Genomic DNA, 48948 nt, shown 5'->3' on the forward strand with positions numbered 1-48948 from the left:
AGCGCCTGAGGAACCGTAGGCGATCGACTCCAGCTCTCCAGCACCGTCCGATCGCTTCCCTTCACCTGCATCCGCTCCGCCACGTACCTCATGCCGCTTGGACGAGAAATGTGGGCGGAACTTCAGAGACGCTACACTAGCTCGTCAGGCAGGCGACGTGTCGATCCGCCCGTAGAGCATAGAGCAGCGTGTCGAGGTCTGTCGCCGCTTTGACCACGAAGGCGTCCTTCCCCGCCCGGTGGTGTCGGTCGATCACGGCGACGAATGCAGCCGCGCGATAGACGCGGCGGTCCCAAGGTGGATCGCCTTCGACCGCCAGCCGCATCTCGCCAGTCTGCGTCGCCTGCGAGTATCCATGCATGGTTTCGGAGACCGAACCAGTTCCGCCCATGTCGGAGGCGGGCGAGCAGCTCGGAGGGCGGGTATTGCCCGCTATCCGCCATACCGGCCCTTACGCGAATGGGTGGGCGAAGCATCACGCCGACGGCGTTGAGGTCCGCGTACCGGTCGGAGCCAAAAGCGCTCGGCGGCGGCATCCGCGTGAACGTGCCCGCGGCGCGATTTCGCGCCGACGGTTCCGCGTAGCGGGCGTCATGTAAGACTACGCCGGCCGGCCCGTCCTTATCGATGCGTTCCTTCGCCGGTCCTGGCACACGACACGAACTCGAACACCAACCACGTTGGCCTCGCCGCGGTCTGCCAACCCGGCGTATGGGGGGCACGCGATGGGGTGGACTCGTACGTCGCCTTCCGCACGGGCAGACCGCGAGCGCGGCGCTCGCGCATACCGCGCAGGACTCGCTGCCCTGGTCGGCGCTTTGCTCCTGTCGGCATGTGGCGGCGGCAGTTCAATGCCGGCACCGTCCACCAATCCGGCGACGCCCTCACCGGCGGAGACGCCGCCGGCGCCATCGCCCGCGTCTCCGGCGCCGACGCCGGAACCTTCCCCGGAGGCGTCTTTCACGATTGCCGACGGTCTCAGCAGCGTGTCTACCGTAGCCGCCAGCTCGGACGGGCGCGGATATCTCGTCGCGTTCGACGCCTTCCGGGATCACCGCCACGACATTTTCGCGGTTCGCCTCGATCCCGACGGCGCTCGCCTCGACGACGAATGGATTACGCTCAGCGATAGAAGTGCAATCGGCTCGTACCCGGACGCCGGCTACGACTCTCCTTCCGCTTCGTTCGATGGAACAGCCTACGATGTCGCTTGGTTTGGCGAGCAGGGCCTGTCGCCGGAATTCCCGCTCACCGGTTGGGCCTTCGTCGCGATGCGGATCGACCCGGCTGGTGTCGTCTTAGAGCCAGCCAAAGAGATCGAGAGCGGCGCCGGTTCCGGTGTGGGACCCACGCTGCTGCCACCTCCCGCCGTGGCAGCTCAAGACTCGGACTTCGTCGTGCTGTGGTCGGTGCTCCTGGGCGGCGGGCTCGGCACGCTCGTCGAAGGGGCCCGGGTCGCGTTCGGCACGGGAGACTTTGCCGTGGAAGATCTCGGCGTCATCGCACCTCCGATGGGGTCTTCCGACACACGACGACTCACTGCCGGCCCGCCCGCGATCGCCACGAGCGGCGAAGCTACCGTCGGCGCTTGGGTGGAGGGCGAGCTGCGTCGCGACGGCACCTCGCAGCCTAACGGAGCCGTATGGGTTTACGCGCTCGACGGGTCGTCACGGACCCGGACCCGCGTCGCGGACGTCGTTGCCGGTGACCGCTTTCGCACGGCGATCGCCGGCGACGGAACCGACTTCCTCATCGTCTGGGAAGCTGCGACGGAAACCGCGCCGGGGGACGTCACCGAGATCCGCGGGGCGCGGTTTCGGCCGGGGGCCGGCGTCCTCGATGGAGACGACGGGTTCGTGATTCAGGCCGGTGTCGGTCGGATTCGCCTGGGCGGCGTCGCGTACGGCCCCGGCGGCTATCTGGTCACCTGGATCGAGCCGCACGGCTCCGTCAGCGGCGATCGTCTGCGGGCCGTGCAGGTTTCGCCGGGTGGGGAGGTCGACCGGTCCGCCATCTTCGAGGTTGCCGACGACGTGGGATCACCGAGCGCCGTCGGAGTCACATCGAACGGCCGACGGTTTCTCGTCGTCTTCTTTCGCGACGACCCGAGACTTTCGTTGGTTGGAACGTTTCTTGATCCACCGTAGCGGACCCATTGCGTCCCGTTTGTAGCGTCGTCGACGTCCCGCCCCGCGCGCCGCCACGCGGAGAGCGAGCGATGCCGCTTGTTCGCGATTGGCCGCCGTTCTCGAACATGCACGCAGTTTGCCGATGCGGCGCCGAGCCGGGAAATCCGGGTCGACTGCGACCGCGGCTGCGCCGAGGCGACCCGTGGGCACTCCACCGGATTTGCTCCTCTTGCGGCTACCAGTGGATCGAGAGCTGCCAGGAGCGCCCACGCGCCCGCGTTTCTCGCATTGCACGTCATACTACATTTTGAAATGGTGCCGTCGTTACGGAACGACGCCACAACCTGGGTAGCGGTCATGACAAATCGTTTCACGTTGGCGACCATCCCGCTGCTTCTGGTTCTCCACGGGCGCCCCGCGGAGCCCGCGGACGACGGTTCGTGCGCGGCGGAAAAACTCCGCGCTTCCGGCGATGCCGCGGTTCAATTGCTCGACTGCCGCATCGCGGGATTCGAAAATCGCCCCACCAGCCCGGGCTGCCCACACGCTGCCAAGGTCGGACTGTATCGCGCGTTCGACCGCGCTGAAGCCACCGGCCGCTGCTCGTCTACGGGAGACGCCGGTCCCGTAATGCGGCAACTCCACTACCTCCTGCGCGGTGTGCTGTTCGAAGTGGCTGATTCTACCGATGCCGCGTGCAATGCCGCCTGGCTGAAGCCGACCACGCGTCTCGTGCGCGACTACTTTCGAGCGTTGGCTGCGAACGCACGACATGTCAATTTCCCTCTATTGGGGAATAAACAACGACGCATGGAGACGACCTACATGCGCGCGCTGATGCACGCGGAGTGCCGGCGCGACGTTGATCGCTTTTTTGTGGGCAGAATCTTTGGTTCGGCCTACGCCGTACAAGCGCAGGTCATTCCGGCTTGTGGCGATGGATACCGTGCTGGCCACGAGGCTTGTGACGGCCTGTCCCGGTCTCGGTGCCTCGGCGGTTTTTGCATGACCGATTGTACGTGCGGACCTGCTTGTGGAGACGGCGTCGTGAACCGCCCCGGCGAGGAATGCGACGGAAGCGATGACGCTCGCTGCCCCGGTGCATGCCGGGCGACGTGTACATGTCCTGGGACGCCCTGCGGAGACGGCGTCACCTCGCCGCCAGAGGAATGTGACGGCACCGACGCAATGTATTGTGCCGGCGACGGACTGGCATGCGGACTGGCCAGCGGTCCGACCGCGTGCCTCTGCTGCATTCCGCCGGGTTACGTCTGGTCGCGAGGCGGCGCAGTAGAGCCCCGCTGCTGCGAAAGCGGGGGGTTTTGTGAACTCCTCAGCTCCACGCAGTGCGCTTGTCCACCGTTTCAACGGCCTCCTATCCCGTAGAATCGTTGTCGGGGAAGACAACGCCGACGGATCGGCAGCTGCGCGGGACGGAACGCGGCGCGTCGGCGAGCGAGGGCATCGGCTCGAAGGCCATCGCATCAGCGTACCGAAGGGTCACACGCACTCACCAGGACCTCGCCGGTCACTGGGTGACGGTTGCTCCTGCCATCACGGCTCGGGTGCGTCGCTAGGTAATGTCCTAATTTGACCGGGGCGGCTTTCCGCGGATGCGGAGCGGCACTAGGGCGGCGGAGCCGGTCAGCTCGTCACGCCGCGCAGTGCAGCCGCACGAGCAGCAACACCTCGTCGGGGTCGGCGGTCTTCCGGACAGCCGGTAGCCCGGTGATCTGCTGCACGCGCGCGACGTCGTAGCCCGCCGAGAACACGATGATCGGCACTTGGGCGAATGGGCTTCCGAGCTGCCAATGGCGGAACTGGAACCCGTCCATGCCGGGCATGAAGAGATCGAGGATGATTAGGCAGGGGTCGACGCCATCCACCTCCAGAAGCGCTTGGCGACGAGCCCGGGACGCCCGGCGAGCTAGTAGGAAGGAACAACAATTGATGCGAGAGGCCGCAGCCCCAAGTTGTGGTCGTTTTTAGACCCGCCATAGCTGGGGGCGTGCAACGGGTGAGGCATGTCGGCTGCTTGCGATTCGATGATCGGTCAGCGGCCCCCGCGTGGCAAGATTGCGTAGAACGCGGCTCTCTCTCCGTCTGGAGCAACGCCGTTGCCCGCGACGACGAGGCCGTCATCGGATACGCCGACGATCTCGTGCAGGACCCAGCCGGAAAGCGCGTCGCCGATCCCTGCGTCGCGCAAGATGTCTTCGAGCAAGCGTTTCCCGCTTTCAGCGCGCCAGACCATCGCGCGTCGTTCGAGCGGCCCCTGAACTTCGATCTTGCCGACGATTGTCTCTCCGTCGGCGGATGCATCCTCGGCCGTACTCCCGTCGGCATTCGACAGCGGTTCGGGGACGTCGACTGCATCACCGACCCAGCGGACGAGGTCCGGAACGTCACGATACCCATTGTCGACGAACACGCGCTGGAAGCACGTACCAGCGATGATCCGCGAATCGTCGGAGATCGCGGCGGGTTCACATCCGAGCCGACCCACAGGCGTGGCCAAGGTCGTCAGCTGGCCGGCAGCATCCCAGCGAACAGCGGTCGATACGCCGTCTGGTGTGTCTTCTACCGCGAAGCCCGCCGCCATCTCGGCGTCCGGGGAGAGCGTCGTGACGTAGGCGGCGAAGCCGCGGGGGACCGGGTAGAACGTGAGGCCCTGGATTACGTCCCAACGGAAGGGCCTGAAGAGAGCGTCGTTGACATTTCGGATGCCCGTCCCGACGAGGACGCCGCCCTGCGCGTCCATGCTGTGACGTCGTATCCGTTTGGGGAACGATCGAGGTCGCCGAGCGTCTGTACACCAGCGGCTGCGGTCCAGCGGAAGGCGAGCGTCGGGCTAACGCGTAGGCGGGCGGTGATGGGCGGTACGTTCATTCGACCGCCGACCGTAGCGCCGTCGCGCGATGTCGCCGTCGCTGCTCCGGGGATGTCAAGGCTCTCCAGCCCTCGATCGGCTGTCCAGCGCACGGCAAAGTCCCATGGGAAGCCCTGCCATTCCAGTGGGCCGGCGCTACCGACGACGACCTTGCCGTCGCCGGAGATCGCATGCGCATCCAGGTGTCGCAGCGAGGCCGTGGGGCCAATGCGCTCGAACGCCACGCCGCCGCCGGTCGGCGGTTTGTTTGATCCGCCGCATGCGGCCGCGGCGGCGGTGAGAGCGACCCCCAGCACGAACGTCCTTCTCGCGCTCGCTGCCGCGATCACGTGTCGCAGCCTGCGCATGCCGTACCGCTCATGGACGAGACCCCCGGGCACCTAACTCACTTGACTTTCAGGGTAGCGACGACCCCGACGATCGAACGTAAGCCACCGCCACCGCTCGTGACCGCCTGGCACCCGGCATCCAGCGTTTCGTTCACCATGATCAGATAAGTGCCTGGCTTGGTGGGGGCCGTGAGGGTGCCGCTGAACCAGTTACTCGCCGGGGCATTAGCGTCGGCGAAGCAGGTCGCCTCCATGCCTTGGAAGCCGATGTAGGCCTGAATCCTACAAGCAGGACATCCGGGTACTGCCGTGAGATACCACGTAAAGCCAATTCCCACAGTAGACCCGGGCGCCACTGGCGGACCCACCAACTGGCCATTCACGTAGATGGTGTTCAGGTGAATCTCGCCGGAGTCGACCAAGCCCATGGCGAGCGTCGCGGCGGACTTCGGCACCCGGATGATAGGAACCTTCGGCGTCGGCGGACAAGGGCGCTCCGGCGCGAAGGCTGCCAGTACGATCGCCCTCGAAATCAGCGATCGTCGATTCTTCCTCATGTGACGTGCCCTTTCGTCGTCGTTGCGCGCTGGCGTCCATTTTCGGCACGGGTCAGCGCGATGCTCGTGTGGCCTTTCTCCGACTCGCGATATGTCGACGTTGACCAGCTTGGCAAGCGCGAAGGGCGCAATTTTTGGTTAATGGGCTGTTCGGCGTCGTCGTCGCCCCACGGCTCTCTGGCTTGCGTGACGCCCGCTCGCGTATGCGGGCGGGTAGGGCGGGCAATCGAGTTCTCGGATCGGCGGCCCGGGTAGTGAGGTAGGCCACGGGTCGATCCGCTTGCGCATGGCCAGACTCGGACCTGCGCACCCTCGCGTTAGGAGCCGGTATGGCGGGCGACTGGATCCCCATCGACGGCCGGGGTGGTGACGCGTGCGACGGCGGGGTGCGGGCGGATCGCGGTGAGTCGCAACCTGGAGTCGATCGCCGAGACCATGATCTCGAATCGCACTGCAATCGACTACATCGAGCTGATCGACGTAGACGCACCCCTGCCGCGAGGCCGCGGAGCGGTGTGCTAGGGCCGGCCAGGCGCCGCTGGCCACTTGACCGTCAGGCGCCGATTTGAGACGTTCGGCGCTTGCAAACGTGCATGAATCCCTGGAGACCGCGCGCGAGGGAGACGCGAACGGTTTTCACCTTGATCGTGTGCTCAATCACGCTCCTGGCATCCCCGAACCTGGTGGTCGGCACGCCGGGGGACATCTACACGGTCGTCGGAAACGGCGTCCAGGGATTCGGCGGCGATGGCGGACCGGCCACTGCTGCGAGCATCAACAGCGGGTACGGCGTCGCGGTGGACGCCAACGGGAACCTCTTCATCGCCGACCTGGGCAACAACCGCGTCCGGAAGATCGACGCCTTCGGCACGATCTCTACTATCGCTGGTAACGGCACCCGCGGCTTCGCAGGAGACGGTTCACCTGCCGTAGCGGCTCAGTTCGACGGCCCGGCTGACGTGGCGGTCGACCGTGTCGGCAATCTCTTCATCGCGGACACCGGAAACCGTCGCATCCGCAGGGTCGACACTTCTGGGATCATCTCCACGATGGCGGGCTACGGTGACGCCGGTTGCTTTGACAGTGAGAGTGCTGCGACGTCGGCCGTCTTCGGCAATCCGAGGGCCGTCGCGGTGGACGCCGACGGGAACGTATTCGTTGCGGACGAGATCAACAATCACGTTCGCAGGATCGACACGTCCGGAATCATCTCGACTGTGGCTGGCCAATGCACGCCGGGATTCAGCGGCGATGGTGGCCCTGCAACGGCAGCGCATCTAGCCGGACCATCCGGTATCGCAGTCGGCTCCTCCGGAAACCTATTCATTGCCGACGACGGCAACAACCGAGTCCGCATGGTGAACGCCGCCGGACTGATCACCACGATTGCCGGCACCGGCGAGTACGGTCTTTCCGGCGATGGTGGCCCCGCAACGCAAGCCATGCTGCAGGGGCCACGCAGCGTAGCGGTCGGTGGGAACGGAAGCGTCTACATCTCCGACACCGGAAACCATCGTGTTCGAAGAGTCGACTCGGCGGCAATCATTTCGACCTTCGCGGGCGTCGGACCTCCGGGGGGATTCGGCGGCGACGGCGGGCCCGCAATCGAGGCGATGCTGTGGTTGCCGATGGGACTGGCGGCCGGTCCCGACGGTGCACTGCTTGTGGCGGACCTCTTGAATTTCCGAATCCGGAAGATCGCCGGCGCCTCCGTTTGTGGCGATGGGATCATTGACGCCGGCGAGGCGTGCGACGACGACAACACCGCCAATGGCGATTGCTGTTCGTCTACGTGCCAGATCGAGCCGGCGACGACGGTCTGTCGACCCGCGGCCGGTTCGTGCGACGTGCCGGAGACCTGTGATGGGGTCTCACCCACCTGTCCGTCGGACCACGTTGCCGCAGTCGGCGTGGTCTGTCGGCCCGTAGCCGACCGGTGCGATGTTGCTGAGACTTGCAACGGAGGCGACATCGACTGTCCTTCGGATGTTCATCTGCCCGACGGTGATGGCGACGGACTCTGCGATACCGTTGATGGCTGCCCGTTCGATTTCGACCCATCTCAGACCGATACCGACGGGGATGGACTAGGGGATGTCTGCGACCCGTGCACGTTGGGTGTCTCGATTCGCAAACCGCTGCTGAGGCTCTCCGACTTCACGACACCGCATGGCGACGACCGACTGACTTTCCAGGGTACTCTTGAATTCTCAGGAGCGCCCATCTTTGACCCGACGGCTCAAGGACTCCGGGTTCTAGTGAACGATCCAGTTCGCAGAACGATCGTAGATCTTGGCATTCCGGGAGGTACTTACTCGTCGAGCGCTAAGACAGGTTGGCGAACGAACGCTCGCCACAGCCGATTCGTGTTCGGCGGAGCCCTTGTCGATGGATCAATGGCACGCGCGACAGTTGTAAGAGAAGTTGCGGATCACAAGCGCATTCGGTTCTTGGTGAAAGCGAGCCGCAGCTCCTTCGAGAGGGTATTCGTTGGTCCGCTGTCAGCGACACTGATCTTAGACCCGCCGACAGCTGAGACAGGCAGTTGCGGAGAACTAACGTTCGCCGGGCCACCGCCGCTACCAAGTTGCTCGTTTAATCGGAATCGGAGACTCCTGACATGCCGGTAGAGTGTTGCCTCAGTTAAGCTTTGGCGACGAACCAAAGCTGGAGCTGCGATTACACCTTGAGCGCGGTCGAGTAGGAGTCGGCGCAAAGCGCTTTCGGCTGAGCCTGCAGCTGCCCGAAAGTCCCGTCGCACCACCGGTAGAGGCTGACGCCGGCGCCCTGCGATGTAGTCGAGGTAGAGGGCGCAGCCCGATTCTCGCGGCACCACGCGCGCAGCCGGCGTTTCCGCTCCAGCAACGGGATGTCGCGGAGGTCGCGTCCGTCGAGCGCGACAAGATCGAACGCGACGAATACCGGCGTGCCCTGTCGCTGAAATAGATGGTCGAAGCGTGGCCGGCCGTCGTCGTCGAGGCACGCCAGCTCACCGTCCAGGACGGCGCTCTCACCGCACCGCAGCTCGGCCGCCAAATCGTGGCAGAGCTGGCCGAACTGCCGGTAGGGGTTCCCGTTCCGCGACACGAGCCGAACAGCACCCGACTCCACGTGCGCGAGCGCGCGGAACCGGTCGTACTTCACCTCGAAGATCCAGTCGGGATGGTCGAAGGGCTCCGCTCGGCGAACCAGAGGCATCGGCTCGAAGTCACGACATCAGCATATCGAGAGACCGAGGCGCGCTCATCACGTCGTACCACTAGGTGGGGCCGGCTCGTGGAGTGACCGGCTTCTGCACCTCGGGCTCGGTGCTGCGGTGTTCGATCAGCGCGCGGAGTGCGGCGAGATCCGCCCGAATCTCGTCAAGGTCGTGCGTCTGCTGGGCAGCCGGTGCCTCCAGAAACCACGAGGCGACGAATCCGGTGAACGTCCCGAAGAGACCCACGCCAGCGACCATGAGACCCGCCGCGAGGATGCGCCCTTCCGTCGTAATCGGATAGCGGTCGCCGTACCCGACCGTCGTGATGGTCGTGATGGCCCACCAAAGGGCGTCCTCGGCACTCTTGATGTTCGCGCCCTCCGCGCCGACCTCGAACTGAAGGACCGCGATGCTCCCGCTTACGAGAAGGACGATCGAGAGCAGCGCGACGGCGAGGAAGGCGCTCTCGGAGCGGCGCTGCAGAATGAACCCGGACAGAATCTTGGACGCGCGGACGCCGCGCAGGACGCGGAGCACGCGGAGAACGCGGGCGGCGCGGCCCCATCTCAGCTGATCGAGTGCCGGCACGCTTGATAGCAGGTCGATCCAGCCCCATCGCGCGAGGTATGCGAGCCGGTTAGGCGCGCGGGCGAGGCTCAGAACGAAGTCGGCGAGGAAAAGCAGGCAGACGCCGAAGTCGGCGTACTCCAGGATGGTCCGCGTTCCGGGTTCCAGCTCCGTCGTCGACTGGATCGCGAGCGCGAAGAGGACGAACAGCGATAGCGCGAGGATGAAAAGCTGGTACGGGCCGACGTCGGTCGCGCGCCCGGCCGCTACTCCCACTTGTCCTTTTGCTTCGCCGCCTCGGTCGTCTGCCACTGCATGTTCCACGGTGAGTCTGCACCTCCCCGCTTGAGCGGTGTGATGTGGTCGATGACGTAGCCGGGGCACGCGCCGCTCGTCTTCCCGGTCGACGGGCACGGGTGCGACCGCTGAAAAGCGCCCGTCGCCGCGGGGCTGCGTTTCGTTGTCGTCCCGAACGTCGTGGTCGCGGGCGGATGGTACGTCGGCGTTCGCGGCGTCCCGCTGCCTGGGCTTCGGCGGTAGTGGGGCGACACGTACGTACCGTCCCGCCGCGTGTACCCGTGGACCCAGCTGCCGGCAGAGGCGCCCGTCGGTGCGGCGAGTAGGGCGATCGCGACGACCGCGACGAATCCCGCCCGTCCCGTCAGCACGCGCAACCCGGAGGCTGGTGACACGTGAGATTCCGCGCGATGCAGCTATCGCCGCACGGCTTGCCGGTCGAGCAGTGGCGGCAGCACGTCGACGGGGGCGGTGTCCTGGTCGGGGCCGGGGTGTGCACGGGTGTCGGGGTCGGCGTCCGTATCGTTGTCGGTGCGGGGGTAGGCGTCGCGGGCGCGGCGGTCGGCTCGGGCGTCGGCTCGGCCGTCGGCTGCGGCGTTGGAACGGGCGTCGTCCCCGGTTGCGGTGGCAAACAGAACGCGCCCTGCAGCGGCACGGAGCCGATGAGGCGCCATTCCGTCTCCTCGCAAGGCGCTGCTGCGCATGCGTCGGCGCCGTAGCAAGCGAGCGTGACGACGCGGGCGTAGGGATCGGGTTCGCCGTCGTCGCCTTCTGGGTCGCACCACACGAACGCCGGCGCGCCACCATCGGGTCGGAAGACGTTCCCGGAGATCGTCCCGTCCTCCTCGCACGTTATCGCCCAGCGTTCGCCGGCGAGGTCCTTGCTGACCAGCGTCCGTTTTCCGTCCGGCGTGATTTGCACGCCGGAGCCGGCGAACGCGACCGTGGCTGCGAGCGCGAGAGCCAGGGCGGCGGTCGTAATGCCGCGCGACGAGGGTGTGATCGAGAGTCGGTCGAGACGAAGCCGGCGGCGCATGTGTAGAACCCTCCTTGGGCCGCCGGGATAGGTAGGGCGGCGCCCTCAAGTCAATAGCTGACGTACGACGCACCGTGCCGGTTCGCCGCCGCCTTCGCTCGGCCCCGCGAGGTCGGACACGCTGCCAAGATCGCTGCCGGCGTTGTGCAGCCACGTCCGTCGCCGTGTCGCGCTCTCCTCTAGCGTCAATTGCGTGAGCGCCGTTGACTTCCGCCTGACACTCGCAGAAAGCTCCGATCCTCGAACACGGGGGACACCAGCCCATGAGACGCATCGTGCTCGGCATGACCATCGGCCTCCTCACCGCCGCGACCCTCGCGTGGGCGCTGGAGGTGCGCCTCCCGACGCGCACCACCGCCAAGGCGACGGTCGTCGTCGATGAGATCGGCGCCGTTCTCTTCGGCTCGACGCCCGCGAAGGTCGAGGTAACGAACTGCCAGAGCGGAACACCAACGATGGTCGTGAAGGACGTCAACGGTGTCGTGATGGGCACGCCAAGCCGGCCGGTGACCGCGGGGAGTCAGATCTATGTCGTGCGCACCGTTGGCGGTGTTGGGGTTGAGATGGTCGTGGACCACCTAGGGGTGAACGGTACTTCTGGCCCGCCGTCGCTCTACTACGAATCATCGAACTGCACGGGCACGCCGTATGCAAATCTCTATTCGGGCGGATTTTACGCAGGCACGTATCTGCAGCCCGGTGGCCTGTTGGTGTACGCCTCCGGAGCGCAAGAAGTCCACGACATCAACTCGTACAGATCAAACCCGACTGCCGGATGTACGACGTACGCCTACGGGCCCCAACCACTTTTCCCGTTCGCGAGCTTCGACATCTCGCAGTTCACGCCGCCGTACAGCCTAGTTGCCGGGCCGTAGCGGACAAAGGAGACGGCCATGCCACTGCGACGCTTGATCCTCGCCGCCGTCCCACTCCTGACGTTATGCGGCCGACGCGGACGTGCTGTGCGCGAGCGTCGCCAGCGGCGCCGTGAAGCTACGGGTGGCGTGTCGCTCCGGCGAGACACAGCTCTGCCGCTCGCAGCGGCGAAAATGTAGGACGTCGTGAGCCGCCGAAGCGGTCAGACTATCTCACGATCGAAGCCAACGAACCGCGCCGGCGTGGGCGCGGCTTCCAAGCGATGATCCGCACCATTCCTTTGTGATCATTTGCAAGTGATTAGCACGCCGTCCTTTGAGTAAGTGCAGTTCGCTTTTTGGTCCCGCGGTTCAACCGCTTGGCCGACATTGGTGGACAAATCCGCTCGCGGTCTACCGCCCGCGGCACTCTCGGTGCCGCTATCGGCCACGATTTCCATGCCGCAGTCCTCCATCTTGGAGCACATCGATCCTAGGTTATCCGGAAAAACGACCGGAATACCGGCGGTGGTCCTTGGCCAAAGTACTCCCGAGCACGTGTGATTGGAGATTGCGGATCGTTCCGTGATTCGATTAACAATTTTGACATAGACGCAACTTGATGCTGGCATGAGGTAGTTGTCGTTTGTGAATACACAGCTCTGTTGCATTAGGCTGATGTGACATGCCGTCTGCGTTGCATTCATTGGAGCCGCTGCCGTCAAAACGATGGCGAGCGCAATGACCATGAGTGGGAGACCGACTAAGGCCGTTTGCGTTCGAGTCATGTCGCTTCGAACCTTCGCTCTCAGTGGTGGTGTAGAAGATCACAAAGCGCTTGATTACCGTTGTATTGCTTCAGGCATTTGGCCATTGCCGCTTTTGCAGCCTGGGCTTGAGCCTCTCGTACGTTTGGTCCCTGAAGCTTCCAATTGCATGCCTTGGCGATGTCACCAATCTTGTCGCCTAGTCCCTCGATGTCGAAGTCTGCCACCCACGTGCTACCGGAGGGGACGAACCAGGGAACCTGGATGCGCATTCGCTTCGCCTTCAGCATATCCCGAATCAAAGGAACTGGGTTGCGCGTGAAGGCGCTTTTGTGATCGGTACCCGCGATCCAGCTACTACTCACAGCCTTCTGGTCATCCAAGCGATAGACGATCTTTACCGAGCCATTCATATAGTCCGATTCGAGCACGCTATCGGCATCGATCCAAAGGTCGGTCTCGGTCTTTTGGCATCTAATCAAGAGAGTTGCAGTGCCCGATGTGATCGACCCAGACCATTTGTTAGTGGAAATGGTGTCAATTGAAACCCGCTTTACGTCTGTCATCTGGTCGGTGTTTTGATGTGGCCCATTCCATTCGGCCGTCGCGGGCAACGACCGATTCAGTAGGCAAAACAGTACCAACATCAAGATTCTAAACACCGGCTCGTGCCTCTCGCTGAGATGCGGTCTAACCCCTATCAGCAACGCCCATCCAGCGCCTGATGAGGTGTGAAGTTGCGCGAGATGCAGTTGTTCCGCGTACGGTTTGTCCCTCGTGCAGACGTTGCAGCAAGATGGCGCTCTGGGCCATCGGAGCGCGGGCGTGTGCGGAGTTGGCGCCGGTGTCTTCCTAGCCGTTAGTGAAGGCACCACGAAGCGGTGAGAGCGACTTCTGAGAGTAACGGGCCGTCGGTGGGCCATGGGTTGCCTCCAAGAGGGGTGAAAGCGAGGGGGGTAGAGCGCGTCGGGACGAGGATGTCAATCCCCCGCGCCCTCTCTGATAGCGCGAACGAGAACTAGGCGCGTCAGGGCCAATGTATTCAAATCCTGGCGGAGAGCGTGCGGCCGCTAGCCCGAAGAACTGTCGGGCAAAGATCCTTTAGGATTTCGGCGGACTTCCGTTGAAATCTCTTTTTGAGATCCGCCCTTCCGGCCTTCAGCTGGTGCGTCTCCGGGGGGCCTGGTTCCCGCAGATCCCGCGGATCGACTACCCCGGAGTCCCGCTGTGGGCGCAGGGAGGGTAGAGCTGTAGCCGATGCCGGCCATGACGTTCCCGGCCGACTCGGTCGAGGAGGACGCTCCGAAAGGAGCCGCGACGAGGCTCGATCGCAAGCTCGACGAGCGGATCCGAAGCGCGGGCGGCGACGACGAGGCGTGGCGAAAGCGGGCTCGCCCTGACGAGGCGGGCCGGTGAGGGCGCGCGCACTGGATATGGGCGAAGACGAGACGATATCGATCAAGTTTTGGCCGGCATTGTGGGACCTTCGGCATGGTCTTGGTGACGATGACAAATCCCCTGCGACCTCGGCATTCGGCACCTGTCCCAACCCAGCGCGAGTCACGATGCCCACCGCCTGCACTCGGAGGGCCAGCGGCGCCACGCAGCGATTCCTCAGAAGGAGGGTTGACTGACATCCTCATGTTGGTCTACGGGCGCCCTCCAGAGACGATCACTTGTCCAAAGACGTCGTTACCTCATCCCGGAGTGACTATGTACTTGACTATATCCGACCGACGCACCGGACAGGCCGAAGGGAGGCCCAAACACAGAGCGGCTATCGCGTTGTTTTTGGCGGTTGGCTCATCAGGGTGCGCTCCCATGAGGGTGCCGCTGGGCTACGGAACACTCGACGTGAATCCGCCCGCCCCTAAAACGGAAGCCGGCCAGATCGCCGTTGCGCGCTTCGATGATGCTCGGTCTTCCGAGTACGCAACGGGAGATGAGATTGGACAGATGAGGAATCTCTATGGAATGCCGGTAAAGAAGATCGAAGGTAGTCAGAATCCGGTCCTCTGGGTTTCCGGCGGTCTCGTAAACGGCCTCGCTGCGGAAGGGTTCACTGTCGAGCGGGTAGAGTCAGCGCAAACAGCAGGCGCTCTTCCAACGGTTGTGGGCAAGGTATCCAAAGTGTTTGTCGATACCTATATGGCGCAAACAGCGTGGGTCGACGCGGAGGTTGGAATCGATCAACGCGGAGTACGGTTATTCTCCACAAGTTGCTCCGGCGAAGCGACTCAAACCGGATGGTGGGGCACGGAAGAGGAGTATCGGAGCATTCTCGCTCTCGCCATGGAGAATTTTCTAAAAGCGTGTGTTCCTAAGCTTACGCCAATCTTAAGCCAGTACGCTGCCAAGTGAGACCTTCCGGCAGCCTGTGGTTAGCAGTTCTCCTCGCGACCGGCTGTCAGACCGTTGTACCGATAAAGGAGACAGCTCCGAATGAGTGGATGCCGACGTATTCGGAACCCATTGCGCCGTCCTCCGCGGCCAGTCCTCGACAAGTCGCAAAGGGGTCGGTCGAGTCGCGGCTTCGACAGCTTCAAACTCTACGCGACCAGGGATTGATCACCGACAGCGAACTCAAGGAGCGACGCCGGGAGATCCTAAAGGATCTTTGATCGCGATCCGCTTCAAGGCGGAATCGAAACCGACGAAGTTCCATTATTACGAGAAGACCGGTCTTCCCGGTGGTCCAGGATGCACGAACGAATCCGAGGCGGCCGACCGGCTGAAGTGGTCCACTGCCAAGTGTTCTGGTCTCTTCGTCGGACAAGCAAAGTGGTCTCTGAACCAATTGACTTCTTGGTCCTGACCGAAATCTCGGGTCCGCTTGGAGGACCTCCAGATGCGCCGCTACCTCCTCCGACTCGTTCTCCCCATGTTCGCTTCGTCGGTCGCAGCCACATCCCCGACTCAGACACAGCTCTGCGAAGCCGACATGATGCCGCGCTGGTCGCCACGCTGCGCGGGCTTCTCACCGAATTGGGTCTGCGTCGCCCTGTACGCGAGGCGGCCCGACCTAGGCGCATAGCTCGCCATGAAGTACGCCGCGCCCGCGGAAGGCCCCGAACGATGACGCGAGCGCCGACGACGCGGGCGAGGCCGACGCGAAGCAAGCGTGAGCCGGCGCCATCGACTGTCCGTGCGCGGTCGACGCAGTCGCGCGACTCGTGAGCCCGAACGTCGCTTTTTTGGCGACATCGCGAACCGCGAACGGGTCACTCGGCCGCTCGGCTCCGCAGCAAGGCGGCGGAGGGCGCCCTATTTGCGTGGATGTCCTACCCCAAGCGGATCACGCGGTTGGCCAGTCGAGCCAAACCGCTACGGGGCCGTTCTGGTCGCCAGGTACGCGAGCCGCCCGCGATGCCAGGCTGTCTGGCGTAGGGGCACGCTGCGCTGCTATCGCCGGGACCGACGAAGCGGGCGCGGTTGGCGAGGCGGGTGAGGGGAGCGAGCGGGAGGATGAGCAGCGCCGACGGGTCCAAGCGCACGGCCGGGCTCCCCGCGGGGGCATCGAATCCGCGCCCGGCCTACGGGCCTCCCCCTTCCTGTCTGCTGAGATGCTTTCGGCCGAAGGCGGAGAAGCCCGAGGACCGGCCACCTACGGACGATCCGGGTAATTCGACGGTGAGCTTCCACGGCGAGCGGCGCTCGAACGAGAGCCGCCAGTCGACGACAGACCCCGAGGCGCGGCTCATGCGCAAGGAGCCAGGCAAGGAGGCCTAGCTCCGCTTCTTGGGGCACGTGCTCATAGAGAATCGCAACGGCCTGTGAGTCGACATCTCCGTGGCGCCGGCGAACGGGACATTGGAGCGAGAGCAGGCGCTGAGCCATCGGGTGGGCACAAGACCGCGGCATCCAGGGTGAGAACTGCGAGTGCCGACAAGAGCTACGACGCGGCCTCGTTCACCGGCGTTCTCCAGAGCGTCGGGGTGACGCCGCACGTGGCGCAGAACACGACGAACCGGCGCTCGTCGATCGACGGGCGAACGACGCGTCATGCGAGCTTCGCGGTGAGCCAGCGATGCCGCAAGCGGGTCGAGAAGATCTTCGGGTCGATGAAGGTGATCGGCGGCTTGAGGAAGACGAGGTATCGCGGAGTCGAGCGGACGGGCCTGTGGGCGTACCTTGTCGCAACGGCCTACAACCCGGTCCGGATGGTGAAGCTGCAGCCGGACACGCGAGCGACAGCATCGATTGACGCCGCCCTCAGGCGCCCCACCGGATCCCGCTCCCTGCCCCGAGCAGAGAGATTCCCCACCCGACATGGCTCCGGCTGCGTCAGAATGGACCAACCCGAATCGCCGCCACCGGTGGCAGGATTCGTCCGCCTTTCGGTCCGAGTGACCCTTTCCCTCGATTGTTCCGTGGACAATCGCCATTGACTTGTGCGACCCTTCGACGGTTTTCGTTGCAAACGCGCTTCCGTGAGTTCGGCAAATGCTCCTCGTGATCGCCATCGCCGCAGAGCTGATCGTGCTCACCCCCGTGGTCGGCACCGGCGCGCGGGGATCATCGTTTTGTCTTTCCACGGGCACTATCTCTGCCGAGTGCGTAGGCGTGCATCCCATGGCGACGAACATCATTATTATGATTATGGGCCGTTGGCTGGTAGCTGATTAGATCACCTACAGGGGGGAAAGGATGGCGTGCATGAGGATACTCGTGCCAAGCGCGCCGTGGCATTTGGTCGTCGCTGCGCTGACCTGTTTCATATTCACTTGCCCCAATGGCGCCACCGCTGCGCACCGGTACAAGGTCAAGGACGCGAGACCAAAGCCGGGTGACGGCACACGGATACGCAATAAAAAAGATGGATATGTGACTGGTTGGGAGCTGACAGGTAAGACGTTCGACTATCATGGTAAAGTTGCCGATGTAGAGAAAAGAACGACCAAATGGCCTTGGGGTTATGCCAACACGCCCAACATGTGTGGCTTCGCGGAACTCGAAGCGCTCGCCGCCCCCAAGGGTTACCCTAAGACAGTCAAGAACCGCTGTAATCGAATAGACAAGCGAAACATGCGGAGCCGCCATGCCGTAACAGGCGAGCAGTTTGCGACGCTCGTCAATGCGTCTCCTTGCGCCGGGAGGAAGAATACTTGCAAGAATCACCCGAAGAAGGTGTGCAAAATGGACAGCGACTGTCCTGATCCGGGGGAGAGGTGCCATTGCCCGGGGAATTGTTGCGACGGTACCAGCTGTCCGCTCGTTGTCAACAATGACATCGATCCAACCACCCACAAACCCATATGCCCGTCGCCCATTAGGCTCTACTCGAACTACTTCAAGTCCAAAGATCGCAAACTCACACCCCTTGGTTTCAAAAACAAGTATCGCGTCTCCGAGAAACGCACGCTGGTAGATTTATCGCCAGAACCGACAGTGTTTTATCGATACATCGCCAAAGGCGGTGAGGCCGCACTGGTGCGCTCGCCTTTGTACGGTTGGGGCTTCATTGACGCCAAGTGTCTGCCGGACGCTCTCGCTGGAAAATGCAAGTATGTAAAGCCTACCACGATCGCTGCAAGTGAGAGGGGCCCTGCGGAACCACTATCCTATGCCACTTCGAGCATAGAAGGCGCGATCGAAGACGGCGTTTGTGACGATGAGGATCCCTGCACGACCGATTACTGGGACGCGGAAGATGGCTGCGTCAATGAATTGTCTGCAAGCTGCATGCCGGACGCTGACACCTGTATCAACAGTGATTCCATGTATGCGATGGTTTCCATTGACGGCAACTCGGTTTGCGATGGCTTGAGGAGTGAAGTGCGCGGGTCCGTGCGGATTTCGCGAAGCACTGGTATTCTTGACAGCCTAAAGATCACGGTGGAGCTACAGGGCGCAACGCCCGAGTCAGAGTACGCCATCGAAGTGCTTGAAGCCGGCACGTGTGGCGACGTCGCGCTCGCCGATACGGACGAATCGGTCTTTACGGATGCGAGCGGGAGCGGCGCTGAGAGGTTCTGGATCGATTTGCCATGGTCACCCTTTGGGACAGATGCGCTTGGTGATGGTCTGGGGAGCGAAGCTGCGGTGGTCATCCTGGAGGAGATTGGAGACGACGGGGAACCTACCGGGGTCCGTTATGTCAGTGGTGAATCCGGTATAGCTTTATGCACGCCCCCTCCCTGCAGTTTCGTCACCGACTGGGGACGTGCAGGCACTGACAATGATCCGCCTCACCTCCGAAATGCCGAGGGTATCGGAGTGGATTCGAACGGAAACGTCTATGTTGCAGATTCCTGGTACATCAAGAAGTTCGATCCTGCGGGAAGCTTTTTGACATCGTGGGGGCAATTCGTGAGCGGCGCCCCCGGAGGCTTTGCCTATGCTCACGGTGTGGCCGTAGATAGCAACAACTGCAGCGTATTTGCTACGGACGGTCACGACACGTTCGCACCCAACCACCGAGTGCAGAAGTTCGACTGTGATGGGAACTTCATTACTCAGTGGGGTCGCCAAACGGGGACCAATTTTGGCTCCAATCCGCTCGGCGTCGCCGTCGACCCGAGCGGGAACGTCTTCGTCGCCGATAGCAGCAGCTTTCTGCTGTGGAAGTTTACCAACGACGGAACGTTCCTCGGGTCTTGGGGTGGGTTCGGGAGCGGACCCGGTCAATTTGCCGGCAATTCACCGTTCGGAGTCGCCGTGGATGCTGATGGGAATGTGTTCGCAACGGACCCTGGTAACGCGCGCGTTCAGAAATTCGACAACAGCGGCAACTTCATCACGATGTGGGGTCAGTACGGCAACGGTCGAGGGGAGTTCAATGGACCCGCGGGCACCGCGGTGGGCAGTGACGGCCGCTTGTTTGTCGTAGACAGCGGGAACAGCCGCATACAAATATTCGACGCAAACGGCGCATTTCAGGCTGGGTGGGGAACATTCGGTGTCACCGGCGTCCCCGGCGAGTTTGCCAATCCATGGGGTATCGCAGTGAACGGTAACGGAGAAGTATACGTCACCGACAACGGCAACCATCGCGTCCAGAAGTTCCTTTGCCCAAAGTAGCGCGTGAGGTCCCGGTCGGCCGCGGCATGGCCGGACATGAACGGCCCTTTCGCCTGTCTGGGGATCACTCATCTAGGTCTGAATGCATCCTAAGGTTCGTGTTGTCGCGTCCCCAGTCCAGCTGGTGCCGGCCAAGGCCCCTTTTTGGTCCGGGCATCGCTCATTTCCTGTCTGTCGAGTCGGCTCGTGGTTCGCTTGAACACTTCAAAAAGTGGCCCCTGGCAGCCCGGAACGAGTCCGCAATGCTGCTGCCCGGTTCTGCGTGGCCGTACGGATTCTCCTTCCTGAATCCCTCGACGAAGTGACGGGCCCTGAGCCACGTCTCATCAAGTTCAAAGTTAGTATCGAGGAAGCTCTGCATCATCTGGCTGCGGGCGATCCGCCGCGCCTGCCATGCACCGAAGACGGCGACACCGAGCGGCGACGAAGGTAGCGAAGATCGTGGAGAGCGCCGCCCACCCGGCTCCAGTGAGTCCGAACGTCTTCTCCGCGGGAGGCGTGGAGACGACACAGACGATCGCCTGCGTTGGTGTGGGTGCCGGCGTTTCCGTAGGCGTGCCCGTCGGGGTGGGGGTTAGGAGTGGAAGTTGGTTTCGCCACTGGCATCAGCTCGATCGTCGACCTGGCGTGCCGGCGGATCACAGATCAGCCTTCTCCAGCCGCTTGCCCAGCTTGTCGAAGAGTCGGCTGCTCGCGGTCTTCCCAGTCCCAAGCCGGTACAGCCGCGACGCGCCGAGATAGATGTAGCGCTTCGGCTCGAACCCTACGCAGCTCGCGTGGAAGATCACGCCGCCCACCATCGCCGCTGGCACGTGTTCCTGGCAGTGATGCCGGTGGCGCTCGACTCCCTGGACGACGCGGGCATCGAGCTGCCGATCCAGATCCGCCGCGTCTCGTCCACGGAGCCACGTGTCGAGCGGCACGACTACTCGCGACAGAGAGATGGCGATCGCACCGCGGTCACCGGATGGGGTGAGGTGCTTCTCGATCTGATCGCGTGCTCCCGTGATGTTGGCCTCAACGCCGGGCGCGCCGAACGGCCTCTTGCACGCGATCAAGATCTTCCTTTGGCCGAGCCGGACGACGACGTCAGGTTCCTCCAGTCGCGTGTCGAGACCCGCGCGTCTGCAGACAGCCGCGAAGGCGACTTCGAACGCGATGTTCCGAGCCATGCTCTCGTTGTGATCGTCCTCGCCCGGCTTGTGCTTGCCGCGGAAGATGTGCCCCAGCTTCTCCTTGGCGATCTTGGGGTCCTCCCCACGGAGGAAGGGGACGATGTCCTGAGCCAGCTCCATCGACTCGGACAGCGCAATGGAGTCGAGACCGTCGTCACGGTCTGGGGGCAACGACCTTTCGGGGATGTGCTTCTCCACCCAGGCCGCGATCGGGTCACGGTACAGCTCGAAACGACTGCCGGCGACTTTGACCGGAAGGGATTTCGCGAACTCCAGCGCTTCATCGAGGCCTGTGAGGATCTCGTTGAATTTGGTGATGATCACCGGGCAATAGGATACCGCCGCGCACACCGGCCGGCCAAGCCCGCGATCCCATTGACGTGTACAACCGCTGACTCGCATCAAATACCGGCAACGATCTCGGCGAACACGGCTTTGACACGTTTGCGCCTCGACGATACGCGCCACCAATGCTGAGCCGGGCCTGGAGCGTCCTGAGGTGGCTTGTCGGCACCCTACTCTCGACTGCGTTGCAGTCGTGGCTGAACTGGATCCTTTCCTTCGCACCCGCCGCCGGGGTCGTTCTCATCGCATTTCTCCGAGGCCTGCCGTGGTACGGCACGGTGCTCCTGGCACTCGCCACCATCGCGCTCTCGCTGGTAATCGTGAACCAGGTGAGCGTCCGGCTCGATCAGAGACGCGATCCGGGCTCACTCCGGTTCGAGCTGCATGGTCACTTCGGAACGATTTCCCAGTTGCCCCCGTCGCAGATCGTCGCCGAGATCCCGGTTATCTTCGAGAACACCGGTGACTTGGCGACCGTCGTCAAGCAGCCGTACTACAGCATCTGGCGACGGCGACGGCTGCTGCCGCCGGCGCTCGTTGACACCAGGTTCACGCTGGAACCGGAGTACTTGGACCTCGATCGGCACGGAAGAGTCGTGGCGACTGGATTCGTCGCGCCGAAGATCGGCATCGAGGGCTTGACGATTCCCCGCCGCACGCGAAAGGGATACGAGCTGCGCCTGTATCGCGGCTTACCCCTCGAAGGCCTCGGTGGTCCCCACCCTGGTCACTTCATCGAGGTCTGCATTCCCGCGATCGGACAGCCTGACTGGCGAAGGAAGATTCGGATCGATGAGTGGCCGCGCGCGGTCGGCTTTCCCGGGCGGCTTCGGTTCTGACATGGACCCCCTCGGGGTCTCCAAACGAACTCGCGGATCGCCTCCAGCACCCCGATCGGAAAGTCGATCAGCATCTCCTCGGTCGGGTGCACGGCGACCAGCGAGGCTACATCTCGGTCGACGTCTCTCTCGTACTCCGCGAGCAGGAACTGCGCCCCGTCACCGCGTTCGAAGACGACGGCGTCGTGCTCAACCCGAACCCACTTCTCCTGGCTGTAGTCGTAAACGTCGATGCCGACGAAGACCGGGGACCACGGCTCCATCGATGAGGACGGCAAGCCAAACGAGCCCACGTACACCGGCTGACCCGGGGCGGTCGTCCGACGTCCACGGGGCGGGGCAGGTCCTCGATCGGTCGGTGGGCGGAATGCCGCTCTCGTACGAGCGGTCCGTCGACGACGTGTCGGAGGCTGCCTTGAAGCGGAAGTAGACAAGGCGATCATCCCGAAGAAGACGACGAGCGCGAAGAGAGCACCCGTGAGAGAGCGGCCCACACCACCTCCCAAGCCCACCAAGCTCGTTGACGTGCGCCCGACCCTCGCGCAGTCGAGCGGGCGCTGAAGACGATGCGAAGCTACCGGGGACGCCGGCCGTCAGGCGGCGGCGGTCGGCGCCCTGCGGCTTGTCGGCCCACCGACCACCTGATAGCCCCGGGCATGAAGCGGATTCTTCGGGTCGCGACGGCCGTTGTCGTCACCCTGGTCGCGCCGCTCGCCTCCGCAGCAGATCCCGCCGCTTGCCTAGGACCTCCCTGGTACACGTGGATTGGTCCGTGGATCGTCGGGGGCGTCGCGATCGCGGCTCTTCTGCTGAACTTCCGTAATTCTCGACGCGACGCCGAACGCCATGAAAAGGCGGCCCAGCGCGAGGAAGCGGCCGCGCAGCGCGAGGAGCTGGCAACCCGACGCCACCTAGAGGCGACCGTCCGCCAAGAGCGGCTTGCTCTCGTGCAGGCCGCGTCAGCGTTCATGCCGCAGATCTTCGACACGGCATCGCCGGGCGGCTCAATCGCCGACCAGAACATCGCTCGCGCCGCCCAGCGGCTACTCCTCCGGCACATCGCACGCGAGCTGTCCGAACTCGGTCTCGACCTTCAGCTACCACCCGGCTGGCCGCAGCCCTCGCCCCCACCGATCGTAAGCGTTGTGGGCGGTGGGCTCCGCATCACATTCCACCCGGTCCACCGGACCGCTGTGATGGACAAGCTGGGGTCGCTCCAACCAGCGGGCGTCGGTGAGGTTGTGCAAACCGAAGACGGGGAAACGATGGAGGTGGTCGCGAGGTTCAGGGACCTCGCTGCCGCGAACCGTGCTGAGTTCGTTCAACAACGATACGATCCTTCGCCCGCAGATTTCGGTGAAACGGGTGGAGTGACGCCTTCCTTTTCTCCTTGCCGTGGAACCCGGATCTCCGCAGAACCCGCCGCCCGACGAGGTGGCGTGGGTAGCGAGTTCATCGCCTGTGGAGCCGGTGGTTGTGGGTTCGAGCCCCGCCGTCCGTCCGTCGGACGTAGCTCAATCGGTAGAGCACAGTAGATCTCGCTGCCGGTTGTTTCCCGCCGTCAAGCAACCGCGGAGGCAGCCAGGAGTTGAGTCACTACGACGAGCTGCAGGCTCAGCTCCTCGCCGCCGCCGAGGAGGATCTGCGCCGCCACCCGCTCTTCGAGCTGACGCCACAATCGCTGGACGATCGCACGATTCGGGCAGCTGCGATCGCAGACATCGCCACCAATGAGTGGGCGATCCGCAACCTGAAGCGGATCCAGGACGCGATCGGCGAGGACGTCCCGAGTGTTGAGTGCTTTGCGCCGAGCGGTCCACGGCGAGCATCGACAAATTTCTAAAGAAGGAGATCAGGCGCGGCGAGGTGCGCTGCTCAAAGGACGCAGCTCGAACCTCGTCGCGCTCCGTCCTCACGGGGACTTACCAGCCCAGCCGGACCTCACCGGACAACGAGACCAGGGCGGTACCGGCAAAATTGGCTCCCCAAGTTCCTCGGGAAGAAAGGGCGTCGGCGATTCCCAACATGCGACGGCAGTCATTGTCGTAGATCGCAAAGCATGGACACGGCAACCCCGTTCAGGAAAGCATCCCGTCGCGCCAGACGTCGCCGTCGCTCCAGCTGCTTGGCGGAAAGCAACCCGTTGGGTCCAGGTACCGCACCGGCAGTTTGTCGAACGACATGATACGGGAGCCGGTTCCACTCATCGCCTCCGATGTAGCCGAACTCCTAGGCTTCGGCGATGGAAGCGGGTTCGAGCGGTCTAGCGACAACACATTTACAATATTCGGTGTCAGTTTGAGATTGACGACACCGATGCGTTTATTTTTCTTGTCGACGGCAGTCGCGGGGTACCCATTCGCAGAACATGGCACCAAAAATGTAGCGGCCACCTCCGGCACTGCGCTGAACCGTACTCCGTTATCAAGCACAAGTGCGGTGACGACGGATTTTCCGAGAGACTTTGTAGTGATAACTACCGCGCATTGCGGCTCGGGCGTAACTCCTGGCGTAGGCGAGCGTTCCGTCGTATGAGTCGGCGATGGAGAAGCTGAAACGACAGGCGATGGCGATGCTTGCGGTGTCGAGGTCGGGAAGGTGCCGGGAGCTGAGCCCATGAGCTGCCATGCAGCGGCTCCGGCAACGAATGAGATAAGGGCGATGACGGCAAAGACCGCAGGAACTCTGACGCTCATCTTTTGCCGCCCTTGCGTCCCATCCTGAGGGTCTCACCTAGCGATTTTGCGAGCTTGCCGTCCGGTGGCTTATCGAACAGGGCGTTCAATCCGAATGCCGAAAGCACGACACCCGAGATGATCAGCGTGGTTGCGAGCCCGCCCGTAAGTGCACTGGCAGCGGTCAGCATCATCCAGGCACCAAGGCCCGAGTGCGCCATCCCCGCGCCGATTCCCAAGACTCCACCCAGCAGCTGCCGTTTCTGCCAACCGTCGAGCGCCTTCTCAAGGAAAGCGCTGCGCTGCTCAATGGGCAGAGCCCAAGCGGCCTGAATTGGAAGCGCCAACTTTCCGTATTCGTGATAGACGTCGGCGCCTGTTCGAGGGTCGAGTCCGAAAGCAACCCCATCATCTTGAGACGGCGGCGGAGCTGGCGCTGCTGGAGGGTGAGTGTCGCCTGCGGAACGCGCCTTCTTTCTGGAGGATGTCGCGCTCTTAGCCTTAGATATTCGCGGATTTGCCCGGGGCTTTTCCGCCCGCTCGTTAGTCGAAGCCTTCTCGCTCGATGATTTCTCTGCTTGCGGCTGAGCAGTATTCTCGTCCTTCTGAGAACTGTCGCCGGCCTTGCCTGGCGCGTCTGATGCGCCTTGGGTTTCTTGTTGAGTAGCCATGCATCAGCTCCGAAGGCGGCGAGGAGCCCAGCTATCACCTCTTCGTCTACTCTCGCAAGAGCGCCGAACGGGGTCAGCTCTCTCAATTTGGCCCGCTCCCGATCAGACAAAATTGCCCAGTGAAGCGCCTCGGTTTCCCCGAGGCTTCTTTTCTTGGGAAGGAAGGAGCCATCGTGAGACCGACGAGGTTCGCCCGGAGGTACGGGAGCGCGCGGTTCGGATGGTTCACGTGAAGGCCGCTGTCACTCTCGCGTCGACCGCGCCGGTGCTCAAGACGAACGCGTGATGCGTGGTCCACGCCATGGCGAAAGCGGTGACGGCAAGAAGCTGCGCTACTCCGTGACGATTTGGTAGGGCGGATAGAATGTCACGCCGTCCACCTTGCCAAGCGTGTACGTCCTATCCGTGGCCTCGCAGTTGTTCGTCGTCAGAATCCGAAATGATCCGACGTGCCTTGGTGAACGGGGCTCGCTCGTGAAGTACACGGTTCCGTCGCCAGCCAAGAACGATGTCACCGTGTATCCCGGTGCCGGCATCTCGACGGGATTCTCTTGATTGCCGGCCGGGAAAGTGTGCGCCGGTCCCGTGCAGTCGTTGCTCTCGTAGAACAGGCCGCTGTCGACGCCGTACAACTTGTCGGGACCGACCGAGAGGACGGCCTCTACGTCGCCGGGAAGCTTCATCACGAGGGACGCCAGGGCACCGGGTCCTGGGTGCTCACCACGCCCATGACCGTACCGTGACTGTCCTTCAAGATCGCGTGCTTCGGCGGAGGCGAGGGCGGCAGATCGAGGTCGCTCGGGTTCAGCGCTACCTCCGACGCCTTGCACGCGGTCCGCACGCGGATCGCGGCGCCGTCTCTCACGATACCCTGCGCGTTCACGCGGTTGCACATCACGAACGCATCTGAGCCGCGGGCAGTAGCCGCGAGGAGGATAGCAACGAGCGCGAAGTGTCGGATCATGGGATCTCCTGAAGTCATGTGCGTCGCGTCTGATCGCTACTGCACATGTTGCTGGTACAGGTGTGAGCCGGCACGCCACAATCACAATTTTGCACGCAGAACTCGCCCACATTGCATCGCTTGCGGCACGCGTCATAGCCGCAGTCGACTCCCTCCTCTCCGACGTCTGCGCTCGTCCCGTTGAAGCACGTAGTTGGCTTGCAGATCTTCAGCCCGGCCCAGATTCCACAGCCAGTATCGTCAAGGATACAATACGTAGTACTGCAATCCGTAGCCGAGTTGCAGGTCTTGAACTCGGGACACAGGCCGCAACGACTGCCGCCGCAGTTGACGTCTGACTCGTCCTGGTTCTTAAGGTTATCGCCACAGGTAGGCGGCAGTGCCTGACACGACTTTACGCTGAACACCATGACGGATGCGACCACACCCTCCGCCGCGAAGTCGGGGTCGATCTTGAGCGCGCAAGCCCACCGGCGATTCTTGGCGAGCGCCTTCAGCCGGTTCGCGTCGCTGAGCCGAGTCACTGCAATCCCTCACCGCCGGCGAACCCAGGCGCCGTGACGATGAACCACTGCCCTTCCGCCGAAGTGTCATTGAACACGCGGAACTGAACCTGCGCTACGACGCTTTGAATGGCAGCTGCCGATCTGGTTGCCGAAGGAGCGTCGCCGTCACCAGTAGCAGTGCAGCAAGAGCCTTCATTGCGACCTCCGCCCTGTCAAAGCATTCATCAGCTGGTCGAGCGGCAATCGGAGAAGCACGTCAGGCAGTTTCTCGCGCGGCAGCTCTTCGATCCGCTGAGCGACGTCGCGCAGCAGACGGGCCGCGTCACGCCGCATCCTCTCGCCGATCTCGAACGGGATCACGTTCTCGCTCACGGAACCGTCGCCGTGCTCGGGCAGGTGCCTCCGGTCGCGGCGTAGCCCACCGCGCCGTACGGGCCGAACGACATTCCCGTTAGAGACGGCAGCGAGAGATCGGCCGAACTCGCGTTCGTTGAGAGGTAGTTCGCTTCGGCCCGGATCAGGGCGAAGTTGAAGGTCACATGCGAGCCGTCGGACGCGGTGCATGCCGTGCCGCCGCCCACACGCAGGTGGTCAGCGCTCAGCAAGATTCCGTCGAAGCCCTTGCACCGCCCTTTCCCCGGAATCCGGAAACCCTTCCCGACGTACGTGATCCCCAGATCCGGTACGTTGATACAGAAATCCTTCGCAACGGCGGTCGTCCCGATCGCGAGACACCCCACGACCAGACCAGCGATGAGCGGCTTCATCGGCACCTCCCACGAGGGCCGAACTCTGGCACGACGTCCCGAGCGCGAGCAACCGCTCCCTTCGTCTACGGCAGCCTCGCATACCGCTCGTAGCTTAGCGGCATCCCGCCCGACGGCCGATCGAGCAGCTTCCCGACCCCGCGTCGGGCAGTTCCCCGTTTTCGCCACCTGCGAGCACGGGAGGCAATCGATCAGCCGCATCCGCGCGACACCGCGTCCCGCTCGATCGCCTCACGGTTCATTGTCCCGGCGAGCCCCTTCGCCTACAGTAGCCAGCAATCGCGCCGGGCGTCGACAATTTGGAAGAACACTCGTGCACGCCGTTGTGCGAGGTCAGGCGAAATCCTCCCTCCCAGATCGCCCATTCGTATCTCTCAGAAGTCGAGCCTGCCCATCGCTTTGTCGAGATCCTTCAATACTTGCGCACCACCGCCATGGGTCGACCGGCGCATCCGAACCGCTTCGTCAGTACCCCCCTGTGACAGTACCCGAACTCGCTTAAGCCGCTCCTTCTCCCCTTCGAACTCCTTTACCCAACCATCGAATAAACTTCCCGCTCCATTGGCTGTCAGGTCAGGACTCTTAAGCATCTGCTGGTACGCTGCAATCAGCGTTGCCTTGCCGCGTTTGATCCCGGATTCTCCCTCAAAGATTGCCGCCAAGGCCTCCGCCTTCATTGGAAAGAATGGCAATACGTTCTCATCTTCACGCGCTTCTGAACCACCAACGCCAATTAGTACAAAATCGCTGGACTGGTACGGACCCGATTCCTCGTTCGCTCCGATCCGAAGCCTTCTGTCTGCGACACATAGCTGAGAAACCGGCGGAATGGGCGGCGCCACAATCGCCGTGAATCCCGACGTCAGAGGGTTGACTATTGATGTGGCCAGGGACATCCGCGCCCCCGCCAATAGCTTGGTTCCCCCTAGCCCGAGGAGTCCCTCGATACCTCTCAAGACTACCTCTCCAGTCTTGCCGATAGCCGCCATATCGCTCGGCCCTCCCAGCGCCGCCGAGAGGCTTTCGACAAGGCTTAGTAGTACGCCCGCATGGTTGACCCGCTCGACCTGGTAGAGCGCCACGGATATCGCGACATCGTCTCCCCGGTAGGGGTGAGGGCCCGTTACCTTCGTATCGAGCAATACTGACCCGTGCAAAGGCTTGTCGCCAACCTTCTTCGTCGCAATCAAGCTCGGCCCGATCACTTTTGGAATCGCTACTCGCTCATTTCCATAATTAAACTCGACGACGATGACGACCAATGGATCAAACTCCGACCACCACTGTCGATTCTGCGTCAGGTGCATTTCGGTAAGCCAAATCGTAAAATACATCTGATTTCGACGAATGATCGAGCCAGCCGATCCGCGTGGCAAGCACCGGTCCCGTTCAATGGGCACGACCTCCGGCAGCGGAATATTACCCCTTCGCATTTCGGACCATAGATTTACCACCGGAGCGAACAAGCTATTCACGGTTATCCTCATCGCATAGGCCGTCGTTTGTGGCCTTCACCTGCAAGACAGCCTTTTCGTCGCCGACGAATTTACACCCGCCTCGATCAGCTTCAACGATCTTTCTGCCAACTGCGCGCAAGTCTTCGTCGCTGGCACTGTCTGTCCATTCCCGCCAAGCCGCTCGGAGATCCCACACTCGCACGACGTTACTCGCCCCGACCTGCTGCGTGTCGATCATGACCAAGAAGTCGCCGCCAGCCGTGAACTGTAGCTTTCTGCCCAACGGGGGTACCCCTTCCCGCGATGGAGCCGACAATAACGGACCTCCCAGGCTCGACCGCGCCACACTGGGCGTTTCGTCGTTTTCTACGACGAAGACCGCGTATCGATACGGCCACGCCACCCGCCAATGTTCCCCTACCCTTATCGCGGCCAACGGCGGCAGCTGCCAGAACACGCCCGACTGGCCGAGGTGCTCCGATCCAGCGGCTTCAACCTTCACAATCTCCGGCGACCGCGACCGCCCAGCATCTGTCGAACCAGCTGTTCCGCGCGACAGGTCTACTATTTCAAAATCATGATTACCATCAAGTTTGACAATCGCCGCATCGGCATTCGGCGCGAAGGCAAACGTCGCGATCTGCCGCTCCGGAATACCAACCTGATGTGGTACCCTCGCTACCAATTCGCGATTCTCTATCTTTGAGCCGCCGTCAAGGTCACCGAACACTAGGTCTAGTCCCGCCCAACGAGAGCCCGCTGGCACATCCTCGGCGACGGCCACATTCCCCGCGCTTGCTTTCACGTCTTCATCCAGCGCGCCGTATCGCTGGGCGACTCCGACGCCCTCTGACAGCAACGGCGCAGCACCAGATATGTGGCGCGTTACAGTTAGCGATGCCGGTTCAGGTATGACTACGTCATTCCCGGCCAATTCTTGAGTACCGAAGCGTAGTATTTGCGACGTTCCGCCACCCGCTGTCGGCTTTTGAAGGATTAGCTTGCCCGCCGCGAACGAGGGGAATGCGGGCCACGGCTGGCCGAAGTCGGGGTATTTCGCAAGTGTCGCCGCCCATACGTTGCGCGCCTGCCGCTCGCCGTCCTTCCAGAAGAAGGCCTTGCCGTCGACCAATGCAACGGGACCGATTCCCCGAACAACACCAATTGCGGGACTCGGCACCGACATGGAGGAAGTCCACTCTTCTCCTACGGGGAGCGCATGATCTTCATGATTGGGCCAGTCGAGCTGAGCGCCGCTCGTCGCCAGATCATATATCCTGAGAGTATCGCGCTGGAGAACCAGTATGGCGCCCGTGTCTGTATCCAAACCAATTGCACGACCCCTAGAGACGAATCTTGGCGCACGGCGCAGCACATCTCGAAACGCATCAATCGTCTTTGCGCGACCGGACCTATTCGAACCAGCGATTCTGTCGTATACACTCACTGCATGCTCGGTCTGCTCCAGATTGTATAGTAAGGCCAAGATGCTTCGATCATAATTTCGCTCTTCGGCTCCCCGAGCATACGCATTGCGAAAGTCGATCGCGTCGGCTTTAACGCTGGCCAGCGATCTTGACCGGTCGAATATGATCCACCCCGCAGCAAGAAGAATCGCGCCTACTACCGATAAGCTTGCGAGGACAATCCAGCGTCGCTTTCTTCGTTCTTCAACCCTCGCCCTGATGGCCCCACCGTATTCGTCGAACCAGCGCGACAGTATGACCGCAAGCACATCATGCTTCAGACTAAAAAGCAGCGCGGGACCATTACCGCCAGCCCGAAGCATTGGATGCGTCCCGCGGGTCATTAGGAGAAGTCGTCGGGAGATGTCGTCGCCAAGCTTTAGTTCTTCACCACGGGCAGTCAGCACGTCCAACGGTTCGGTCAAAGAGACGACCGTACCTCCTCCCTGTCGACTCACAAGAGAATGAAGCAACAGATACCAGTTGTCCGTTTCGTCGCGCCCTCGTGGCGACACACTGTTTATTCCTAGTTCGACATATGAACGTACAATGCCGCGCACCTTTCCGAGAGTCTCGTAATCCTCGACCGCTATTTGACGTTTTGTGGTCGTCAATTGGGCGTACAGTGCAGCACAGACGACCTGCAGAGCCGGCGTAATTGAAGTAGGGAACTCCCTCAGGAGATCGGCGACGACTACATCCACAACACCCGGAAGGTAAGAGAACTTATAGACTGAAGAGTCGTCGACTCGTGCTTCCGTCGGAGCGGTCACGATCGCCGCCAGCTTTAGTCGATCGCGGAGCGAACGAAGAAGAAAAGGTTGGATACCGCCGGTTGCCGGTCGCTGGCCCAGACGGCTGTCGCTGATTTGCAGCTCATCGCGGAAACGACCATAGTATTCGGTTCGCAGCGTCAAAACGATGCGGATGTCGAGATTTCGAATGTAAATCTCTTCAAGAAACCGAAAAAACCGCGACGCTGGAACTGCCACGGCCTCTGGGTCGTCTAGTGCACGTGTGAGAACCTCCTCTGCTTGATCGAGCAAGATGACTAGCTTTCCGGGAAGATCGGCAGATAGATCCATTAATGTGTCGAGCAGTCGCGTGCCGAGGTCGGCTAGTCCCTCTGATTCAAGAGACAACTGCTGCCTGATCCTCTCGCGGGCGTTTTGATCGACGTGAGGACCGCCATCCGACGATGCTAACGTATCAGCAAATACCTTCGGTTGGTCGACGGCCAGCCGGAGGGAACGAGCCAGCGCACGAAGCGGATCCTCAGTACATCGGATGACGGTATCGTCACTATTTAGAAAACATAGCGGGAGTGTGTGCCGTTTCAGATAAGGAATTAGCCCTGCGCGTAAGAACGACGACTTCCCGCAGCCGCTTGAGCCGTGCAAGAGCAGGAATTTCAGACCGTAGCCTAGCAGTAGGTCCGCGCACTCTCGCACTTCACCGTCGCGTTCGCGAAACAGAGCGGCGTCGCTCTCGCGATAGAAGTCTAGGCCCAGATAGGGGTTTTCTGGCCATGCGTTCGGGATTGCTTCCGCACCGAGATTCAAGACGCCAACCCTTCCAAAGGACTGCTCAGCCGAAACTCGCGCCTGGCATAGCACGTGTAAAACAAGTTTAACGGAAACACTGTCGGATCGTCGCTCTGCTGAAGCGCATCAATCGCTTCTCCCAGGGTCCGACCGTTGGCGCACAGGTTCCACATAAGTTGGGTGCCACACCTTAGAGCAACACTATTTAGAATCTCCGCCTCCGTTCCGACAATTCCGCTAAAGCCGGGGCGCGCCACGGCCGACAGAAGTGAGCCGCCAGCCGCTCCCATGATCGACAGGCAGCAGTTGAGAATTAGTAGTGTCAAGGGACCGTCGCCAGGTCGATTGAAGCGCTTCGAGAATGAGCCGCTGTCCAACGTCGAGTCCGACAGGCTGAGAATGTCCCCATCAGAATGGGCCAACACAAAGAAGACGTTGCCAACGCAGCTATCCCACGCCTCTCGGGCGCTGCTCCAATCATAGTGCTCCTTGAGTGGAATATTGAGGAGTGAGCGCAGCTGGCGGGTTTCCCGGGGATCGAGCGCCTCGACGGCAAGCTCGAACTCCGCACGATTTAGTGCATAGAGCGCGCGAAACTCCTTCGGATCGAGACACAGGAATCGCTCATCATCGGTACCACTATTTTGTACGACCACAGTGATACGCAGCTGTGATAGCCAGAACTGATCGAAGTGGGCTCGCCGAGGAGATTCCGGAGGAGCTTTTATCTGCCCCTCGAAGAGAAACCCGAAGGGAAGCGTTACGTCATCATCTGCGATATGGACCAGCAGTTCACCGTCTGGCTTAAGAGCATCGATGGCTTTGCGGAGGTCCGCTGCGGGGCCGCTACCGTCAAAGATCGCGTCATAGAGCCCTTGGCCGGATTCTTGGAGTTCTCGCAGGATAGCACAATAGTTCGTCCAGCCGACATCTCGCGGATTTTGCAAAGGTTGATTTGCACGGACATACGCGCTCAGAGCATTCAGCGCTGTTCTTATCCGGCGGCTTCGTGTCCGTAAGAGTGCGGCTTTCAGACGAAACGGGGTGGTCCAGCTGCCATCCGCGCGCTGTCTGTTAATCTTTATCTCTTCTCCATGAGAGGCCAGTTGAATCGCGAGACGCCGCGAAGGTTGCTCTCTTGTCATTTGTTGACCTTATCAATCGTAGGCCGCTGGAAGCGGCAGCGGTCCGGTTTTGCACGCGTTAGGTGGTCATGCAGAGGCGACTGGAGTGATTGGTCGACTACTGAGTTCTGAGAAAGGCGGCATTTGCGCGAACTACGAGGGGGCGCCGCGCCCCGACCAATCAAGCAACCGAACAGTGAACTTCCGCGGCGAGTGCCGGGGTTACGAACTACCTGAGTCGACGAATGCTCGCGAGGCACTGATGGCGCGCACGCGGCCACGGCAAAGAGCTGCAGTGTGCTTCTTCGGGCACGCCCGGATGGAGAACGGCGACGGCATCTCCATCTGAGCGCCCGGCACGGTCGCCATAACAGTCTGCTGCTATTCTGCGGCGAATCAAGGGCAACGGTCTGCGACGGCGTTAGATCGGTGCCGACAAAGGTTACAGCGACATCGCGTCCCGCAATGTAGTTTAGGAGGACGGCGCAATGCCGCAAATGGCATCGAATAGCAGTCGCCCTCGCTCGAACGTCGGCAGGCGCCTGCGACGCGCCGGCTATCAGGCGCAAGAGCGGATCCGGAACTGAGTGGCGGAGATCGTCGAATGGACGAAGAGGATGGGCGGACCGGGGCGGGCGGGCTTTCGCTGAATCCCTCGGATGGTATTTTGAGCTTATAGGGTACGGCTTGGGTACAACCGAGTGCGGATGAACGAGTTTACGCCGGAGCTGGCGACGCCGTGAGGCGCTGAGTCGAGCGACGTGGTTCGCCAGCAGCCCCGCGATCCCCAAGAAGCCGTGTCTTCCCGGCTCATGGCGGGCTGAGATCACGCTCAGCCGTATGCGCCGCCCGGAAACGGCAACTGCGCTCAACTGTCTGCTAGGGCGGTGTTCGCAATGCTGCAATCCCATGTCCCGACCTGCCCTCTTGCGTGTCGCGCGTCGTCCGTCAAGGGACAATGTGGACAAATCGGTCGGCTGGTGAAGGGAGCAAGGATTGTCGCGCGCCTCATTTCCCGCCTCGGGAGGTATAGTCTTTGAAGCGGCTTCGGGGAGTGTCGGCGAGATGGTGGCTGCGGGGCCGGGGTTTGCTTGGCTCAGCGGCGACCAAACGACGGGAATCGTCGGGCGCTGCACGCAACCGGCAGTACTGTCTGGAACCTCCATTCTAAAGATCCCCGTCTAGAATTTCAGACAGTTATGATTCTCGGGCGGCGACATGGCGTGGGCGCCTTTGACGAGCGGTTTGTCTGTCGCCTGGGCGCTTAGCAATAGGCCGGCCGCGAGATGTGGCGGCTTCGAATGCGGCGCGGGTGTTGTAGTAAGCCGTCGTCGCGCGTGGACCGCCGTAGTCGTTTCCGGGTGTGAGGCATGGGATCAACTCGGCGAAACCGACAAAACTCGCGGCGTTCAGCGGGAATTGGCCAAGGATTCGAATTGTTCTCGGAATTGGGATAGTGCCGTCGGCACGACAGGAGGTGACGGTGATGCCACGGGGAAACCAGGCCGACATCCTCAGCCACCTCCGAGCGCAGGCAGCCCGTGCTCTCGACCTGCTAGAGCGAGAGATTGACCGGCGGGAAGCCGAAATCCGCGACATGGTGAGCCAGCTCGACGGCTGGCGGGCCTTCGTAAACGGTGGTCCGCGACTCGGTCCGCGCGGGAGACCAGCAGTCGCAGCAGGAGGTTGGGCGCGCTCGCAAGGCGGACAGCGTGTCAACTGGGACAAGGTGCTCGCCTCGGTGCCGAAGAAGTTCGGCGTCGAGGACATCATGAAGGACCCAGGTGCAGCCGCGAAGGGTCGCGCGCAGGCGTATCCGGCGCTCAACCGATGGGAGACTTCGGGGCGGATCAAGCGGATCGAGAAGGGCCGCTACGAGAGGGTAGGCGCATCGAAGCGGAAGGCAGCCCGGGGGCGGCGTCCGGTGAAGAAGAAATAGCGAGCGCCGCCTCAGCGTGCCTCGCTTCGTGCTGGACGTTCCCAGCTAGAGGGCGCAATCGACCCGTTCAGGACCACGACCCGCTCGCGAGTCACCGTTAGTTCGTCCGGTTGTTCGCATTTCTGTCTGACGATTCGGACGGAAGCCGACCAAAGCAATACGCACACCTCGCCGCTGTTGCTCTTCGATCCGCTCTTTCGCGGGCACGTCTCATGCTGTACGCGGCGCCCCTCCCACACCTGAGTCGCAAAACATGCCGCCTTGCTCGGCCGGTCGGCGGCACCATGGCGCACAACCGGAGTAGACTGAGCATGAGAGCCGACCCGTTCGCGATCCTCGGCGTTGTCCAGGACGCCGTTGCCCCAATGCCGGCCGCGATGAAGGCGTTCCCATCGCGCATGATCCCTGAACAATCGCGAATACGCGCGCAGCCTATCCGAGCCTGGACGCGCTGCCGGCGCATCAGCGCACCCACGCTCATCAGTCTGGTGTTCAGCCGCGGAGGAGCACTGGAAGTGGCGATGGGCGACGCCGTGAGATGAGGAAGATTCGCGATCTGCTTGCATCAGATGGGCTTAGCGACGTTCCCGCTCAATTCGAATCAATGACGCGACTCTGGAATCCGGCCACCGAGCAACGCGTCATTGACCGGCAACGACGAGACACGAAATTGTGGCACCAGGGCTGTGCCTCTCTGCAGCTCGTCTGACTGAACGTACATGCTGAAGGTCGTGGCCGTAGCATCTGCCATCTTGTCAGTGCTCGATATCGTGCTGCATCCGAAGTTTGAAATCGGCTTCAACGGGGTGCTTTTGGGTGCGGTAGCTATAGCATCGTGGATCGTAGACAAGCTCAAGCAATGCGTCGAGAACGTCCTCGGGACGGCAGAGCGAAGAGCCGTCAAAGGTTTGGCGGCGGAAAGATTCGCCGCCGGCAGCGCGATGCATTGCTCGCAGGCGGCGTTGGAAGCGGCTGCGGCCGCTGGTCCTCAATACGCGAGCGTTGCGTTTCCTTCTCCGCGGTTCGTTTCCCGGGAAAGCGTCCACTCGATGAGCTTCCGGGTCGTCATCAAACGGGACTTAGGGCCAGCCTGCGAATGGAGGTTGGTGACGTGGCCTCCCATGGTCACGGCGTACACCTCCGTCGCTTCTCTCCCATTCTCCAAATGGCTCGCGCTGCCCGCCGGTGTGTGCGGTTGTCATGTTGGGCGCGCAGCCGCTCCAGGATGCCTCGAATCCCTTCGATCAGACAATCCACGAGGGGCTCGTCGCGGTCGGCGTGCTCCTCAGGACGCTACTGGTTCCCATTTGGCTGGTGGGCCTTTTCGCTTCACGTCGGTCGGTGCGAGCCTGGTTCTCTCCGCCGGTGCTCGACCGATTGGAGCGTGACATGTTGATCCTCTTGGCAGCTGCGCAGCGCCCGAGCCCACGTCGCAGCGGAAAGCCGGAAGAGGGTCCCTGCGGCAGAAAGCCTGGCTGGGGCCAACTGGTTCGGGCCGTATCGGTCATCGTTCGCCGATGTTTGGCTCGGCCTAAGTATGCTTGGAACTTGGGACATGTTGCACCGCAGGATTTCCAGCCACGGAAGGCATTCGCACCTGGTATCACATGGTCCCGTAGCGGCCGCACGGATGCGTGACGTCTGCGATTTCGGGCGACTCGACGCAGCCGACTACACGGCTCCCGATACGCCGGCGCCGGCAGTCGGCGCTACCCCATCGCGCGATTGAGTCACGATTCACCAACCAGTATCACGCCGTCCAAGCGGGCAGGCGCAGACGCACCGTGGAGCATGCAGTGGCAGACGAACCGAGACCGCGAAGAACGGGAAGAGTGGAGTAGCCGGTGCGCGCGCGACTGACGGCGGGCCGTATCAGCTCCTCATCCTCGCGCTCTCCGCTGCTTGTCCTCTTCGCGGTCGCCATCCAGTCTACCACGGATCTCGAACCAGAACGCGAACCATCGATTAAGCCGGCTTCGGCGCCTGGTCAGTACTGCATATGAATCTGGCTAGACCGAAAGGACATCGCCATGAATGACGGCATCGTTGCGGTGTCTATACAAGTTGGCACAACGGCGAACCAGCCGCCTGAACGGTATCCGAAACTGACGCTTCGCCGCCTCCGGAAACTCGTCGAGAAGTTTGCGCGGCGCACGCACCGTGATTTCAGTCTTAAACGGGCACGGGGTACGGATAGCGGAACACCGGAACACTCGGCCGACATAACTCTCGTTTATCCGCTAGGTGCGTCAACAACGCCGGATGATGTGGTTCGCTTCTGTAGAGATGTTCACAAGCTTATTTGGCGGCTACTTACGCAGTTCTATCAAAACTGGGTTAGCGTACGGGTTGAACTGTCCGTCCGCGGACAGCCTCCCATCGTCTGGCACTCCGGCACGCGTCGCGGCACGCCACTCGCCGATCCTCCCTTTCTCTTTCCCGGTCTCATTGCCCGGAAGCTCGCGTTTGAAGGAGTATTTCCCCGCGACGGACTCAATTTGGCCGAGCTTTATCGCACAGTTGCTATGTTCTACGCTGAGATCTTTCAATCGGATCTCGTGTCGGACCGAGTGCCCGGCGTATGGCGGATAGCGGATTCCGATTCCGCGAGCGCCGCAGATATTGCGCAGCTCCTTGTAGACCCGGCTGCGCGTGCGGCCTTCGACGCATCAATCGTGAAGTTGTCTGCCGATACCGAAACCGCGGAGCCAAGCTTCTATCAGGCAAGTGGTGAATTTCTTCGGCACTTTCAACGCGCTTCCGACATCCCCGTCTATTATGTGCCACAATTCGCGCGCCTCCTGGCGGGTGATCGAGGACCAATCGCGTTGGGCTCCTGCCCTTATGTGGTCGGAGCGGGCTGCTGTGAGGGATCCTTACTTACCACGTTAGGCTGGTGGCTGCTTTTGAAAGACCGGCCAGAGACGTTTCAACGTTTTCTCCGTCTCTTCAGAGGACCGCAATATTGTGAGGCCGTTGCGAGATCTATGATCGGAATGAACGTAGTTACTGCTACCCCACACGGGCTTGTCACACAGAGGCGTAGTATGACGGTCGGTTCTTACCCTGGCCTCTACATGCTGATACCGGCGGGCCAGCTTCAGCCCACGAAGGGATTGGATCAGCCGAGCTTGTTCTGGACATTTATTCACGAATTGGATGAAGAGATGTTTGGCGGTCCGGAGGACCGCGATATCAGCGACGTCATGAAAGAAACGCACATTGAGACATTGGAGGGCCGATTGACGTATCTCGGCTACGGGGTGGAGCTTATGAACGTTCACGTGGTGTTATGGCTTCTGTTCGAGCCGTCATCGCGATGGTGGAGTCAATTTCGACCGCGGATCGAATTGAATTGGGAGCACGAGGGCAAGCGGCCAAAGTACGTTAGTCTCGATCAACCAGACGTCGATCTAGTCCCAAGCGTCTACGCGGGCTTGGACCTTGTACGACGGACGGTCGCTCGAAGATAGCGCATACGACCGACATTCCATGGGAGGAACGTGGCGCAGCGGAGAGGTGATTGCCGCCCGTCCGATGCCTCGTCTGCGAAGAGACCGCGGCCTGTGCCTCGATAAATCTCAGGATGCTGGGAACATCGTTCTCGCTCGCAGGCAGGGCGTTCTCATCCTTACGCGTATCGCGGCGAAGGCAGTCAGAGACACGATCCCAGGTCACCTGGCCTGGTATCATCGGACTCGGTGGCGCGATCCGGCAGCGTACTGGCAGGCGCGCTGGTCCGGCGTCGGGTCTGGTGCTGCCGCCGCACGCGTTGGTCGCCGGTGACGGCCCCGTTGCCAACGCGATCATGGACCGACAGCGAGCGGTCGTCGCTCTCCTCCCGACCGTGATCCCGCCCGAGGACGTCGTCCAGGTCGACGTCGGCGTCGACCGGATAGCGATCCGCTCCACCTCTCCGCCGGCGGAGACATCGAGCCGTGACCGCCGCGATCACTCGCTGCGGCAACTGACCGCCTTCCACGGAGCCGGTCATTGCATCCGCGGCCGGCTCTCCGTCCTCGGCCGGCCGTGGTACAGCCGGCGCCAATGAAGCTCCTCCGCTGGTTTCGAATCCTCTCGACCCCACTCCTCGTCGTGGCGAACCTCGTCCTCGCCGCGACCGCCGTCCTCCAGTTCTTTACGGTCCGGGAAAGCCTGCACGTCACGCAGGATATGCTGACGGCGACGAAGAAGTCCTTCGAGCTGTCGAAGCGCGCTTGGATCATCCCCATGTACGTCATCCCTACCGGACGCCAGCCGTTCGAAAGCGGAGTCAGGATCACCCTGCACAACTTCGGCGAAAGCCCAGCGTTCGACGTGAAGGCTGACTTCTCGATCGATCTGGCACCGCGCGGACAGAAATTCGAGCCGCCTACGCGACGGTCGGGGCCGTCCGGCGTAGTGCCTCCATTTGATTTCGCGGGTGCCGACGTGGCAGCACGGACCATCGTGCCGATACCGCCGCCAACCGAAGTGACATCGCTCAAGGGGAGGGTGGAGGTCTTGAGTGACGGCCTGCTCACTCTGCGAATCCCTCTCGCGGTCGGCGCCGACAAGCTGGCCCCATTCGCAGGCCGATACGGCTCACGAATCCGATACCTCAGCCTGGTCCTGCCTAGGCAGTAAAATAATGCCGCACGGCACCGCTGCGATGAGGTTAACTCGCCTGGTTCTATTCGTCGCCTTCATATTCGGCGCTGCAGGTTGGGCACACGCCTTCCACGATCAAGCGGTCGGTCGGGTCGGTCGGATCGTGGGTAAAGTTACGCTCTGCGGACAGCCGGTCGGCTTCAATGCACTCGTATTCATCCCCGGAAAGTCGATCCAGGCTCGCACCGCCGGAAACGGTTCGTTCGAGGCTCGCCGAACGGCGGGATCTCGACCGCGATACCGTAAACTGTCGGATCGGAGATCGCGACTACGACCTTCAGTCTCGCCCTCGTAGCGGCCGACCACGCTCCAGTTGTCGTTCGCGGCTGCAGCCTGCGACACGAGCGAGCAGACATCCTGGCCCCCGCCGACATCGGACAGCGTCCCCTCGAAGTCATTGACGACCGCTTTGATGTCCTTGGCGGCCGCGCTCGGCAGCTTGAGCCGATAGCCGCCGCCGACATACCAGCTCCCCTTCTTGAGGCCGAAGGCCCAGCTCGGCTTCCGAGCCGAGTCGACCGGGATGAAGATGGCGAACGAGGTGTCGGCTTCGGGCCATTCCTGGCCCAGCATGACGATCCTGGCATTCACGGCCTGGATCGCCAGCAGCTTGGTGTTCCCCTGGCCATCCTTGCAAACCTTGAGATTGAGCCTCGTCGGCTACGAACTCTCGCTGCGTGGCAGAGCGAAGGAAGCAGAGCGAGCGCTGGAGAGCGCCTGCATCGCGCGCTTCGGGACGCTGCGACCGGCGGGCGAGACGCCGGTGATCCGATCGGACAACGGCCTGATCTTCCAGAGCCGACGATTTCGGGCGGCGTGCCGGGACTACCGGCGCTCGGCCAGGAGTTCATCACGCCGTACACGCCGGAGCAGAACGGGATCATCGAGCGCTTCTTCCGCAGCCTGAAGGAGGAGTGCGTCTGGCAGCGCAACTTCGTCAGCTTCGCGGAGGCGCGGCGAGCGATCCGTCGGTGGATCGAGTGGTACAACGCCGAGCGGCCGCACCAGGCGCTCGGGTACCGCAGCCCACGGCAGCATCGCGCTCAACAACTTCAACTGGTGGCTTGACCTTCGGGGGAGCACTACACTCCTTCCCTCGCCCCGCCGGGACGATTCTCCGAGAGGCCATCATGATCAGCGACGAGTGCATCACCGTGGTGCTCGATTGCCGCGCGTTTGGTGGGAACCGCGCCTATCTGTGCGTACCGCGGTCGTAGCGCCGGAGATTCCCGACACTCTCGGAGGGCATGTCGACGCACGAAACGGCATCGTTCGCGGTCACGATGACGCATCGCGGTCGTGGTTGCCGATGAGACATTGGATGAATGCCTCGCCGACGCGGAAACGGCGCCCGACGCGAGCGCGCCGGCGTTGCACCTCGCGAGGTAGCCGAAACCGGCGAAAGTCCCGGACTGCACTCGCGGATTCGAATTTTCCTCGGAATTGGGATACCTGCCGTCGCCACGGATAGGAGGTGACGACGATGCCGCGAGGACAACAGACCGACATCATGAGCAGCTTTCGCGCTCAGGCAGCCCGCGCTTTCGACCTGCTACAGCGGGAGATCAGCCGTCGAGAAGCCGAGATCCGGGACATGATGACCCAGCTCGACGGCTGGCGCGCGTTCGCGAACGGCGGCCGTCGGCGTGGGAGAACAGCAGCCGCACGGCGAAGTCCGGGCCGACCCCGAGGCGGGAAGCGAGTGAACTGGGACGAGGTGCTCGCTTCGCTGCCGAAGAAATTCGGCGTCGAGGACATCATGAAGCACCCGGGCGCGGCCGCGAAGGGTCGAGCGCAGGCGTACCCGGCCCTTACTCGTTGGGAGACGTCCGGCCGCATCGAGAGGATCGACAAGGGCCGCTACGAGAAGGTTTCCGGGTCAAAGCCGAAGAGAGAACGGACGCGGCCGGCAAGGAAGAAGTAAGAGACCACGGGGAGGACGGTCGGGTCGGAGCCGACTCTGACTAGGGCAATGAGGCCGCTGACCCGTCGTCTTGGCCTCAATGTGCGGCGTTTGATTGGCGCCGCGGCGGCGCGTCGGATGTGCCGACGTTCAGACGCGTGATGGTGCATAGAATGCGGGGCGGGGTGCGGACATTGATGTTTTCGAAAGCCTGCTACGGTCGATACACATCAACGACGATCGGCGGCAGGTTGTGATGTCGCACGAACTCAAAATTGATCGGCTTCATGCATCGTCGAAAGTCGTCTGAGTACGGTGGACCAACTGCCTGGCACAGTTCTGCTCCGTCCAACCATTGGAGCAGCGCGGCGGGACAAACGCATCCGTTCGTGTAGTACATCACGGTATCCACGGGCTGGGATATGAACTCGATCGATCGCGAGGCGCGGTTGTCCTTGGTCAGCATTGTAGCCCTGAAACCATTCGCGATCCGGGTCCCTGGCGGCTTGTCTGATGGGAGAGGTTGGAGTGCAGTACAACCGTGCGGCTCACCGTCTCGCTGGAACGTCAGGAGACCTCTGTTACCGCGACGAAACGGGTCGCGGCCGCTCTCATGGCGCGATGGCTCGCCGGCGCCGTGGTCGGGAACCTCAGAAGTCCCGCTGCCGCCGACACCACCGCCAGATGGAACTTGCGCAACCGAGAAGGGGACGCGTGACGGCTCCGGCGATGGCCCTGCACTCTCAGACCCACTGGCAACGACGGTGCCACCTGCGAGTGCCGTTCGGATCGCCTGCGCGACGGCCGGATTCGGCACCGTTCCCGCAAGCTTCTGCAGCCTCTTCTCGGCTTTCTCGCTGTCCTTTGAGACCCGGACGTTCATCCTGAAAGCACCCACGGCGGCATCCGGCTCGCCGAGCGCCACGAGCACTTGGCCGAGAGTCTCCCACGCCATCGGTCGAGTCGGCGCGACCGCGAGCGTCGACACGATGGCTTCCGCGGCCCCCTGATAGTCCTCCGCGAGCAGACGCGCGTACGCGAGGTTGTTGAGGACTTCCGGTTCAGCGGGATCGGCTGCGACGCCGTCCCGGAATGTCTTGGTGGCTTCGGCGTACTTGCCCGCTCGTATCTGGGCGAGCCCTTGATCGTTCAGGGATCGAGCGCGAGACCTGTCGCCACGAGCAGGCTTTGGGACGATCTCCAAAGCGCGCTCGTGGTCCGCGACGCTCCGGACGTCGCCGGCGGCCGAGAGCTTGACGATCTGCCAGATCGCATCAGCCGCCTTCCCGGCTCCGAGCGGGTTCTTGCCTTCGGTTGCGACGGGCGCCGTGGTTGGTGCCTGCGCAGAGCCCGACACCGACCACAGCTCTGGTCGGTACGCCGTCCACATCTTCCCAGGGAGCTGCTGATAGGCGGTGACGTTGTCCGACGAGAGCTGGAACTTCCGCCGCACCTGCATGGTCCGCTGCGCCATGCCCTCGTCGGGGCCGTGGTCCTTCATGTCCACCACGATCGAGTCCGGTGGCTGGATCTCGACGGACTGCAGCTCGATCCGGTCCCCCAAGAAGATCGCGTGCGTGCATCGCGGCGTTCCGAAGGCATCCGAGAAGACATGTATCGTCCAGAACACGCCAGTGCCCGCTCCTCCGTCGTACACGGGAGCCACCGCATCGATCTTCCCGTCGCCGTCGAGATCACCGACGGCGACGTGGCCTTCGTCGAGGACGGCTTCAGGAACGTCGTGTGAATCCGGCGGCTCGCGCGGACCGATGAACTTGCCGTCGGTGAGACGGAAGCCTTCGTCTGCGAATCGCCCCGAGCCGTTCCCGGCATGAAGCACACAGTGATAGTCGGCGTTCGCGAGCACCTTCCCCGCCGATGCGACGATGTCGTCGCCGGCGGCTCTGGCGCTGTCGGCCGCCATGGTGGCACCGGCTATGTCGGCCTGTCGCTGCGCGCTAGCGACTCGCCGATCACGGTTCCGCGTGAATCTCTGTAGTTGGAAGCCACGGGCCGCGATGGTTTGGTTGACAGCGATAACGGGTGTCGTCGCTCGGACACCGATCACACCTCGAATGATCGCTTGCGTAGCCTTTGCGTTGATTGCGATCATGTTGATATCAAATCTTTCACGAGAAACGGGCTCGCCACCCTCCGGCGGGTCCTCGCCCCGAGGGATGAACCAGTCGGGAAGTTCGTTCTGCGACTCTGCGACCACCGTCGCCATGAGATTCTCGAACTCTTCCAGACACTGCTTCTGCTGAGCTGCGGCTGCTTCAAGCAACTTTTCCGCGCCGGCTTTCCGTTCTTTCAGGTCATTCGCGGCTCGGAACGCCACCGATCCGGCATTGCTGAGTTGTTCGAGCATCCGATCGCGTTCAAGCGTTGCCCATGCCCGAAGCGATCCGGATCGCCCCTCATTTTTCATTCTTGAGGTACCGCGCACAGTGAACTCGTCTGGCCGATTCAACTCCTCGTCAAATGGATCGAACGCGCTCCCTATTGACAGTGACTTCGGGATCTTTCCTCCGTTGTTATCACGGGCTATCCTTGCGACGGCAGCTCGTTGATCTGCCGATAGAGCACGTATCCCCTTCACGAGAGACGCTGACCATAGATCGAACACGTCGGCGTCAACCGAACTCCGTTCGAGAGAAAAGTGCCCCCACCATTCGATCGCAAGGGCATGCCAAGCAAGAGCTGCGAGCTGATCATACTCACCGTGCGTCCGTTTGCCACGCGTTTCGAGGATCGTCGCAAGCAACGAAGCGGCCCACTCATTGCGCGACTCGGCGGCTCTGAACGCCAGGCGTTCGGCTTCGTCTTCGTCAGCGGGGACGCCGCGACCCTCGCGGTGAATGTTCGCGAGCTTCACGGCTGCCTGTGAATCGCCGTTTGATACCTGCTGTTCAAGCGCCTTTCGGGCGCGGTCGCAGTAGGTCTTCCAGTCTCCTTCGACCTTTGCGACACAGTCGCGGATGAGATCGTCCACGCTCGGCGGCGATGAGCATGCACCGCTGGACACCATGAGAGCCATCGAGACGGCCGCAAAGAGGCCACGGTGACCAGCCAACACGCTCACGATGATCAAGTGTCCTAGCACGCCCAGTACGCCAGCATGGAAATGCGCAGGCCAACCACGCGCGCCATCGAAAGGTAGGCGGAACAACCTTATGCGGTTCATCCTGAGCACACTCAACGATCAGGCGACTCGGCATCCTTTGCTTCGCGAGTGTCGATTGTTAAAGATCTTTCAGGATCTCCCGGCGTCTCTCTTTTAATTCGCTATCAGTGATAAGCCCCTGAGCGTGCAAACTTTGAAGCTGGCGGAGCCGCGACTCTATCGACTCCTTATCCGGTTTCGGCGTCGCTGGTGCTGAGGTGGTGGGTGCCGAATATGTCGGCATCCACTCATCGGGAGCCGTACTTTTGATTGGTACGACGGTTTGACACCCAGCCGTCAGTGCGACGGCTAACCAGCCACAGTGCAACCGTTTCACTTGGAAGCGTACTGGCTCAAGAGTGGCGTCAGTTTAGGGACGCATGACTTCAAGAAGTTGTCCATCGCGAGCGCGAGGATACTCCGATATTCCTCTTCCGAGCCCCACCATCCGGTTTGGGTAGCTTCTCCGGAGCAACTCGTCGAGAAGAGCCGTACTCCGTGTTGATCGATTCCCACTTCTGCGTCGACCCACGCCGTCTGAGCCATGTAGGTATCCACGAAAACTTTCGTGACCTTACCGACCACTGTTGGAAGCCCACCTGCGGTTTGGGCTGACTCTACTCGCTCCACAGCGAACCCTTCCGCGGTAAGGCCGTTCACGAGGCCACCTGACACCCAGAGTACCGGATTCTGAGTACCCTCGATCTTCTTGACGGGCATGCCGTACAGATTTCTCATCTGTCCAATCTCATCGCCGGTGGCATAGTCAGCAGATCGAGTGTCATCGAAGCGAGCGACAGCAATCCGACCGGCTCCGCCTTTCGCAGGAGACGGACTAACGTCCAAGGTGCCGTAGCCCAAGGGCACCTTCATCGGACCGCATCCGCAAACAAGTAGAATCAAGAGAGATGCGACAGTCGCTCGGAAGACAGACCTCGTGTGAGTCGGGAGGGTGCATCGCTCAGACGTAGTCAAGTACATGCTTACTCCAGGGTGAGGTTACGAGGTTGCTCGCCATCGCTCGTAGAACAAGAGCACGATGTCAGTCAAGAGATGGTGCGGGAGAAGTCAAGTCTTGACCTCGGGTCGCGCCGTTAGCCGCCCGACTAGGGCTGTCTCGTGACCTCGGATACGAGTCGCGCGGACCATTGGCTACGCTTGGCAGGACCCGCACATCACCGACCGGATCGACTACTACCGCCAACTCGACCTGCGGATTGTCGACGTGAATCCCTCGCGGGCGCCATTCGTCATGGGCGGGCGGCGACCTACGGGACGGGGTCTGAGCGGGTTTCGCAACTACGGACGGCTGGAACTCCAGCCGCAGGCGCAAAAAACGGTGCGCTGGATGCTCAACAGCGGCGAACTCGCTGCCCGGGTCCGGGACGTACGTGCGGGTCGCGGCAAGGATCTGTTCCAAGAATAGCTGGCGTACATTTTCCCCTGCCTAGATCGCATGGCTCGCCAGAAGGCGGCCGCCGTGATGACGCCGAGGGACGGAGCCAACTCACTCGAAATGACGCGCGTGGACCCAAAAGAGGTCCAGCAGTCGAGACTGTTCGATGAACAGAATGCGGATCCCGAGCCTTTCGGCGGTCCGCTCACGGTGCGTCTTGAACTCCGGACTTTCCGCGTCGCACAGCGTCATGATCCAACCCGCGCGCACTGCCCCGGTTTCGGTAGTACTGGAATGCCTCGTCGATCTGATCGACGGCCGAGAGGTCATGTGCCGCGCCCTCCCAAGCCTTCACTTGGACAAGAAGGAGCCAGGAGAGGGCCGGCGGCTCCCCGGATCTCGCCACCGGGTCTTCGTAGCTCACCACGAGGTCGGCGCCGTGTTCGGTAGGACCTGCAGTCCACTGCACGTCCGCGCCCCGGAAGATCGCTTCGAGTAAGCGTTTGCAGGGCTCCTCCAACTCAGCGTTCTGAAAGCTCTGGCGAAGGCGATCAAGAAATACTTCGTGCCACTTGTCCCGGACGGCAGCGTCTGCGTCGCTGACGACTCTCGCTAACGCGCCCGCCCGGTCCCACTGGACTGCGCCGACATCGCCGCTCTGTGCAAGTTGCCACAGTTCGTCGAGGTTCCTGCTGTGATCGGCGAGGGACCAGATGCGGCTGCGAGAGGTCATGCTCCTCCGCAGGGGCGCGGTAACTCTCTCGTCCTGGTAGGCGAAGAAGGCGCGCTTCGAAGGCGCACTCACGGGAAGGATGTGACCGTAGTCTTCGCCGAGGTCGTTGATGTTCTCTGCTTTGGAAAGTTGAACAGGTTGATAGTCGTAGGCACCGCTCATTTCGACAAGTACGAATTGTCCGTCGTTCGGAAGATTCGAAAGCAAAAGCCTCGTCCCGACCGCGAATCCGTCATCGCCTCCAAGCATCCGCCAGTTCTTCCAGGCGGCGATCTCTTCTTCGTCGAGTTGCTCGCCGCGATCGTTGCGGTCGCGGAGCATGCGGAGGTCAAGTCTTGGTGCGTACCCCCACCCCTGACGGAGACGTCCTTGGCGAAGCTCCCTCAAAACCAGCGGGCGATTCCAGCGATCCGTTCTCATCGCGTAGTATTTCATGTCAGGTTCTCTCGGTTGTGAGTCCTGCGCCCTCTCCAACCTATCCGGCAACGGGTTGTCCTTGTGGATCATTCCGATTCTGAGCTTACCGACGGATGCCCATGACCGATGTCTGCCCAGCCCGAACGCACACCGTCATTTCTACGCGAACGCTGGCGCGACCGGGAGCGGTTCGACGAGCCACGCAACGCCCGTGCGGCGAACGGTCGAAGAAGAGCGGCACGCGTTGCGTACTCTCTGGAGCCGGATTGCATCAAACGGAATGTGCCTGCGATGCGTCCGAAATCCCCCGAGCGTTTTCGCGTACTCCGCGGGTCGATTGCCAGAACGAATCACGCAGCCGCAACGGCGCGTTGCGCCGGAAGGGATCGAGGCTCCGCAATCGAACGTGTCTTACGGCTTCACAGCCTCGAAATTAGTCCAGTACTCCGTCGTCTCCCCTGCGGCCGGATCTTGAGCGCGCCAGACAACAACGCCGTCTCGACAATGAAAACCGGCTGATCCGCCTTCAGCTTGATGCATTCGCCGGTCATCAACGCGAGCATGAGCCCCTTTTGAAACGCTTCCTTGTCGCCAGTCGCTGCGTAGTGAACCAGTTTCTTGAATTGGTCCCAGTCCTGACAACCGATGTATCCGTCTCCATTCACCTTCCGTGGCCTTTGCGCCCAGACCGGTGCAGCAAGACCAATGATAAACATCAGAGCTACGAGAGTTTTCATCGCTCACCTGCACGGTCTCTTAGGCTGGGCCGTTGTGGTCGGGAATGCTCCCAGCCTTGCTAGCCCGTCGGTGTCATTTGGTCAAACAGAAAGAGTGGCACTTGTGACTATGGCGGTCGCACACCGCTGGCGGCAGGCTGAGAACCGAGGCGACTGTCGGACTAGATGTGAGCGGCGGCGTTCGGCGTTACCTTCGTCTGCGCCCGGGGTTTTCGGTACCCGGGTTCCTCAGCCCATTCCGGAGGAGCCCGGGTACCGCTTTCGATCGCACCACGCCGCGTCCGGCAGCTTCGAGCGGTTCGATCAACGACGACGTTTTTGAATCGGCAGGGTCTTCGGCCACCACGGCTAGCCCATCATCAGCGCCTCCCCACCGCTTTCGTCTGCGGGCGGCACGCCTAGAAGCAAGTCAGCCCAGTCGCTCCTCTGGCAACGTTTCGATCTCCGGTGCGACGTCGCGCAGCACCCGAGTCGTCTCGCTTCATCAGCTCGCGGAGCAAGGCGCTACCACGGGCGGGCGCGGTCTCCTCGGAGCCCACCGCGGTCAGTGAATGATGACCGGCGGAGGGGTCGTCACGAACACGTTCGTCTGGGGTGGTGGCGGGGGAACTTCGCCGTGGGTCTGCGGACCTCCGATCCCTGTCCACCCGACCGCGACCAGTTTATCCTCGATGAAAACGTACGGAGTTAACTCATCGTCGGTAAGCCTGCCATCCGCGACCCAACCGGATCGAAAGTAGTAGATTTCTACGGGCTTCCCTTCGGTATTTACGAACTTCTCCGGCGGCCGCTTGAGGTCGGCAGAAAGTCCCGCCTGGCTCGGTCCGAGGAT

Annotated in this window: 43 protein-coding genes; 19 read left to right on the forward strand and 24 right to left on the reverse strand. The window is 62.1% G+C overall.

The annotated features are described in order from the left end of the window. Positions 1-136 precede the first annotated feature (136 nt). Positions 137-361, reverse strand: coding sequence for a hypothetical protein (locus VFC51_12125; protein ID HZT07771.1), 225 nt, complete (start codon positions 359-361; stop codon positions 137-139). 490 nt (positions 362-851) lie between these two features. Here VFC51_12125 and VFC51_12130 point away from each other — a divergent pair, with 490 nt between their 5' ends. Beyond that, complete coding sequence (locus VFC51_12130) at positions 852-2147, forward strand: hypothetical protein (GenBank protein ID HZT07772.1); 1296 nt, start codon at positions 852-854, stop codon at positions 2145-2147. Positions 2148-3781: 1634 nt separating this feature from the next. On the opposite strand, the gene VFC51_12135 is transcribed toward VFC51_12130, so the two are convergent. From VFC51_12135 to VFC51_12145, 3 genes are all read right to left on the reverse strand, one after another. After that, a complete protein-coding gene (locus VFC51_12135; protein ID HZT07773.1) occupies positions 3782-4015 on the reverse strand; it encodes a hypothetical protein in 234 nt (77 codons plus the stop codon). Between the two features lie 167 nt (positions 4016-4182). Next, positions 4183-4890 (reverse strand): hypothetical protein, encoded by a 708-nt coding sequence (locus VFC51_12140; protein ID HZT07774.1) that lies wholly within the window; start codon positions 4888-4890, stop codon positions 4183-4185. A gap of 514 nt (positions 4891-5404) precedes the next feature. After that, positions 5405-5905 (reverse strand): hypothetical protein, encoded by a 501-nt coding sequence (locus VFC51_12145; protein HZT07775.1) that lies wholly within the window; start codon positions 5903-5905, stop codon positions 5405-5407. Positions 5906-6552: 647 nt separating this feature from the next. On the opposite strand from VFC51_12145, the gene VFC51_12150 reads away from it, so the two are divergent. After that, positions 6553-8535 carry a hypothetical protein gene (locus tag VFC51_12150; GenBank protein ID HZT07776.1) on the forward strand — a complete coding sequence of 661 codons (1983 nt, stop codon included), beginning with the start codon at positions 6553-6555 and terminating at the stop codon, positions 8533-8535. A gap of 49 nt (positions 8536-8584) precedes the next feature. On the opposite strand, the gene VFC51_12155 is transcribed toward VFC51_12150, so the two are convergent. From VFC51_12155 to VFC51_12170, 4 genes are all read right to left on the reverse strand, one after another. After that, positions 8585-9103: a hypothetical protein gene (locus VFC51_12155; GenBank protein HZT07777.1), complete on the reverse strand. Its 519-nt coding sequence runs from the start codon at positions 9101-9103 to the stop codon at positions 8585-8587. Positions 9104-9164: 61 nt separating this feature from the next. Then, complete coding sequence (locus VFC51_12160) at positions 9165-9983, reverse strand: ion transporter (GenBank protein HZT07778.1); 819 nt, start codon at positions 9981-9983, stop codon at positions 9165-9167. After that, complete coding sequence (locus tag VFC51_12165; GenBank protein HZT07779.1) at positions 9938-10339, reverse strand: HNH endonuclease signature motif containing protein; 402 nt, start codon at positions 10337-10339, stop codon at positions 9938-9940. The genes VFC51_12160 and VFC51_12165 overlap by 46 nt, the downstream gene beginning before the upstream one ends. Beyond that, on the reverse strand, positions 10333-11004 hold the full coding sequence (locus VFC51_12170; protein ID HZT07780.1) for a hypothetical protein: 672 nt from the start codon (positions 11002-11004) through the stop codon (positions 10333-10335). Before VFC51_12170 ends, VFC51_12165 begins: the two co-directional genes overlap by 7 nt. 263 nt (positions 11005-11267) lie before the next feature. On the opposite strand from VFC51_12170, the gene VFC51_12175 reads away from it, so the two are divergent. Further along, positions 11268-11879, forward strand: a complete 612-nt coding sequence (locus tag VFC51_12175) for a hypothetical protein (GenBank protein HZT07781.1) — start codon at positions 11268-11270, stop codon at positions 11877-11879. Positions 11880-12666: 787 nt separating this feature from the next. Here VFC51_12175 and VFC51_12180 read toward each other — a convergent pair. Then, positions 12667-13239 carry a hypothetical protein gene (locus tag VFC51_12180; GenBank protein ID HZT07782.1) on the reverse strand — a complete coding sequence of 191 codons (573 nt, stop codon included), beginning with the start codon at positions 13237-13239 and terminating at the stop codon, positions 12667-12669. 643 nt (positions 13240-13882) lie between these two features. On the opposite strand from VFC51_12180, the gene VFC51_12185 reads away from it, so the two are divergent. The 6 genes from VFC51_12185 to VFC51_12210 all read left to right on the forward strand — a co-directional run bounded on the left by VFC51_12185 (position 13883) and on the right by VFC51_12210 (position 19645). Beyond that, the gene (locus VFC51_12185) at positions 13883-14041 is read left to right on the forward strand and encodes a hypothetical protein (GenBank protein HZT07783.1); all 159 of its coding nucleotides are present in this window, start codon (positions 13883-13885) and stop codon (positions 14039-14041) included. 438 nt (positions 14042-14479) lie between these two features. After that, positions 14480-14986, forward strand: coding sequence for a hypothetical protein (locus tag VFC51_12190; GenBank protein ID HZT07784.1), 507 nt, complete (start codon positions 14480-14482; stop codon positions 14984-14986). A gap of 1104 nt (positions 14987-16090) precedes the next feature. Beyond that, positions 16091-16354 (forward strand): hypothetical protein, encoded by a 264-nt coding sequence (locus VFC51_12195; GenBank protein ID HZT07785.1) that lies wholly within the window; start codon positions 16091-16093, stop codon positions 16352-16354. A gap of 137 nt (positions 16355-16491) precedes the next feature. Continuing rightward, complete coding sequence (locus VFC51_12200) at positions 16492-17013, forward strand: transposase (GenBank protein HZT07786.1); 522 nt, start codon at positions 16492-16494, stop codon at positions 17011-17013. A 55-nt stretch (positions 17014-17068) separates the two neighbouring features. Next, positions 17069-17251 (forward strand): hypothetical protein, encoded by a 183-nt coding sequence (locus tag VFC51_12205; protein ID HZT07787.1) that lies wholly within the window; start codon positions 17069-17071, stop codon positions 17249-17251. A gap of 30 nt (positions 17252-17281) precedes the next feature. After that, positions 17282-19645 carry a hypothetical protein gene (locus VFC51_12210; protein HZT07788.1) on the forward strand — a complete coding sequence of 788 codons (2364 nt, stop codon included), beginning with the start codon at positions 17282-17284 and terminating at the stop codon, positions 19643-19645. Between the two features lie 638 nt (positions 19646-20283). Here the strand turns inward: VFC51_12210 and VFC51_12215 are convergent. Next, entirely contained in the window at positions 20284-21144 is an 861-nt protein-coding gene (locus VFC51_12215; GenBank protein HZT07789.1) for a hypothetical protein, read from the reverse strand. A 146-nt stretch (positions 21145-21290) separates the two neighbouring features. On the opposite strand from VFC51_12215, the gene VFC51_12220 reads away from it, so the two are divergent. The 3 genes from VFC51_12220 (at position 21291) to VFC51_12230 (ending at position 23847) form a co-directional block, all read left to right on the forward strand. Beyond that, positions 21291-22004, forward strand: coding sequence for a hypothetical protein (locus VFC51_12220; protein ID HZT07790.1), 714 nt, complete (start codon positions 21291-21293; stop codon positions 22002-22004). Between the two features lie 86 nt (positions 22005-22090). Beyond that, a complete protein-coding gene (locus tag VFC51_12225) occupies positions 22091-22273 on the forward strand; it encodes a hypothetical protein (protein HZT07791.1) in 183 nt (60 codons plus the stop codon). Positions 22274-23592: 1319 nt separating this feature from the next. Further along, positions 23593-23847: a hypothetical protein gene (locus tag VFC51_12230; GenBank protein HZT07792.1), complete on the forward strand. Its 255-nt coding sequence runs from the start codon at positions 23593-23595 to the stop codon at positions 23845-23847. Positions 23848-24696: 849 nt separating this feature from the next. Here VFC51_12230 and VFC51_12235 read toward each other — a convergent pair. From VFC51_12235 to VFC51_12270, 8 genes are all read right to left on the reverse strand, one after another. Further along, a complete protein-coding gene (locus VFC51_12235) occupies positions 24697-25350 on the reverse strand; it encodes a hypothetical protein (protein ID HZT07793.1) in 654 nt (217 codons plus the stop codon). A gap of 332 nt (positions 25351-25682) precedes the next feature. Continuing rightward, a complete protein-coding gene (locus VFC51_12240; GenBank protein HZT07794.1) occupies positions 25683-26033 on the reverse strand; it encodes a hypothetical protein in 351 nt (116 codons plus the stop codon). Continuing rightward, positions 26033-26314, reverse strand: coding sequence for a hypothetical protein (locus tag VFC51_12245; protein ID HZT07795.1), 282 nt, complete (start codon positions 26312-26314; stop codon positions 26033-26035). The genes VFC51_12240 and VFC51_12245 overlap by 1 nt, the downstream gene beginning before the upstream one ends. A 698-nt stretch (positions 26315-27012) precedes the next feature. Next, positions 27013-27192: a hypothetical protein gene (locus VFC51_12250; protein ID HZT07796.1), complete on the reverse strand. Its 180-nt coding sequence runs from the start codon at positions 27190-27192 to the stop codon at positions 27013-27015. Continuing rightward, on the reverse strand, positions 27189-27587 hold the full coding sequence (locus VFC51_12255) for a hypothetical protein (protein ID HZT07797.1): 399 nt from the start codon (positions 27585-27587) through the stop codon (positions 27189-27191). The genes VFC51_12250 and VFC51_12255 overlap by 4 nt, the downstream gene beginning before the upstream one ends. A 374-nt stretch (positions 27588-27961) precedes the next feature. After that, on the reverse strand, positions 27962-29062 hold the full coding sequence (locus tag VFC51_12260) for a hypothetical protein (protein ID HZT07798.1): 1101 nt from the start codon (positions 29060-29062) through the stop codon (positions 27962-27964). After that, positions 29055-32072, reverse strand: coding sequence for a hypothetical protein (locus VFC51_12265; GenBank protein ID HZT07799.1), 3018 nt, complete (start codon positions 32070-32072; stop codon positions 29055-29057). The genes VFC51_12260 and VFC51_12265 overlap by 8 nt, the downstream gene beginning before the upstream one ends. Continuing rightward, positions 32069-33199 (reverse strand): hypothetical protein, encoded by a 1131-nt coding sequence (locus VFC51_12270; GenBank protein HZT07800.1) that lies wholly within the window; start codon positions 33197-33199, stop codon positions 32069-32071. Before VFC51_12270 ends, VFC51_12265 begins: the two co-directional genes overlap by 4 nt. 1465 nt (positions 33200-34664) lie before the next feature. Here VFC51_12270 and VFC51_12275 point away from each other — a divergent pair. The 4 genes from VFC51_12275 to VFC51_12290 all read left to right on the forward strand — a co-directional run bounded on the left by VFC51_12275 (position 34665) and on the right by VFC51_12290 (position 39743). Beyond that, positions 34665-35117: a hypothetical protein gene (locus tag VFC51_12275; GenBank protein ID HZT07801.1), complete on the forward strand. Its 453-nt coding sequence runs from the start codon at positions 34665-34667 to the stop codon at positions 35115-35117. 2030 nt (positions 35118-37147) lie between these two features. Continuing rightward, on the forward strand, positions 37148-38590 hold the full coding sequence (locus VFC51_12280; GenBank protein ID HZT07802.1) for a hypothetical protein: 1443 nt from the start codon (positions 37148-37150) through the stop codon (positions 38588-38590). A gap of 281 nt (positions 38591-38871) precedes the next feature. Next, entirely contained in the window at positions 38872-39168 is a 297-nt protein-coding gene (locus VFC51_12285; protein HZT07803.1) for a hypothetical protein, read from the forward strand. Then, entirely contained in the window at positions 39165-39743 is a 579-nt protein-coding gene (locus VFC51_12290) for a hypothetical protein (GenBank protein ID HZT07804.1), read from the forward strand. The genes VFC51_12285 and VFC51_12290 overlap by 4 nt, the downstream gene beginning before the upstream one ends. Before the next feature lie 99 nt (positions 39744-39842). On the opposite strand, the gene VFC51_12295 is transcribed toward VFC51_12290, so the two are convergent. Then, positions 39843-40358, reverse strand: coding sequence for a hypothetical protein (locus VFC51_12295; protein HZT07805.1), 516 nt, complete (start codon positions 40356-40358; stop codon positions 39843-39845). A 225-nt stretch (positions 40359-40583) separates the two neighbouring features. Here VFC51_12295 and VFC51_12300 point away from each other — a divergent pair, with 225 nt between their 5' ends. Together VFC51_12300 and VFC51_12305 are read left to right on the forward strand one after the other, a co-directional pair. After that, a complete protein-coding gene (locus VFC51_12300) occupies positions 40584-40835 on the forward strand; it encodes an integrase core domain-containing protein (protein ID HZT07806.1) in 252 nt (83 codons plus the stop codon). 415 nt (positions 40836-41250) lie between these two features. Beyond that, complete coding sequence (locus tag VFC51_12305) at positions 41251-41691, forward strand: hypothetical protein (GenBank protein ID HZT07807.1); 441 nt, start codon at positions 41251-41253, stop codon at positions 41689-41691. Between the two features lie 193 nt (positions 41692-41884). Here the strand turns inward: VFC51_12305 and VFC51_12310 are convergent, their stop codons facing one another. After that, the gene (locus VFC51_12310) at positions 41885-43594 is read right to left on the reverse strand and encodes a tetratricopeptide repeat protein (protein HZT07808.1); all 1710 of its coding nucleotides are present in this window, start codon (positions 43592-43594) and stop codon (positions 41885-41887) included. A gap of 762 nt (positions 43595-44356) precedes the next feature. Here VFC51_12310 and VFC51_12315 point away from each other — a divergent pair. Then, positions 44357-44557: a hypothetical protein gene (locus tag VFC51_12315; protein HZT07809.1), complete on the forward strand. Its 201-nt coding sequence runs from the start codon at positions 44357-44359 to the stop codon at positions 44555-44557. 609 nt (positions 44558-45166) lie between these two features. Here the strand turns inward: VFC51_12315 and VFC51_12320 are convergent. The 4 genes from VFC51_12320 to VFC51_12335 all read right to left on the reverse strand — a co-directional run. Continuing rightward, entirely contained in the window at positions 45167-45706 is a 540-nt protein-coding gene (locus tag VFC51_12320) for a hypothetical protein (GenBank protein ID HZT07810.1), read from the reverse strand. A gap of 728 nt (positions 45707-46434) precedes the next feature. Beyond that, a complete protein-coding gene (locus VFC51_12325; GenBank protein HZT07811.1) occupies positions 46435-47469 on the reverse strand; it encodes a hypothetical protein in 1035 nt (344 codons plus the stop codon). Positions 47470-47798: 329 nt separating this feature from the next. Further along, entirely contained in the window at positions 47799-48116 is a 318-nt protein-coding gene (locus VFC51_12330; GenBank protein ID HZT07812.1) for a hypothetical protein, read from the reverse strand. Positions 48117-48660: 544 nt separating this feature from the next. Then, the coding region (locus tag VFC51_12335) for a hypothetical protein (protein ID HZT07813.1) at positions 48661-48948 on the reverse strand (288 nt) is incomplete at its 5' end.

It is taken from the genome of Chloroflexota bacterium, from assembly GCA_035652535.1.
Lineage (GTDB): Bacteria > Chloroflexota > UBA6077 > UBA6077 > SHYK01 > DASRDP01.

What these genes read in the sequence shown, in the direction of transcription:
- VFC51_12125 (HZT07771.1), bottom strand. Translation starts at nt 361, where the DNA reads ATGCATGGATACTCGCAGGCGACGCAGACTGGCGAGATGCGGCTGGCG.
- VFC51_12130 (HZT07772.1), top strand. Translation starts at nt 852, where the DNA reads ATGCCGGCACCGTCCACCAATCCGGCGACGCCCTCACCGGCGGAGACG.
- VFC51_12140 (HZT07774.1), bottom strand. Translation starts at nt 4,890, where the DNA reads ATGGACGCGCAGGGCGGCGTCCTCGTCGGGACGGGCATCCGAAATGTC.
- VFC51_12145 (HZT07775.1), bottom strand. Translation starts at nt 5,905, where the DNA reads ATGAGGAAGAATCGACGATCGCTGATTTCGAGGGCGATCGTACTGGCA.
- VFC51_12155 (HZT07777.1), bottom strand. Translation starts at nt 9,103, where the DNA reads ATGCCTCTGGTTCGCCGAGCGGAGCCCTTCGACCATCCCGACTGGATC.
- VFC51_12170 (HZT07780.1), bottom strand. Translation starts at nt 11,004, where the DNA reads ATGCGCCGCCGGCTTCGTCTCGACCGACTCTCGATCACACCCTCGTCG.
- VFC51_12175 (HZT07781.1), top strand. Translation starts at nt 11,268, where the DNA reads ATGAGACGCATCGTGCTCGGCATGACCATCGGCCTCCTCACCGCCGCG.
- VFC51_12185 (HZT07783.1), top strand. Translation starts at nt 13,883, where the DNA reads ATGCCGGCCATGACGTTCCCGGCCGACTCGGTCGAGGAGGACGCTCCG.
- VFC51_12195 (HZT07785.1), top strand. Translation starts at nt 16,091, where the DNA reads ATGAGCAGCGCCGACGGGTCCAAGCGCACGGCCGGGCTCCCCGCGGGG.
- VFC51_12205 (HZT07787.1), top strand. Translation starts at nt 17,069, where the DNA reads ATGCTCCTCGTGATCGCCATCGCCGCAGAGCTGATCGTGCTCACCCCC.
- VFC51_12210 (HZT07788.1), top strand. Translation starts at nt 17,282, where the DNA reads ATGAGGATACTCGTGCCAAGCGCGCCGTGGCATTTGGTCGTCGCTGCG.
- VFC51_12220 (HZT07790.1), top strand. Translation starts at nt 21,291, where the DNA reads ATGCTGAGCCGGGCCTGGAGCGTCCTGAGGTGGCTTGTCGGCACCCTA.
- VFC51_12235 (HZT07793.1), bottom strand. Translation starts at nt 25,350, where the DNA reads ATGGCTACTCAACAAGAAACCCAAGGCGCATCAGACGCGCCAGGCAAG.
- VFC51_12240 (HZT07794.1), bottom strand. Translation starts at nt 26,033, where the DNA reads ATGAAGCTTCCCGGCGACGTAGAGGCCGTCCTCTCGGTCGGTCCCGAC.
- VFC51_12245 (HZT07795.1), bottom strand. Translation starts at nt 26,314, where the DNA reads ATGATCCGACACTTCGCGCTCGTTGCTATCCTCCTCGCGGCTACTGCC.
- VFC51_12255 (HZT07797.1), bottom strand. Translation starts at nt 27,587, where the DNA reads ATGAAGCCGCTCATCGCTGGTCTGGTCGTGGGGTGTCTCGCGATCGGG.
- VFC51_12270 (HZT07800.1), bottom strand. Translation starts at nt 33,199, where the DNA reads ATGACAAGAGAGCAACCTTCGCGGCGTCTCGCGATTCAACTGGCCTCT.
- VFC51_12275 (HZT07801.1), top strand. Translation starts at nt 34,665, where the DNA reads ATGCCACGGGGAAACCAGGCCGACATCCTCAGCCACCTCCGAGCGCAG.
- VFC51_12280 (HZT07802.1), top strand. Translation starts at nt 37,148, where the DNA reads ATGAATGACGGCATCGTTGCGGTGTCTATACAAGTTGGCACAACGGCG.
- VFC51_12290 (HZT07804.1), top strand. Translation starts at nt 39,165, where the DNA reads ATGAAGCTCCTCCGCTGGTTTCGAATCCTCTCGACCCCACTCCTCGTC.
- VFC51_12305 (HZT07807.1), top strand. Translation starts at nt 41,251, where the DNA reads ATGCCGCGAGGACAACAGACCGACATCATGAGCAGCTTTCGCGCTCAG.
- VFC51_12310 (HZT07808.1), bottom strand. Translation starts at nt 43,594, where the DNA reads ATGGCGGCCGACAGCGCCAGAGCCGCCGGCGACGACATCGTCGCATCG.
- VFC51_12315 (HZT07809.1), top strand. Translation starts at nt 44,357, where the DNA reads ATGCCAAGCAAGAGCTGCGAGCTGATCATACTCACCGTGCGTCCGTTT.
- VFC51_12320 (HZT07810.1), bottom strand. Translation starts at nt 45,706, where the DNA reads ATGAAGGTGCCCTTGGGCTACGGCACCTTGGACGTTAGTCCGTCTCCT.
- VFC51_12325 (HZT07811.1), bottom strand. Translation starts at nt 47,469, where the DNA reads ATGATCCACAAGGACAACCCGTTGCCGGATAGGTTGGAGAGGGCGCAG.
- VFC51_12330 (HZT07812.1), bottom strand. Translation starts at nt 48,116, where the DNA reads ATGAAAACTCTCGTAGCTCTGATGTTTATCATTGGTCTTGCTGCACCG.